Raw genomic sequence first — 57112 nt, forward strand, 5'->3', positions numbered from 1 at the left:
GCTGGACCGCGGCCTCGAAGCCGTCATCGCCACCTGGGCCGTACTCAAAACCGGCGCAGCCCTGGTCCCGGTCGACGCACTCGACACGCCACTGCCGGACCACCTCGAAATCAAGATCGGCTTGACGCTCAGCGGCACCCGATCCGGCGCCGGGGTCGACTGGCTCTCCCTCGACGATCCCGCCGTCGTCGCCGAGATCGCGGCCGAATCACCGCGACCGGTCACCTACGCGCACCGCACCCACCTGCTACGCGGCAGCGATCCGGCGTTCATCGGAGAACGGGTGCTCAGCTACGACGACCTCGCCACTGCCGCCGCGCAACTGCGCACGCGAGACGAACTCACCTACGAATCCGAAGTCCTGTACCGCGACCCCGGATCCTCCGACACCCTGATCGAACTGGTCGCCGGTGGAACCGTCGGCGCGTCGGTCGTCCTGGGCTCCGACGGTGAAGTGCCGGCCGGCGAGTGGTGACACTCGACCGAGAAAGCGGAAGGGTTCGCATGATGGTCGTGGGGAGGAGCTGACGAGCTGGCTGTGCAGCGGCGCTAGTGGTTCGGCACGGGCATGTGCGGGTCCGACCAGTACGCGGGGTCCCGGCCGTAGTTGGGTGTCCGGTAGGCCAGATCCCACGGAGCACCGGGAGCGATGAGTTCGCGCCAGGGGGCGACTTCGACGTAGAGCACCCGCATGGCGTTCAACGCCGCGAAGTGGAGGGCGGGGCCGTCGGTACCGACCGCGTCCTCAGCGACGGCCATTTCGAAGTTCCGTTCCAACCCGGCACGAACGGTGGCCTCGACGCACACGTTCGTCTGCAGGCCCGCGACGACGAGCCGACGGATGTTCATGCTGCGCAGGATCGGGTCGAGTTCGGTGTAGGCGAAGAAACTGTGCCGGGTCTTGTCGAGCACCAGATCACTCGGCTGCGGTGCCACGGCGTCGATGATCTGCGATCGCCGATGCCGGTCTTCGGCGGACAGCTTCGGTAACAGTTGGGCGCGGGAGCGGCGATGCCGAGCGGAGCGCGGATTGAGTGCCAACGGCCCTGCGGGACTGGGGATCTGACGTGAGTAGATGACCGGGATGCGCGACTCGCGGGCGGATTCAGCGAGGTCACGGCACTCGCCCACCACCTGGTCGAGCCGCCAGATCGGCGGCCAGCCCAGCGCGTCGCGAACGTCTTGAACGAGGTAGCTGTTCTGCAGGTCGATCAGCAAGAGCGCGGTGTCGGACATCGGTTCCCCCAACTGACAAACACGACTGATCCTCGGCCAGGACAGCGTAGGCCTTCGCTACCGCGCTACGCGCCGGTTCGACTGGGCTGCGCTCCGTGGGTCGGCGAAGACGAGGGCCGAGGCCCCAGTCCTGTGCCAGGCAGTTGCGCTGTCGTAGTAGGCAAGCAAGTCGAAGAGGAGGTTCTCTGCGCCGATCGAGCCCTTCGTCGCCGTCGCCGACCCAGAGAGTAGAGGCCCGGCTCGTGCCGCACCCCGGCATGGTAACAGTGGCCCGTATCACATGAATTCAAGTAGATGTGGAGTTTGCTGACGGGTTCCCCGAGCCTATATCCATCTGTTACATTACCGATGCGGAGCCTATACAAAAGCACGTGCGTGCTCCTCGTCCGAACGACAACGTCGTCGCCCCGGACATCCGTCCCGACAATGATGTCGGCAGGTCGACAGCGCCGTCGGCCGCGGAACGGATCAGCCGCCGGCGACCGCTCACGTCGCGCGACCATGGTGGGCGGGCCGCTGACCCGGTTGGACATCGAGCCAGAGGAAAATACCGACATGCCGATCGACCGCTTCAGCGTGTTCGACCTGATCGCCGCGCTCGACATGCGCAATGTCGAAGCCCATCTCACCGACGCTGTCGAGGGCTGCACGGCGTGCGCCACCACTGCCCGCCCGGGTGCAGACTGCCCCGCGGGTCTCGCCGCTCAGATCCGCAACGCGACCTCGTTGGATGCCGCACCGTTCTCGCTGACGCCGATCGAGATCATCGACGAACTTCTCGCGCTGCCCCGGCCGTCCGAGAGCTGAGGTTACGGCGAGGGAGCGTGCGTGAACCGCTCTATCTATCCCGAGACTTTCGCTACCCTCCTGCGTCTGTGACCGGCTGTCCGCGCCGAAGGCTCAGCACTGAGTTCGGACAGGTCCTCGGTGGGCACCATGCGTATGCGTTAGCCGCAGCGTAACTCAGGCCCGGACTTCATCGTGGTCGATGATTCACGCCAGGTATCGAGACACCACCTGCTTCGAATTCGCCCATAGCGGATCGGCCGATCCCCCGGATAGATCTCGACATCCCCGGCATGCCATCTCCTTCGGCGGCGATGCCGTCGATGTGGTCGTTACGCTATCTAACGATATATTGAGCGCACCGGCCGAGCTGCTCGTGAAGGCCGACCGAAGGAGCCGACAGTGTCCGAAGTCAGTGCCGAGGACTTCGCGCCGATCCTGGCGCAGGTTCGTCAGTTCGTCCGGACGAAGGTGGTGCCCCGCGAGTCGGAGATCCTGGCGACCGATGCGATCCCTGACGACCTCCGGCGCCAGGCCACCGACATGGGCCTGTTCGGCTACGCGATCCCGCAACAGTGGGGCGGTCTCGGCCTCGACCTCACCCAAGACGTCGAGTTGGCCATGGAACTCGGCTACACCAGCCTGGCGCTGCGTTCGATGTTCGGCACCAACAACGGCATCGCGGGTCAGGTGCTGGTGAACTATGGCACCGAGGAACAGAAGGAGCAGTGGCTGGAACGCATCGCTTCGGGGGAAGTGGTCGCCTCCTTCGCCCTCACCGAACCCGGCGCGGGCTCCGATCCGGCGGGTCTGCGCACCAAGGCGACCCGTGACGGTGACGACTGGGTGATCGAGGGCCAGAAGCGGTTCATCACCAACGCCCCGCTGGCCGACCTGTTCGTGACCTTCGCCCGTACCCGCGAGCCGGGGCCGGACGGGCCCGGCATCGCGGTGTTCCTGGTGCCCGCCGGCACCGCGGGCGTCACGGTCGGCCCCAAGGACGCGAAGATGGGCCACGAGGGCTCCTGGACCGCCGATGTCACTTTCTCCGAAGTCCGCGTCCCCGCGGATTCGCTCGTCGGTGGCTCCGAGGATGTCGGTTACCGTGCCGCGATGAGCTCACTGTCCCGCGGGCGCGTGCACATCGCCGCCCTGTCGGTCGGCACCGCGCAGCGAGCGCTCGACGAATCCGTCGCCTACGCCGCCACCGCCACCCAGGGTGGGACGGCCATCGGCGACTTCCAACTGGTACAGGCCATGATCGCCGACCAGCAGACCGGTGTGATGGCCGGCCGGGCCCTGGTCCGCGACGCGGCGGCCAAGTACGTCTCCGGCGAGGACCGCCGAATCGCGCCGTCGGTGGCGAAGCTGTTCTGCACCGAGATGGTCGGCCGGGTCGCCGACAACGCGGTCCAGATCCACGGCGGCACCGGCTACATGCGCGAGGTGCCCGTCGAGCACATCTACCGCGACGTTCGCCTCCTGCGCCTGTACGAAGGCACCAGCGAGATCCAGCGGCTCATCATCGGCGGCGGCCTGGTCCGCGCAGCGAAGAAGCGCTCGTGATGCGGCCGTGCGCTACCCCGAACACCGACAACCGTGAGGAAAACGCATGACCGGCCCACTACTCCAAGCCAAGACCGCTGTGATCACCGGGGCCGCTCAGGGGATCGGGTATGCGATCGCCGAGCGATTCGTCGCCGAGGGCGCCCGCGTCGTCGTCGGTGACATCGACGGTGCCGCGGCGGCGGACGCGGCGCAGCGACTCGGCGGCGCGGCCGTCGCGCGCGGCGTGCGCTGCGATGTCACCGTCGCCGACGAGGTGCGGGCGCTGCTCGACGCCGCTGCCGAGTCCTTCTCCCCCGTCGACGTGATGGTCAACAACGCCGGAATCACCCGCGACGCCACCATGCGCAAGATGACCGAGGACCAGTTCGATCAAGTGATCTCGGTACACCTCAAAGGCACCTGGAACGGCACCCGGCTGGCCGGTGCGATCATGCGGGAGCGTGGCGGCGGCGCGATCGTCAACATGTCGTCGCTCTCGGGCAAGATCGGCTTGGCCGGACAGACCAACTACTCCGCCGCCAAGGCGGGCATCGTCGGCCTGTCCAAGGCCGCGGCCAAGGAACTCGCGCATGTGGGGGTGCGGGTCAACGCGATCCAGCCCGGCCTGATCCGCACCGCGATGACCGAGGCACTGCCACAGCAGGTGTGGGATCGGAAGCTGGCCGAAATCCCGCTCGGGCGCGCGGGTGAGGTGAGCGAGATCGCCACCGTCGCACTGTTTCTGGCCTCGGATCTGTCGTCGTACATGACCGGGACGGTGCTCGAGGTGACCGGCGGGCGGTTCATGTGACCGTCCTCGACGCCACGCGCGGGTGACAACGGCTTACCCAGTCCACCACCGAACTCGGCTCTCGTCGCTGGCCGCCCTTTCGACAACGGCCTCCACGCCGATCCTGGTCAACTCGATGACGTGGTCTGCGTTCGGGGGAACCGGTGGCTCATGACATCCGCCCACCATGCGTTCAGGGAGCTGGACTCGGGCCAGACGATCCGGTCTCGGTCTTCGTCATCGGTGATGGGCCCGTTCACGTCGTCGATCACGATGCAAATCCTTTGCGCCGTCCATCCTTTTGGAAGAGGCACCTCGTGTTCGTGCGGCGCAAGCGATTCGCGATAACTTCGAAGCTGCTGGTCGTCGAGCAATGAGGGTGCCCCGAGGCGTACCGGCACGACCGCGCTGTCGAACCGATACGTGCAGCGGATACCACCGGCGCTCGCAAACAAACCGATCTTTTTGTTGACAGAGGCGGCGACCGGCCGTCAGGCCACGTCGGTGTCCTCCGCATGTTCGGCGGACCCGACAGCGACGGGCTCGTCGCGGACCCAGGCATCGGTCTGGGTGAGCCAGAACAGGTAGGTCAAGGCGGGAAGAACCGTCACAGCGGCGAGGGCGACGACGGCGAGCAGTCCGAGGAGCGTCGCTCGTGCTCCCGCGGCGTCGGCGATGAGCATCTGATCGACCAGGATCCACGGCGTCTGCGCGACCGCCCACCCGATGACGATCGCCGCGACCGCGACCGCCGCGGGCACCCGCGCCCAGCCGAATCGGCGACGGTGGATCAAGGCCAGGGTGAGTACCCCGGCAGCGGCGGAGAGCACGATCAGCGGCAGGGCGCGGCCGAGCAGTTCGGCGCCGAGGGTCGGCGCGTCACGACGGATCGGCGCGATCGCCGCGATCGCGATCGCGCCGGTCACGACGCCGACCAGCAACGTGCGGGAACGCAGGTACTCGGCGAGTGCGTGGTCGCCGGAGCGAGCGGCATCGGCGGTGAGGAAGACACCGGCCAAGAAGGCGGACGTCCCGACGGCCAGAGTGCCACCAAGGATCGAGGTCGGGTTCAGCCACGAGCCCACCACGTCGCCGTACCCCTCGGCGGGCACCCGGCCGGAGGCGATCGCACCGACGGCGGTGCCGAAGAAGAACGGCGTGATGAGCGACGCGCCGGCGAACAAGGCGCCGAACAGGCGCGCTTGACTCAGCGTCGCGGAGTACTTGCGGAACGCGAAGTTGGCCCCGCGCAGCACGATCCCGAGCAGTGCCAGGCTCATCGGGATGAACAGGGTGGTCATGACGGCGGCGAAGACCGTGGGGTAGGCGGTCCAGAGAAACACCAGGATGTAGATCAACCAGACGTGATTGGCTTCCCATACCGGACCGATGCTGTGGTCGATGAGCACCCGCATGCGGCTGCCGCGGCGCGGTCCGCCCGCGGTCAGGTCCCAGAATCCCGAGCCGAAGTCCGCTCCACCGAACAGCGCGTACAGCACCACGCCGGTGAACATCGCCGTCGCGACCACGTCGGAGAGATCCATCGGTCACGGCTTTCCGACGCTGCGGGCACGCTGCGCCTGGTCGACCGGGGACGCTCCGGGTCCGTAGGGAGCGGTGATGGTCGTGGTGCCGCTGCGCCAGCGACGCGCCATGGAACGCAAGACGACGATCGCACCCACCGTCATCCCGAGATAGACCAGCACCACGCTGATGTAGCTCCACCACAGACCGGTACTCGCGCTCGCGGCGTCGGCCGTGCGCAGTACCCGCCACACCGTCCACGGCTGACGGCCCACTTCGGTGGCGATCCAGCCGCATTCCAGAGCGAGAACGGCCAGGGGTCCGGTGGCTGTCGCCGCCCGCAGGAACCAGCGATCGTCCAGCAGGTCGCGGCGCCGCCAGCGCAGCAGCCAGAAGACGATCACCAGCAGCGCGAGCAGGGTGCCGATGCCGACCATGGTCTGGAAAGCGAGATGAGTGATGTTGACCGGCGGCCGGTCGTCGACGGGGACCGTGTCCAGCCCCGGGACTGGGGCCGTCAGCGAGTTGCGGGCGATGATCGAACCCAGGCGTGGGATCTCGAGCGCCCCGCGTACCTCGCCGTCGACGAGCACACCGCCCAGTCGCAGCGGAGCCGGACCTTCGGTGGTGGGGGCCAGTTCGAACGCGGCCAGCTTCGCCGGTTGCGTATCGTGCACCCGCATCCCGAGAACGTGCCCGATGAGCGGTTGTGCGAGTGCGGCGACGGTAGCGAAGACGAAGGGGACGGTGAACCCCAGCCGGTGGTGGGTGTCGCGGCGTCCCCGCAGCAGCCCGGCCGCGTAGACGCCTGCCACGAGGAATCCGACGACCATGAACGCCCCGACCCACATGTGCGCGAATTGGAGGTAGACGCCGTCGTTGAACATCGCTCGCCACGGATCGACATCGGTCACCGAGCCGTCGACGAGCCGGAAGCCGGTCGGGTTGTTCATCCACGCGTTGACGCTGACCACACAGAACGTGCCGACCACCCCCGCGACACCCATCGGGACGAGCATGGCGAGGTGCCTCCGTGGCGGCATGCGGCCCCACCCGTAGAGGTAGATGCCCAGGAAGATCGCCTCGATGAAGAACGAAAGTCCTTCGAAGGCGAACGGCAAGCCGAGCACGTCGCCGTAGCGGCCCATCAGCCCTGGCCACAGCAGCCCCATTTCGAAACTGAGGACCGTTCCGGAGACCGCCCCTATGGCGAACAGGATCGCCGACACCGTGGCCCACCGTTTGGCCAAGCCCAGTGCCACGGGGTCGTCGTGGACGATGCCGCGGCGGTGTACGACGTAGATCATCGCGGGAAACGCCACCCCGAAGCAGGCCAGCACGATGTGCCAGCCCAGCGAGAACGCCATCTGCTGGCGTGCGGGCAGCAGACCGGGCGGTCCTTGCGCCGACGCTTGGTAGAGCGCGGCGAGCGTGCTCGACACCATGCCAGCCCCTTCCCACGGTCCCGAGAGCCGCATGCCTGTGCACGCACCCGGCCCTTCCGCGGGTATCCCCCCTTTTGCACGGCACCAACCAGGCGATCACCAAGAATCGGACACAAGAGTCGCTGCCATGGACGAACCGGCGCGGGGTAGATCGAAGCCCGGGTGTGGCTGTGCCAGCGGCACGTGTGCCAGCAACGCGCGGGACGCGGCAACTAGTCGTCCCCCGGCGCGGGGGCCGACGTCGCGAGACGCTGATCCGGCTCTTGGCCCGTCAGGATTCCGTAGTAGTGCGCCAGGCGTGGCGTCCGACGATGTCCAGGACCAGAGCGGCGATGTTCCAGGCGTCGTCCGCGCCGCAATGGTGACGGCCCTCCAGCGGCATCCCGGCGATGTGTAGCGCGCCCGCCATCCCCTGACGGCGCTTCAGGCCGTATGCCTCGGAAAAGACCTGCTTGGCGTTCGTATGCCGCCGCCCGAAGGGGTATGCGACACCGGTGGCCGCGCACTGCCTTACGAATTGTTTGCGATCGTAGTCACCCCAGCTGGCCCACGGCCGGATTCCAGCTCGATGCTCGGTCGCCAGCAGGCGGCACGCGTCCGCGAATGCCATGCCGGTGTCGACTTCGGCCTGCGTGAGGCCGGTGAGTTCGGTGCAGAACGCGCCGACCGTGGACCGCGCGGGCCGGACCAAGATCCGGTGCTTGGCGATCCGGTCTCGCGCGTCCAGGTCGACAACGGTCAACCCGATCTCGATGATCTCGCTGACCGCGCCCGCGGGGATCCCACCCTCCCAGCACGTCGCCTCGACATCGACCACATTCAGCAGTCCGGAGAAGCCGTTCACTCGCTGAGCGTAGGAACCGAAGCACGCGGCGTTCAATAGGTTTTCGGCGCCGCGCGAAACAGCGCACCCACCCCGGTCGCGCCGTCGCCGGCGGCCTACGGGGCCGGCCGTCACGCTCCCCAGGTCAGGACGGGTTTGATGACCTTTCCCTCGCGCTGTTGAGCGAGCGCGAGATTGATGTCGGTGTGCGGATACGGGGTGACGAGCCGATCGATGGGAAACCGGCCGGAGGCATACAGGTCCAGCAGGTGCGGGATGAAGGTGGCGGGCACCGCGTCGCCTTCTAGACAACCTCGTATCACCTTGCCGCCCAGAACGATATCGCGCAGGTCGATCTCGGGCACCCCGGTGCCCAGGCCGACCGCGACCACGGTGCCGCCGATCGCCGTTGCGGCGGCCGCAGTGGCAAGAACACTCGCCGAGCCCGTGGTGTCCAGCGCGTGGGTCGACCCGCCGTCGGTCAGCTTCCGGATCGTGGGCACGATGTCGTCGGCCGCCGGATCCAGGGCCGCGGTGGCGCCGAGTTCCCGCGCCAGCGCTCGCCGCGTCGGTGAGGGCTCGACCACGACCAGCTCGGCGACTTCGCACGCCAGTGCCGCCAGCACGCCGACCATTCCGACCGCCCCGGCGCCGTAGACCGCTATGCGGGAATCCCGGTCCGGGCGCAGCACGTTGAGCACCGCGCCAGCGCCGGTGAGGAACCCGCAGCCCAGCGGAGCCGCCACCGCCGGTTCGACCGCGGCATCGATGACCACCGTGTTGTCTGCGCTGGTCAACGCGTAAGCGGCGAAGCTGGACTGGCCGAAGAAGCCGTCCCGCACCGGCGTTCCCGCCACGGTGATCCGGCGGGAGCGGTCGGCCCGGCCGCCGAACTGGTTGAGTTCCGCCGCTCGCACGCAGTATGCCGGGCGCCCCGCCCGGCAGTTCCGGCACGTCCGGCAGTGCCGGAAGGTCAATACGACACGGTCTCCGGGGCGCACACCGGTCACTGCCGCGCCGACCGTCTCCACCACTCCGGCGCCCTCGTGCCCGAGCAGGACGGGACGGTCGGCGCGGCCCGCCGCGCGGGTGACGAGGTCGGTGTGGCAGATACCGGTGGCCTGGACCCGCACCAAGATCTCGTCGTCGCGGGGGTCGTCGATCTCGACGGCTTCCACGGTGAACGGCGCGGCGGGATCGCGGGAGAGCACCGCGGTGCAGGTCACCATCGCTCAGACCCGCTCGAGCAGGAAGTAGAAGTACTCGCCGCCGGCAAGCACCAGTTCGGGCCTGCCGTTCATGATGCCCATCAAGGTGTTCTCCTCGAGCCATTTGAAATGATCGAAGACCGGGCGGCCGTCGTAGACCATGGTGGCGGTCACCTCGCCGCGGAATTCGATGTTCCACAACGTCGCCTCCCCGCCGCCGAGTTCGACATCGGAGAACAGCGATCCGTCCTCGGCGCGGCAGATCAACGGCTTGGCATCGAGCAGGCTGTGAAACGTCTTCCCGTACCAGCGACTCGCCGACAGCGCTTTACGCAGCGGGTGCGCCGTCGGGAACGCCGCGCCCTTCCACTCCCCGAGTATGTCTTCGGCGCGCGTCACCGGTAGATCGGCCCACAGCGCATCGAGCTCCGCGGCCGATACCCCGGCCTCTCGGGTGGCGAGATCTCGCCAACCAGTCCCCATAGAGCTCATGTCCATCCTCGTTCCCGGTGCGGTTTCCAGAACCTTTTGGTTCGGAAACTGTATATCCGAACCAAAAGGTTCGGCAATATAGGATGCCGCCATGCGCGCAGCAGGTCAGGCCACCCGCGAACGAATACTCGTCGCGGCCAAAGCGGAGTTCGCCCGGTACGGCATCGCGGGCGCGCGCATCAATCGGATCGCCGACGCGGCCAAAGCGAGCAAAGACCGGCTCTACGCGTATTTCGCCGGCAAGGAGGAGCTCTACGCCGCCGTGACCGAGGCGTGGGTCACCCAGACCACCGACGAGACCGCCCTCGACGCCGCGGACCTCCCCGGTTATGTGGGCAGGCTCTTCGACCATTACGTCGCGCACCCCGACAACGCCCGCCTGCAAGCCTGGGCCGAGATCGAACAGACCCACATCCCCGCCGCCGAAGACGCCATCCGCCGCATCATCGCCGGAAAGCTCGCCGAGATCCACCGCGGACAAGAACAGGGCTTGATCACCGAGGCGTTCGCGCCGATCACACTGATCGTCATGCTGACCGACCTCGCCCGCACCGCGGCCATGCACGCCATCCGCGCCGACCCCCACCGCGTCGCCGAACGCCGCGCCGCCATCGTGCTCGCCGCTCGGCGGCTGGTCAGCCCAGACTTTCCCCGGGCCGAAGACGATCGTTAGTCCGCAGTGCTTGCCGATCCGGCCCACCAGATGGTGGGCTGGTGGAAGCGTCACATCACGCACGCCCCGGCAATGCTCGCAGTGTGGTCGAGAAGGAAGGCGGTCCAGCGCGTAATCGCATGGATGGCCGGCCGGCCGGTAGCCGCCGAGATGACGATGGAGCAGCGCATGGTCGAAATCGAACGCACGCCGCGGCTCACTGCGTTTCCGCGCATCGATGACTACGGGTTCATCTCCGACTGTGAGGTCACCGCCCTCATCGCCCCCAGCGGTGCCATCGAGTGGATGTGCCTGCCCCGCATGGACTCCCCCAGTATCTTCGCGGCCATCCTCGATCGTTCCGCCGGCTCGTTCCGGTTCGGCCCCGCCGATTTCATGGTGCCCACCGATCGTCGCTACATCCCCGGCACGATGGTCATGGAGACGAGTTGGCGCAGCGGTGACGGGTGGGCGACGGTGCGTGACGTGTTGCTGGTGGGCCCTTGGCGGCACCAGACCCCCGGCCGCAGCGCCCACCGGCGAACCCCCACGGACTACGACGCCGAGCACATCCTGCTGCGGACGGTGCACTGCGAGACGGGGCAGATCCAGTTCGGGCTCGATTGCCAACCGGCCTTCGACTACGGCCGGTATCGCGCTCGGTGGGATTATCTGGGCAGTTACCACCTCGCCCAAGCCAGTGCCGACGGGACCGATCTGCAACTGACGTTGAGCACCGACATGCGCTTGGGACTGGAAGGAACGCACGCGGTAGCCCGCACCCTTCTGAAGACTGGCGACACCCGCTTCTGTGCGCTCTCCTGGGGCAGTCGCGACGCCCCTCGCGACGTCGAGGAGGCTGATGAACGGCTGCTGCGGACGGTCCATCACTGGCGGCATTGGCTGGCCGGCGGCCGATTCCCGGACCATCCGTGGACCGCGGAACTCACCCGCAGCGCACTGACACTCAAGGCATTGACCTTCGCCCCCACCGGGGCCGTCGCTGCCGCCGCCACCACGTCGCTGCCGGAAACCCCCGGCGGAAAACGCAATTGGGACTATCGCTACTCGTGGATCCGCGATTCCGCCTTCGCGTTGTGGGGCCTGTACACACTCGGCTTCAGCTGGGAGGCGAACGACTTCTTCTCCTACATCCTCGACTTGACCGAAGAAGCCAGCGACATGCAGATCGTCTACGGCATCGGCGGGGAAACCGATCTCACCGAACAGACCCTCACCCACCTACGCGGCTACGACAACGCGGGACCGGTACGCATCGGCAACGACGCCTACCGGCAACGGCAGCACGATGTGTGGGGCGCCGCACTGGACGCGGTCTACCTCTATGCCCGCCACCAAGATCAGATCGATGCGCGTGCCTGGCCGCTGCTGGGCCGGGCGGTCAAAAGCGCCCTCACCTACTGGCGCGAGCCCGACCATGGCATCTGGGAGGTTCGCGGGCAGCCCCAGCACTTCACCTCCAGCAAAGTCATGTGCTGGGTCGCCGCCGATCGCGGCGCCCGGCTGGCCCGCATCCACCAGGACTTCGAACGCGCGCATCGTTGGCAACAAGCCGCCGACGAGATCCACGCCGACATCTGCGCGCACGCGCTCGACTCTCGGCGGGTGTTCACCCAGTACTACGGCAGCACTGCCTTGGACGCTTCGACCCTGCTCATCCCGCTGGTTCGTTTCCTGCCGCCCGACGACGACCGGGTACGCAACACCGTGCTGGCGATCGCCGACGAGCTGACCGAAGACGGCCTCGTCTTGCGTTACCGCGTCGGTGAGACCGACGACGGGTGCGCCGGGGAGGAAGGCGCTTTCACGATCTGCTCGTTCTGGTTGGTCTCGGCGCTGTCGGAGATCGGCGAGAAGACGCGAGCCAAACAGTTGTGCGAGAAACTGCTCGGTTACGCCAGCCCTCTGGGCCTCTACGCCGAGGAGATAGACCCACGAACCGGCCGCCACTGGGGCAACTATCCGCAGGCGTTCACCCACCTCGCCCTGATCAACGCCGTCATGCACGTCATCCAGGACGAGCAGGCGATACTGCGCCAGGCACTCGGCGGTGAATCGATCGCCCCCCGCCTGGACGACGCACCACTCACCCGGGGATATATCCACCGCTGACCCGACTTTCCCCTGACACCCGGCTGCGGCGCACGCTCCCGCAGCGGGCTGGAGCGGTCGACGGCCGATGCGGTCCGGAATTCGACGCGCTTCGGGTGCCGCAACAGGAAGCCGGTCAGTACTATGACGACCGACTGTTACCTGTACTAAGGATTCCATTGAAGGGCTCGACGATAGCGATGCTCAGCATCGCTGCGACCGCGACATTCGGCATGACCCCGGCCCCCGCGACCGCTGACCAAATGGCGGACAAATCTCGCGTTGTCGGCACGGAGGACGGCTGGGAGTTACGCGTCAGCAAAACCGCGGAAGACGTGCAACGCGTACCCAATCTGGCCGCGACACCGTTCACCCGGGAAGGGTTCGTCACGCTCTCGGCGGCGGCGGACATCAGCGGCGAGGGCCGGGAGCCGGTGAACTCCGGGACACTGCAGCTGGGATACCAGATCGGCTGCCAGGTCGACGTATCCAACGGCTTGACGGTGGGAATTTCCGCGGCGATCGGCCCGAACGCCATGGTGACCGTCGCCCCGACGCCCGGCCTCTCGGTCGGCGGCAGCGCGCTGGCACTGCCGAACATGTCGACGACCATCAAGCCCGGCACCATCAACAGCATCACGCTGGGCACGAAAGCGCTCGCCGGAGCGCACGGTTCGATCTCCGTCGATCAGATACAGATCAAGATCGATGCGTGTGCGGGCGCGGTCAGTCTTCGCTCGTTCGCGATCGTGTCGATTTCGACGGCTACAGCCGACAATTCGGTCGCTGTCTACGGTGATCCGATATGGCTGTGATCCAGACGCGAGGTCGGCGCCGTTGGATCGCACCGACCGGCGTATCGGTGTGGCTCATGATCGCCGCCGCCACCGCCTCCGCCGAACCCATCGTTCCGACCGGCCCGGCGCAGAACTGCGGTGAAACACCCAGCACAGCGACCGCTCCAGGATGCGGTCCCGACAAGCCCGCACCAGGCACGCGAGGCGGTCCTCCCCCACCGCCGGCAACGCTGCCATTGCAGATGCTGGCGCCCCCGCCCGCACGCTCGGCGCCGAGTAGCAACCCGCCCGCCGGTGCACTGGTACCGCCGGCCCCGGGGCCCGGCAGCGGCCGACCGATCGTGCCCGCCCGCTAGCCGTCGAGTCGAGCTGGATCGAAAGGGTGTCGAACGGCGTCGCCGGGCGCCGTGGTCACGGAATTCCTACGCGGTAGCGCGGCGAGCATTCGAGTGAGCCTCGGAAACGAGGGCGGTTCACCTGCCCGAAAGCTCGGCGCGCGAGACACCCGCGCCCGGCGACCGATCACCCTTGCGCGCCGCCAGCACGATGAGCACCCCCGGGATGATTCCGACGAAGAACGGGGAGGGCACGAGAAGGACGCCACACAGCGAACACCATGCCGCGAGACCCCAGCCGATCCCGGCGGGCACCGTGACCCCGCGCCCGGCGAGGTGCCAGGTCAGCAGTCCCAAGAGAATCAACGGCACGGCGAAGCTGCCCGGACCGGCCCAGAAGGTGACCTTGTCCGGCAGGGAATCCGCCGGCTGCCCGGCGTCTTCGTCGGCGAGCGTGAGCGGGACGGCTGCCCATATGCCTCGATCGACCCAGCCGGTGATTTCCTGCCAGGAGGCGAGCGCCGCCAGGATCAGGTGCCCCGTCCCCAGCGTCAGCATGATCCCGCTCGCCCAGCGAAGTGATCGCTTTCCGAAGTTCATCGTGACCTTCCATGTTCGTCCTTCACCCGGAATCCTCGCGAACCCGCCGGGCTGGTTCCCATTGCCGGAGAAACTGATTTATACGGTGCCGTACATTTGATCTGTACGGTAACGTATAAAAGCAGCGCGATCAATGGAGGTCCCGACATTCCCGCCGTGCCCCGCACCACACGCGCCCGCTGGATCGAGGCGGGCCTCGAAGCGCTTGCCCGAGGAGGGCCCGACGCCGTCCGCGTCGAGACGCTCGCCGCCGAAATCGGCGTGACGAAGGGCGGGTTCTACGGGCACTTCGACGGCCGTCCCGCGTTGCTCTCGGAAATGCTCGACGAGTGGGAACGCCGCTGCACGACAGAGGTCATCGCGCGAGCCGACGCCGAAGGCAGTGATCCCGCCGACCGGATCCGCCGGGCAGGACAGCTGACCTTCGCAGAGGACCTGCACCGGATCGATCTCGCGGTGCGAGCCTGGGCCCGCCACGACGAGTCCGTCGCGACGCGGCTGCGCCGGATCGACAACGAGCGGATGGAGTTCCTGCGCAAGATGTTCCAGACCTTCATCACCGACCCGGACGAGATCGAGGCACGCAGTACGCTGACATTCGCCCTTGCGATCGGCCGCCATTTCATCGTCGCCGACCACCCTGGGTACACCAAACGCGAAGCCATTCAGCTTGCCGGTGAATACCTTTTGCGGCCGCCGCGGTGAACGCCACAGCACGCTGGTCGACCCGACGTAGAGATCGGATCATGCTGATGCGTGAGCAAAAGGGAACTGCCGCGAAGGCGAGTGGTGCGGGCAAGGCGAGCAAACCTCCCGGTCCGATCATCGCGACCGTTGTCGTTGTCGCGCTGGTCGTACTGATCTGCCTCCAGCACGGCTGGTGGCCTTCTCGATTCGGGAGTATGCGGTGGGCCGACCCGCTCCTGTTCGGCGCGGCAGCGCTCGTGGGACTCGCGGGGGCGGGCACAGCTTGGGCGATCCGCACGCTCTACCTCGTGGCACGAGACCGTCGTCGCTCGTGGTGGATTCTTCCGGCTCCGGCTGCCGTGCTGGTCGCGTCGGCGATCGGGCTGCTCGTGCCACCGACCTCGTTCGACGAGGCGCGGCCGGCGTTCGAAGCACTGGCGCAAGAGCTGCTGGCCGGCCCCGAAAGGCACCGCCGCGAGCTGGAGATCGGTCGATTCGATATCTCCTACGCCATTGCGGACGCCAACGGTGCTGTCTACTTCATCGAGGCCACCGGGTTCGGTCTCACCACCAGCTCCGGCTGGGTCTATTCGCCGAACGGCGAACCTGCCGGGTTCGACGACTTCTCGGCGAAGCCCCTAGGCGGGCCTTGGTATGAGTTCGCCGCGGTCTGGCGAACTTAGAGCCATGGCCGCAAGCCCAGGCAGGACCTCCCGGGCGGGTATTTCTCCTGACTCGAGCGCAGATCGACGCGTTCGTCCAGGACAACGGCTCCGACCGGCTTCATTCTCGGGGCGCACTCGGTGCCCTGTGCCTGGACGAATTCGTCGATGAGGCGGTGCCGCTGTGGCGGTACCGCGGCGTGCTGCCGACCGAATACACCGCTACCACCTGTGAAAACTCGGTCTGGCCGAATGCACTGTCGACGACGACGGCGTCTGCGCACGCTCGAGGTCCCGTGTCGCTCCGGTGTTCCGGCCGAACCGGCGGCCACGGAGCGATTCGGCCGGGACTTGCCGGCGGGCATCGCTTCGACGCGGAGCGAGTCGCGAAACCGTGGTCACGTGAGGTCATGTCGCTCGCCGAGATCCCGCACCGCTTCGATGGCCTCCTCGAGCGAGCTGACGTGCGCCACCTCGGGTGGCAACGCGATCGCGGACCAGCCGGGTCCGGCAACCAGTACCCGCGCGCCGGCCCGCTGCCCGGCACGGATCGTTTCCGGCGTGGCGGTCGCAGGCATCTGGGACCACAGCACGAGCACGCACGACCGGTCGTGGTGCGACAAGGCGGCCCGCAGAGCGGGATCGGGCACCGCCGCGCCCAGCAGCAACGCGACGATGCCCCGCTCCGCCAGCGCGGCTCGCAGCACTTCGAGCGGCAGCACGTGGTCCTCCCCCGCGGGGCACGCCAGGACGATCGGTGGTTGGGAGCGTGGGCGCCGGACCGGCGGGAACATGCGGTGCAGTCCCGCGATCGTCGCCCACGACAGCAGATGTTCCACTTCGATCAGGCCCCGCCCGGCGCTTTGCCCGGTGACGATCGCCTCGAACGCCGGACGGCACAGCCGGTTCCACGTCGCGACGACGCCGTCACGCGCGAGACAGGTGATGAGCACGCTGAGGGCGACATCGGGTTCGAACTCTTCGGCGGCGCCGAGTAGGGCGCTGCGATCCTCCGTTGCCGGATCGGCTTCGGCCAGTGCTCGTCGTGCGGCCGAGGCGGGGGTGACGCCCGTTCGAACGAGTTCGATCATGCGCCGCACCGTCGCGATCTCGGATTCCGAATAGCGGCGATGGACGCCGGGCTGCCATGTCGGCGGGCCGATCCCGTAACGCCGGTTCCAACTGCGCAGCGTCGCGACCGGAACCCCGAGCCTGGCCGCCACGGCGCCCACCGTGAATTCCGCGGATCGGCGCTCAACCATCGCGGGACCGCATCTGCTCGAGATGGTCGCGATCGCGGCCGCGGGACTGCGCGACCGATGGTGGCCGAGGAAGGGGACGTCCATGGCGGAGCATCCTGCGCGGGTTCGGTATCGGCATGTCGTCTGCTCCTCGTCGCGAGCCGGATGTTTCTTCACCGACCGTCGTCAGCGGGCGAAGTCGGCGAACCGCCTCGGCGAGTGGATGCGGTGTCGTGCGGAGCGTCGAATGCTACCCAAGTGATGCGTCGATTTTGCATCATTAGAGGAGTAGTGTGAAGCGCTAGAAGCCCAAAGACCCCAATGGGAGGACGTCATGGATCGACTCACTCGCACGCGATCACTCGGGCTGGTGGCCGGCGTCGGGGCGGCGTCGCTGGGCATACTGCTCGCCGCGCCCACCGCGACTTCCGCTCCGCCTGCGGAATGCCCGTCGCCGGGCCCGGCGACGGCGCGGTCTTCCGGCGGCGGCGCCTCATGCTCGGCAACCAGTGACGCCGGTGGCGCCGCCGCCGCTTACGGCATCGACGGAACCGCTGCCGCCGACGCCGCACCGGCCAGTTTGTCCCTCGCGATCGCGCAGAACGGTGGCACCGCGACCTCGAACTCGACCTATTTGTCCGGCCCGGCCGCGGTCGCCCTCGGCCCCGGCGCGAGCGTCACCACATCCGGCGTGCGACCCGGGTTGTCGATCGGCATCGCAGGCCCGGGAGCCACGGTCGCGGTCACCGGCGTCTCGACGCCCACGTGTAGCGGCGGGTGGGCCTTCGCGGGCGACTTCCAAACGTTGCAGGGCTGTGTTTCGAATCGTTAATGCATCGTTATGGACACCATCTCTGGTAGTGAGCTGCGCGCCGCAGGCGCAGGAAAGGGATCGATGATGAGCATCGCGTCGTCCGAATCACCACCGGCCGACTCGGTCGGTGAGATTCCGGCGCTCGATGGCGCGGACTCGTTTCCGGTATGGCGGGAGGCGGTGCGGCGGGCGGTGCTCGACGAGATCGGTGATTTCCTCCTGCGGGCATGCCCGGCCGCGCTGCGTCGCCGCGGTGCGCAAGACATCCTGCTCCAGTACGCGATGGGCGGGAAGTGCCTGCGGTCGACCTTCATGTATCTGGGCTGGCTGTGCGGCGCAGCGGATGACCGGGCGGCCTTGCGGGCAGCGGCCGGTCTGGAGCTGCTTCACGCGTTCGCCCTTCTCCAGGACGATGTCATGGACCAGTCCGAGACGCGCCGAGGCGCTCCGTCCGCGCATGTCCGGTTCACCGCACTGCACCGCGGCGCCGGTGCGCCCGGTTCCGCCACCAGGTACGGCGAGTCGGCCGCGACATTGCTCGGGGACATGTGCCTGGTGTGGGCCGAGCAGATGCTCCGGGAAAGTGGGCTCTCCGCGGCCGCGCTCGGACCGGTGTGGCCGTACTACGACACCATGCGGCTGGAACTGGCGACAGGGCAGTTCGAAGATCTGCTCAATGACGCCCGCGCCGAGCCACAACTGACCTCGGTACTGGCGATCGCCCGAGCCAAGTCCGGCAATTACACGGTGCGACGGCCCTTGGAGATGGGGGCCGCGATGGCAGGCTGTGGTGCGTCCGTGCTCAACGCGCTGGGCCGGTACGGCACCGCGCTCGGTGAGGCATTCCAGTTGCGTGACGACCTTCTCGGCATCTTCGGAGCACAGGCCGTGACCGGCAAGCCCGCCGACAGCGACCTCGGGGAGCGCACCGCGACCACCGTCGTGGTCCTCGCCCGGGAGATGGCGACCTCGTCGGCCCGGACCGAACTGGCGGAACTGCTGAATCGTCCTCGGCTCGACGCGGCGGACATCGACCGCGCCCGAGAGCTGATCGCCGAATCCGGCGCGCCCGCACGTGCCGAGACGATGATCGCCGAACTGGTGGCTGGAGCGCTGAGCGCAGTGGATACCGCCACGTTCACCGCGCCGATGCGCGCCGCCCTCGGCCAGATGGCCACCGCCTGCACCGAACGCGTCGCCTGACAGGAGGCCCACCGATGCGCACCGTCAACGGCGCTACCGACCGGATCGTGATCGTGGGAGCAGGCCTTGCGGGGTTGTCGGCGGCCCTGCACCTGGCAGGCCGATCCCGAGAAGTCATCGTTCTGGAACGCGAATCGGTGCCTGGCGGGCGAGCCGGATACGCGGACCTCGGAGGGTATCGGCTCGACATCGGCCCCACGGTCCTGACCATGCCGGAGCTCGTCGACAGCGTCTTCGCCGCCGCCGGAGCTCGCGCTGCGGATCACTTGACGCTGGCGCCCGTCGAGCCGGCGTACCGGTCGCATTTCGCCGATGGCCGGACGTTGGAGGTGCACACCGACGCCGAACGGATGTACGAGGAAATCCGCCGGTTCGCCGGAGCCGGCGAAGCGGACGGCTATCGCGGTCTGCGGCGGTGGCTGACGCGCCTGTATCGAGCGGAGATGGACCGCTTCATCGCTTCCAATTTCGACTCACCGCTGTCGATGGTCTCCCCCGCCCTGGCTCGGTTGGTCGCGTTGGGCGGTTTCAGGCGATGGGATCGCGCCGTAGCACGACACATCCGCGACCCGGACCTGCGGCGTATCTTCACGTTCCAATCGCTCTACGCGGGCGTCGCGCCCAGCCGGGCGCTGGCCGCCTACGCGGTGATCGCCTACATGGACACCATCGGCGGTGTGTTCTTTCCGCGCGGCGGCATGCGCTCCGTTGCGATCGCGCTCGCCGACGCGGCGACCGCTGCCGGTGTCCGATTCCGCTACGACACCGCCGTGACCGCGCTGGAGAGCACCGGCTCGCGGATCACCGGCGTGTTCACCGGCGACGGTGACCGAATCGCCTGCGACGCTGTCGTGCTGACGACGGAACTGCACGAGGCGTACCAGCTGATCGCGCGCACACCGCGACGTCCGGTTCCGCTGAGTTCCGCCCCGTCGGCGGTGATCGCCCATCTCGCGTGTGCGCCCGCGGCCGGGATCCCGCACCACAGCCTGTTGTTCGGGACCGCCTGGGAGGAGTCATTCCACGACATCACCGTCCGCGGGCAGGTGATGCGCGATCCCTCGCTGTTGGTCACACGTCCCACCGCTACCGATCCCTCGCTGGCGCCACCGGAGCGGGATCTGCTCTATGTCCTCGCGCCGGTGCCGAATCTCGAACGGGGCCACATCGATTGGGAGCAGGACGGGCCGGATTACATCGAGCGGATCGTGCAGATCGCGCAGGAACGCCTCGGTACGCGACTCGGCGATGTCGAGATCCTGCGCGTGGACACGCCGGCCGACTGGTCGCGCCGCGGCATGCGCGCCGGAAGCCCTTTCGCACTTGCCCACACATTCACTCAAACCGGTCCGTTCCGGCCCGCCAACATGATCCGCGGCATCGACAACGTCGTGCTGGCCGGTGGCTCGACAGTGCCAGGGGTGGGAATACCCCCGGTGCTCATCTCCGGTCGGCTTGCCGCGGATCGCATCACCGGCCTACCGCCCGCCCGGGCTCGCCGCGTCGAACCGGTGGGAACAGGGCTCACCAACAGCCGAACTGATCGTTGACGTGATCGGAACCGAGATGACCCGCACAAGACTCGAAAGCACCCGGATCGGCGATTCGCCGCTCCAGCGGTCCTACCGCTGTTGCCGACAGCTCAACGCACGCCACGGGAAAACGTTCTTCTTGGCGACCCGGCTGCTCGCACGTGATCAGCGTCCAGCGGTACACGCCTTGTACGGATTCGCGCGCCGAGCCGACGACATCCTCGACGAGTTCGACCCGCACCGCGAACCCGCGGAAAGAGCCCGGCAACTGGATGCTCTCGCCACGCGTTTCCGTGATCGCGACGCCACCGCCGACGTCGTTCTACCCGCGATTCTCGACACCGCCGACCGCTATGGCATACCGGCAGCCCTGTTCGATGCTTTCCTCGCATCGATGCGGATGGACCTGACCGTGACCGACTACCCGGACCGCGCCGCGCTCGACACCTACGTCTACGGTTCGGCCGAAGTGATCGGATTGCAGTTGCTCCCGGTACTGGGGACCGTCTGCGCCGCCGATGCCGCACCTTACGCCGCCGCACTCGGTAGGGCGTTCCAGCTGACCAACTTCCTGCGCGACGTCGGCGAAGACCTGCTGCGCGATCGGGTATACCTACCCGCCGACGAACTGGCCGCGTTCGGAGTCGACCGGGATCTGCTGCGCTGGTGCCTGGCGCGTCGGCGGACCGAGCCCCGGGTCCGCAAGGCCCTCGCGGCCCAGCACGCGCTCACCCGCGACGTCTACCGCTTCGCCCACGACGGAATCGCCCTGCTGCACCGCCGATCGCGACCCTGCGTCGCGACGGCGGCGACACTGTACGCGGAAATCCTCGACCGCATCGAGGACAGCGATTTCGCCGTGTTCGACTATCGCGCCACCGTGCCGAACCGGCGTCGAGTCCAGGTGGGTGCGGCCGGAGTCGTCAAGGCATGGTGGGCACGCCGAGGTTCCATTACAGGCCAGTGATTCCAGGGGCCGCCGACGTCATCCGGCTTCCCCTGACGGGCGAATCGGTTATGGCGGGCGCGACAGGTCGTCATCAGTATCCTGATGGCGTGATAACGCTTAGAAAAGAAGACGGTGCCGCGGACCTGGCGGGGATCATGAAGTTGAGTGTGGGCGTGAGCTGGGATCCGTCCTCCGGCACGAGCGGTGGCGCACTCGGCTGGGCGCGCCGCAAACGCGGTGTGGATCTCGATCTGATCGCCGTGCTCATGCAGGGCAGCGAGCCGGTGCGTTTCGCGGGACTCGATTCCCTGGACCCGTTCGGCAACGGATCGGTCGCGCACACCGGTGACGAGCAGACCGGCGCCGCCTCCGGTGACGACGAGACCATCCACGTCACCTTCGCCGACGTCCCCTCCGCGATCGACGCCATCGTCTTCGTGGCCGCCGCGTTCAAGAAGGGCAGCTCGTTCGAGAAGGCGAACAACATCTCCTTCAAGATCTACGATGCCACCGGCGGAAACAGCCAGCAGGTCGCCGACATCTGGCCCTCCCTGCTCGGCACCGACAACGCCAATGCGGTAGCCCGCGCCTTCCGTAACGGCGATCAGTGGCAGCTCGAGGTCCTCAACCGCCAAGGCAAGGTCAAGCAAGGCGACATGCAGGCGCTGTTGCGCTTCGCCATGCAGTAGGCAGTCGGCAGTAGCGAGGGGAACCATCGACGTCCTCGAATCGCCCTGATACGCGGATTTCAACACCGCGGGACAGGACGCGGTTACCCTGGGCGGATGCGATCCCGGTTCCGTAGGTACGTCCTCGCCGCGCTCGCCGCCGCGGCATCCACGCTGTTGCTTTCCACGCACTCTCCCGCCACCCCGCCGGTACGGCCGGTCGCCGGCCTACCGTCGCTGGGTGGCGAATTCCTCTGGGGCGTCTCCACTTCCGGATTACAGTCCGAAGGCCATGCGCCCGACAGCAATTGGACGCGGTACATCGCCGCGAATCCCGGTTACGACGAACTTCGCGATTCGGTCGACTTCTACGACCGGTATGCCTCGGACATCCAGCTCGCGGCCGACCTCGGCGTGCGGGTGTTTCGGATCGGAATCGAATGGGCGCGAGTGCAACCCGCGCCGGGCGTGTGGGACGAGTCCGCGTTTCGTTTCTACGACGCGGTCATCGCCGCCGTCGAGCGGGCCGGGATGCGTCCGATGATCACCCTGGATCACTGGGTGTACCCCGGCTGGGCCGTCGACCGCGGGGGCTGGCGCAGTCCGCGGATGGTCGCGGACTGGCTGACCAACATGCGCACCGTCGTCGACCGCTACTCGTCTCGTAACCCGTTGTGGGTCACCGTGAACGAGCCCGTCGCCTACATCATGCACGAGGTCCGCAGGGGCGCCGCGGACGCAGGAGAGATGCTGGACCGGGTCGCGCAGGCGCACAACGCCATCTACGACTACATCCACCAGCAGCAGCCGGGTGCGCAGGTGACCAGCAATGTCGGTTATGTCGCCGGCTCGGAGGCGCAGGTCAACGGTGGTTTGGTGGACCGCATCGCCGACCGGCTCGACTACGTCGGCGTCGATTACTACTTCGCCTACGATCCGGCGCAGTCGCTGATCGAGTCCATCGCGAGGGCCAGCGGCTCGGCGATGCCGAACCTGCCGGGACCGCAGATCTGGGAGCTGCCGTTGCGCACCGAGGGCATCTACTATGCGCTGCAATTCTATTCGCGCCGGTTCCCGGGCAAGCCGCTCTACGTCGTCGAGAACGGCATGCCCACCGAGAACGGTCGTCCTCGCGCCGACGGTTACACCCGCAGTGATCACCTGCGCGACACCGTCTACTGGATTCAGCGCGCCAAGGCCGACGGCATGAACGTCATGGGCTACAACTATTGGAGCCTGACCGACAACTACGAATGGGGCAGCTACACCCCACGATTCGGCCTCTACACCGTGGACGTGCGCACCGACCCCACCCTCACCCGCCGCCCCACCGATGCCGTCGGCACCTACACGCAGCTCGTCGCCGCGGGCGGAGTTCCCGATCATTACCGGCCCACCCGGGGTCCGGCCCTCTGCTTCTTCGTCGATCCACCGGACAGCTGCCTTACCCCGGTAGCGGAGCGGTAGACCGGCCGGACGTGGCTAAGGCGTGCGCCATTTCTCGTCGGTGAGCAGGGTGCTGGCCTGCGGACCCATCAAGAGCATGCCACCGTCCACGACGTACGACGCGCCGGTGACATAGCTCGCCTCCGGTGCGGCGAGGAACGCCACTACGGCGGCGACCTCCTTGGCATGGCCGGTTCGGCCCAGCGGTACGCCCGGTCGGTGTTGCTCACGTGGATCGACGTCCTCCTGGCCCGTCATCGGTGTCGAAATCTCGCCGGGCGCCACCGAGTTGACGGTGATGTCGTGTTCGGCGAGTTCCAGTGCCAGCACCTTCGTCAGTGCTCCCAGGCCCGCTTTGGCCGCACAGTACGGTGCGGCGCCGACGCGGGGCGCGTGTTCGTGCACGCTGGTGATGTTGATGATCCGGCCGCCGTCGCCCGCGGCGATCATGTGCTCGGCGGCGCGCCGCGCGCAGACGAACGCGCCGTCGAGGTCGACCGACAGCACCTGCCGCCAGGTGTCGAAGTTCATTTCCATGACCTTCTGCGCCGACCCGGTACCGGCGCAGTTCACCAGCACATCCAGGCCACCGAGTTCACCGGCGAGGTCGTCGATCACCGACGCGGCGGCCGGTGGATCCGTCAAGTCGAGATGGCGCACGGCAGCGGTCCGCCCCTGTTCGCGCACTTGCGCGGCGGTGTCCTCCGCACCCGGCCGGTCGCTGCGGAACGTCAGCCCGACATCGGTCCCGCCCGCCGCGAGTGCGACCGCGATCGCCGCACCGATCCCGGAGTCTCCCCCGGTCACCACGGCTCGCCGCGGAGCGCCTTCCCGTTCTTCTGGTAGTGGAGCTGTAGTAGCCATGTTCCGCGACTACCCGGCCGGGCGCGGACAACACTCTCCGCTCCCGGCCACCATTCCGTGCGGTTTCGCTTCAGCGCATTCCCGGACCGGTTGTCATTGTTTCCCACCGATGGGGTAATCGCGCGGTGGGAATGGAGGTGGCGCATGCCGGATATCCCGGCCTGCCTGCGTGGGCCGCTCACGGGCCGCGACGTGTTCGACACGCGGCGAATCGAGGTGGCCGACTTGCTCGATCGAGCTCGGAACTCCGCCCCTCCCCCGCTTGCGCGGATCGCCCGCCCCACCCCCGAGCGGCGCGGCGCATGAGGGTGGTCGTCACCGGCGCGAGCGGCAACGTGGGCACGGCGTTGTTGCGGGTGTTGCGTGCGGACGGCTGCGAGATCGTGGGGATCGCTCGCCGCGCACCGGATCCGGCGTGCGAACCCTATTCGGCGGCCCGGTGGGTGTCCTGCGATATCGGGGCCGCCGGCTCCGTCGAGACCTTGCGCGCGGCCTGTGCGGGCGCCGACGCACTGGTCCACCTGGCATGGGCCATTCATCCGCGTCGCGGCGACCCTCCGATGCGCAGAACCAACGAGACCGGCACGGAGAACGTACTGCGAGCCGCAGCCGAGACCGCGGTGCCCCACTTCGTCGCCGCTTCCTCGTGCGCCGCCTACACCCCGGCCGACCGATGGCGCCGCGTTTCCGAAGAATGGCAACGGTCCGGGGTGCCCGGTAGTGCCTACAGCGCGTCCAAGGCGCGGTTGGAGAGGCGTCTGGACCGCTTCGAGGCGAGCAACCCGGAGATCCGGACAGCGCGTATTCGTCCGTGTGGAATCGCGCAGGCCGAGTCCGCCGCCGAACTGGCGGATTGGATCCTGCCGCCGTGGCTGCCGAGGTGGCTGCTCGGCAGGCGCCTGTTGCCCGTTCCACTGTGGCGTGACTTCCGGCTACAGCTCGTGCACAGCTCGGACGTGGCCGCGGCGATCGGGCGCATTGTGCGCCATCGTGCGGCGGGAGCGTTCAACCTCGCCGCCGAACCGACTCTGCACGCCGACGCGCTCGCGACCACGTTCGGAGGTTTCCGCCTGCCGACGCCACGGGCAGCGCTCCATGCCGCCGCCTGGCCGGGATGGTGGACCGGGCTCCAGCCGTTGCACCCGGGATGGCTCGCCCTCGCCGACCGCGCGTGCCTGCTCGACTCCTCCAAGGCGCGAGGTGAACTCGGGTGGTCTCCCCGCTTCGGCGCGCATGAGGTCTGCGCGGAACTGGTATCGGCCATGCGTGCCGGGCGGATCGGTCACAGCTCGCCGCTGGCGCCTGCCCGGCAGATCAGGGTCGGACGTCCGTCTCATCAGAGTCAGCGTCCACGCGGCGAGCACGAGCGTGACCGCTGGTGATCGAAAGGCCGGAGTTGTACCCGTCGCCGCACTTCGTGTCGTTGCGAAAGAGGGGTTGGTGAAACCCGTATCGTCGCCATCGAACAAGTAACGCATCTCTGCTCGTCCTGCGCTGCGTGAGCACTGAAGCCGCGCTGGAGGCTAGAACAGCCGACCATACTGGTAAGGAGAGCGATGTTCACCCACAACAAGGATCTCCAGTTCGAGGTTCGCGTGGACCGTCCCGACCCCCGCTTCGCGACCCTGTTGCAAGAACAGTTCGGTGGCGCCAACGGTGAATTGAAAGCCGCCATGCAATATTTCAGCCAGGCGTTTCTGTTGCGTAAGAAGCATCCGAAAACCTACGACCTGTTCATGGACATCGCCACCGAGGAATTCAGTCACCTCGAGATCGTCGGCGCCATGATCACGATGTTGCTCGACGGGCTCAACGACGATCTGAAACAAGCCAACGAGCGGTGCGACTGGATGCCGGTCGTGTCGACGTCCGGCGGACGGGACCAGGTCATCCACCAGGTCGCGGTGAATCCGCTGTACTTCGTGTTGAGCGGCGGCGGACCCGCGGTGAAAGACGCGGCGGGCGTGCCGTGGTCGGGCTCGTTCGTCGACTCCAACGGTGAGCCGTCGGTCGACCTGCGCAGCAATCTCGCCGCAGAGTCCCGCGCCAAGATCGTCTACGAGTACCTCAAGCAGTTCACCGACGATCCCGGCGTGCAGGACACGCTTTCGTTCTTGATGACCCGCGAAATCGCGCACTTCCAGCAGTTCACCGCGGCGCTGAACGAATTGCCGATCAATTTCCCACCCGGAGCGCTGCCCGGCGACGACCGGTTCCAGAACGTCGCGTTCAACATGTCCAACGGCGCGGCGAGCGCCCGTGGTCCCTGGAACGAAGGGCAGGGACCGTGGCCTGCGGGCACGGAATGGCGCTATATCGACAATCCGGTCACCGAATGGCTCGACACCGACGACCGGGTGAATCACGGCGCCGAGACCAACCCCGACGGCGAGCCCGCGGTCCACGGCACCAAACCGTTCACTCACGAACTGCATATGCCGGACTGACCTTGCGCCTTCGCCGCAGTTCGGATGTGGCGGCTCAGGCGCTCTCGCGGCGCGCGGCGCATCGAAGCCGCGCGCCGCGCGCATGATCCGGAATCAGTGCCGCGGCTTGCTGATCGCGTCTTTGGCGCGATCCATCATCGCGGCGAACGGTCCCACCAAAACGTTCGCGGTCGCGGACTCCACTCCCGGATGCGGCCGGGTCGGGGCCATCGTCTCGGCGAGTTCCACCGTCCTGCGCATCCGTTGCAAGGTATCGGCGTCGAGTTCCTCGCGCAGCTGCGTGAATTCCTCTCGTTCTTCGTGGTCGGCATGCGCCAGCACGGCTTCGCGCAACGCGGCCAGTTTCACCTGGAATTCCATCGAGCTGATGTCGAGTTCCTCCATCGCCGCGAGCTGCTTTTTGGCCTTGTTCTCTTCCTCCAGCCGCGCATCGACGACGGAAGCTCCATCACCGATTTCACGACGGGCACGCGGGTGGATGATCTCCTCTTCGGCTGTTTCGTGCACGGCGAGCAGACGCCGCAGTTCGAAGAACTTGCTCTCGCGCTCCACCGGATCGGTGGTGTCGGCGGTCTCGACGAACAGTTGCCGGATCCGGCCGTGCTGGTGGACGAGGAAATCGATCGCGTCGGTGGTCGAATCGATCGTGGTTGCCATAGTTGATCTCCCTCGGGCTGTCGGGACGGGCTGACAAACTACGTCCGTCGCGGCGGTACCCGGCAGCGGTCACGCGAAACCGCGCGGATGACCCGCTAGTTGCGGCCGCTACCGGCGATAGGGGCTGGATATACCGAAGTCGGCACGCGATGCCGCCACGGGCGATGGATCTCCGAACCCGGCAGGGAAGCCAATTCCGGTATCCAGCGCCGCACGTAGTTCCCCTCGGGGTCGTAGCGTTCCGCAGCGCCGGCGGCGCCCGGGTCGAGACGTCCGACGGAGAACGGAATGCGCAGGCTTCCCGCCACCTGCTGCCAGGTGAAGCGGCTGCTCGCGGCGTCGGCGTCGAGCAGCCACCGCCGGAAGTGTTCGGCGCCGACCCGCCAGTCCACCCGCAACGTCGTAGTGAGGAAATCGGCGGCGATCACCCGCGCTCGTTCCGGCATCCATCCCTGCGCGGCCAGTTGCCGCATCCCGGCGTCGACGATCGGGTATCCGGTACGGCCGTCACGCCAGGCATGGACCACGACCGGATCATGGGGGTGCCGCTGGCGGAGGCGATCACCGTACCGGGCGATGTCGGCGCGGGCGGCGAGGAACTGGAGATGGAAGTCGCGCCGAGCGAGCAGGCGGAGGAAGGCGCGTCCGTCCGTCGTCGCCATGTCGGTGCGATGCGCCATCTCGGCCGCGGAAAGACAGCCGAAATGCAGGTACGGCGACAGCCGGGAATACCCCTCCCTGGTGAGATCGCCTCTTGGCCTGCCGCGTGACGGGTTCCGGTCGTCGGTGCAGCCCCGCCACAGCGCACGCCCTGTGATCTCCCCGCCGACGGACAGCTCCGGTGAAACAGCGGCATCGCCGAGTTCGTCGAATCTGGGAACGGGATCACTGTCGAGGCGAGGGACGATCAACTCCGACGGCTTGACCAGGGGACGCCGCTTGGGAGCTTCCAGCCATCGGCGGAAGTAAGCCGGGAAGTCGGGAACCTGGTCGCTCGCTCCGTGCGGGGCGCAGTCGGACGGATCGACGGCGGTGATGGTGGCGGGATGGGTATGCAGCAGGCAACTGCGACGCGCCAGCCGTTCCCGCAGCGCCCGTGTCCGGCAGCGGCTGTACCAGGTGGCGTCCTCGGCGACGTGGACGCTGTCGGCGTGTACCTGCGCCGCCACCTGATCCACGGCATCCACGTAATCGCCGTGTCGGATCACCAACTGTCCACCGGCGCAGCGCAGTTCGGCATCGAGCTCGGCCAGCGCGGCGGAGAGGAACCGAAGCTGATTGCCGGCGGGGCGGGCGCTGCCGACGATACGGTCGTCGACGACGAAGAGAGGAACCACCGCCGCCCCCTCGCGCACGGCGGCCAACAGGACGGGATTGTCGTGGACACGCAGGTCACGGGTGAAAAGTGCGATTGTTATGGCCATCCGGTGGTCATTTTCGACGACAGGCACCCGTCGAGCGGATCGACGACGGCGGAATCGGGCATTCGGTTTGCGGTGGCCACGCCGAGGCGGGCGATATCGGAGTAATGATGTTTACGCCAATGCTGCGGGACCGCGGCTGCCATGTCAAGTCGGAAACACGCGCAGCGCCCTCGGTCAGCGTTCGCGGAACAGATCGATGAGCCAGGGTTCCAAGTCTGCGCTGAGCGCGGTCAGGTCCGGCTCTTCCGATTCGTCGAGCGCGTCGGCGGTGAGTTGACGTACGGCGTAGACGACGCCCATGTAAGCCGTGACGGACAGGGGTGGTTGCCGATCGCTGCTCGCGCCTTGCACCAAACCCCGGATATGTTCGGCGAACCGGCGTAGCGACTGCCTTCTCCGGCGGCGGACGGCGGGCCCGAGCGCATCGATCTCGACCTGGTAAGCGCGAGCGACGACCACGTCGTCCTGCAAGGTGCCCAGGTACCGGCTGAGGGCCGCACCGACGACGGACCTGCGGTCTCTGCCTTTGATCTCCGCCGTGATGAGCTGGGTCAGCAGCACTTGGATGAAGCGGTCGTAGCCTGCGAAGACGCATTCGTCCTTGTTGGCGAAGGCGTCGTAGAAAGCCGCCAACGAGACTCCGGCCCGCTTCGCGATGTCGGTGGGGCCGAATCCGGAGTAACCGCGGGCGGCCAGCAGTTCGGTCGCCGCGGCCAGCAGCCGTTCTCGCTGCGCGGCCAGCACCTGCTCCCGCGCCAGCTTGTGCCGACCACGCGGCAACGCCTCCGGAAGTGTGAAGAACACTCCGTTTCGCACCGGCGTGATCGGTGCGTCGGCGGGAGCGGCGGACACCCTTGCAGACTACCGAGCGGGCGAGCCACCACCACGAGTCGCCCGAACGACCGGCTCGGCCATCGCACAAGCGCGCACGGCCTCGTGCGCGCGGTCGCGGTCGGCGGTAATCCGAGTTCGCGTATGAGTGCGACGTCAGTGGGTAGCCGCATCACATGACAGACAGACCCCTCGCACTCGTCACCGGAGCTTCCAGCGGTATCGGCTTCGAGCTGGCTCGGCAATTCGTCGAGCACGGCTACGATGTGGTGATCGCCGCCGAAGACGACGCCATCGAGACCGCCGCCGCGTCATTGCTCGACCCGAGCTTCGAGGTGCGCCCGGTGCAGGTCGACCTGCGGACGGCGGGCGGCGTCGAACAGCTCTACCGGGCCGCCACCGAATACGGGCGGCACCCCAGCGCTGTCGCCTTGAACGCGGGCGTCGGCCGCGGCGGCACGTTCCTGGAAACCGATTTCGACGACGAACTGTCCATCATCGGTCTCAACATCCGCTCGACCGTGCACCTGGCCAAACTCGTCCTGCCCGGCATGGTCGAGCGCAACGACGGCAAACTGCTCTTCACCTCCTCCATCGCCGCCACGATGCCCGGCGCCGGCCAAGCGGTGTACAACGCGTCGAAATCCTTCATCCAGTCGTTCGCCGAAGCCCTGCGCGAAGAACTGCGGGACACCGATGTCACCGTGACCGCCCTGCTGCCCGGCCCCACCGACACCGACTTCTTCCGCCGCGCCGGGATGCTGGGCACCCGCGTCGGCCGCATGACGAAGGACGATCCCGCCGAGGTGGCCCGCCAGGGCGTCGAGTCCCTGCTGAGCGGCCGGCAACAAGTCTTCGCCGCCTCGCTGCTGTCCAAGGCTTTCGGCCTGGCCAATCACGTCCTGCCCGACGCCGTCAAGGCCAGAGCCCACCGGATCCTCTCCACACCTGCCCGAACCGGCTCTCATTAGCCCCTGGTCGCGAGCGTCGACGACGTCGCGCAGAGGTCAGAGAAAGGCAGATCATCCCGTGAAGCGAATCCCTACCGCGGCGGGGACGGAGGCGCAGCAATCACCGCAGGCACTGGGGCGGGACCGACCGGCGGTGGAAGCCGCTCGGCACGCCCTGGTCACCGATGGCGTTCACCTGATGCCCGCCGCACTCACGACATCAGCTCTCGGTCTGGAGACAGCGGACTGGGATCGCTTCCGTCGACATTGGGAAGATCTGAGCACAGACGTCTACGCCGGCGCCCACGGAACATGCAGGCTGCGCCGTTACGGGCAGTTCTCGCTCACCGGCTCGAGCGAGCGGATCGGGCGGTTGCCTCAGAATACGTTCGTGCAGCCGGAGAACAGCAATCCGCTCTACATCGGCGTGGATCGCACTTTCGAGCCCCTGACCGAATCCTTCGTGGCCGACCCCGTGTTCCTGGCGGTGCTGCGACTGCTCGCACGGATGGCGACGGCATTGGACGCCCCGGCGCGATGGAGCGCGAAGGTACATCCCTTCCGTGTGATCGCATCGGCGGACGCGAACGGTCTGCCCACACCGGAAGGCCGCCACCGCGACGGCGTCACACTCGTCTCTTCGCTTCTGGTCGGCAGGCAGAACGCTGCCGGTGGCGCGAGTTCGGTATTCGATTCGAACGGAAGACGGCTGCTGCGAAGCACACTCGGCAGGCCGGGAGCGCTGCTGCTCGGCGACGACCGCCGCACCCTGCACAGTGTCTCGCCGGTACGTCCGGTCGACCGAAACCGCCCCGCCTATCGCGATGTTCTGGTGGTGACGTTCGCTCCGGGCTGAAGCGTCCGGCTCGATCCGGAGCGTCAGGGACGGAAACAGTTGATGCGCAGGGCGCTCGGACGCGAGCCGTCGACCGTGGCGTGGCCCCGTGCTGGAACCGGGCCACGCACAACGGTCACCCGAGCGGCAACTCCAGGCAGGAGGCCGCGCCGGCCGGTGAACTGATGGTGATCCGGGAGTCGATCGAATTGGCATTGGAATAGAGGAAGTCCATGCCGTCGATGACCAGCATCAATCGGTGGCCGTCCGGCACGTCGTAGGCGGCTGCCTGCAAGTCCCAAGCGACGGTGGCGGGCATGCCCGACTCGACTGTTTTCGGCTCGTGGGTGATGATTCTCGCCGAATCGTCCTCGTCGACATCGAGCAGGTAGGCCACCACCGTCGCGGCCTCGTCGGTACTGTCGATGGTCACCTGTAACCGCGGGATCCCGCGAATCTCCCGGGCTATCCCGCCGCGCGCCGCCAGCAGCGGCCCCGTCGACCACACCAGGGCATGGCTGCGATCGATCTCGTTGGTCCGGTAGATCTTGGGATTGCCCGCCCACTCTTCCTGGCCGGTGGCCATGAGCTTGTCCATCGCGAGGACCTGGGGCTCCTTGCCCACGGTGAAGCTGCGCTGCCAACCGGCCGTTCCCTCGGGCGTCAGTGCGCCGTCGCCGCCTTCACGCTCATCGGTCAGGATCAGCGTTTCGGTGTCGGTGGTGACGTCTGCCCACGAAGCCTTCTCCTCCCGCCGCGCCGGTTCGATGATCACGTTCTGGCCGTTCCCGGATGGGGTGGTCACGTAGGTGAACATGACCTGGTTGCTGATCTCCGGCCACGTGTCGACGCCGTTGTCCTCGCGTTTCAAGTAGTGATCGAGCCAGGCATACGCCTCGCGCAGCGGCTCGTTCGGTCCCGCTCCCGGCATGGGTGGAGCGATCAGCCCGGGGCCTTCCGGCGCCGCGTGATCGCCGATCCACATGTTCAGTCGCTTGGGCCGCGGCAGCTTCTCGAAGGTTTCCAGCACCTGGTTGACGGGGAAGAGCCCTTCGTGCCAGGTATTGGAGAAGAAGGTCGGGATCTCGCGGGAGCCGACATAGCTTTCCGGCGCGCGGTCGGTGCCCCAGTCGACGACCGGATCCATATCCGTGCCCTCCGCGAACTTCGCCAGGATCTCGAGCGTTTCCTCGTCGAACTTGTCCGCGGGGTCGCCGCCGGTCAGGGCGATCAGCGCGTCCACCGCCCGCAGGTGGCGAGTGTGGTTGTCGTACAGGCTGGTAGCGAGGTTTCCCCACGTGCTGAGTGCCACGACGACATCCACCCGGTCGTCGTGCGCGGCCACGAGCTGACTGATGCCCGAGCCGTAGGACTCGCCCATGAACGCGACGCCGCTGGGCGAGAGCTCGTCTATCGCGTATTCGAGCACCGCGGAGCCGTCCTCCCGATCCTTGGGACCAGCCACGTCGACGGTCCCTTCCGATGTGCCGAACCACGGCAGGTTGGTACCCGGCAGCGCGGTCCAGCCGATGCCGCGTGGCGTGTAGGCCAGCACGTGGTAGCCCTTCACCGCGAGCGTGAGGTAAGCGTATTCGAACAACGGCCAACCCACGGGTGTCCATCCGGCGGGAAAGACCACCAGCGGGCAAGATCGGGTGCTGGTCTGCCGCAGCATGTGCGCCGACAGCCCGATCCCGCCCGGCGCCTCGATGCGCGGGAACGTCGGGACGGCGACGTTCAGCGCCCGGCTCACCAAGTCGGCCACATCATCGGGCACCAGCCCGTCGCCGCTACGCTCGCGCAGCGCAGCCACCAGGTTCGACGCGAACTGCACTGCTTCCGGGCGGACCTGCCCCCGCGCGTCCCAAGCCCCCTCGACCGCGATTCGGGCGAGCTGTTCGGACGTGGTCCCGACGATCGGATCTCCCTGTGACATCGGCGTCATCGATCCTTCCTGCCAGTTTCTGCGGAACTGCGGACCGCAGCAGCTTGACATGACAGGCGATAGGCTGTCCTAGATTTCGATGATGTGTTCTCCGTTCGCAACAGGCCCTGACCAGCGGAAACGCGGGGGCGGAGGCCCACATTGGCGGCGTTCGCGGCCGTAACGTCATCGCGAGCGGCGTTCGAGGAAGCTCGAACGCCGACTCGTGCCGGTCTCCCGACGCGGCAACCGGCACCCTACGGAGACTCGGCGTCGATCCGGCCTCCGATCGCGGTCCGGAACAAGACCTCGGCCCCCGGCACGGGTTGCCGCGTCGGGCCGCACTCACCCCCGTTCGTCACCGAGCTTGACCGGCAGGGACAGCGGGCCGATGGTGAAGAAGGACGGCGAATACGGGATGTTCTCCGGATCGATGGCGAGTGCGAGGTTCGGCAGCCGTCGATAGAGCGAGGCGAGCGCGAGCCGTCCCTCCAAGCGGGCCAGCCCCGCCCCGATGCAGTACCGCGGTCCATGGCCGAACCCGAGATGTCCGCCGTGCTGCTTGCGGGTGATGTCGAACTCGTTCGCCGTCTCGCCGTACTGGGCCGGGTCGATCCCGCATGCCTGGTAGGCCACGCCGACCGCCTTGCCCTCGGGAATGGTCACGCCCGCCACGGTGACTTCCGTCAGCGTGAACCGCCAACTCGTCATCATCACCGAATGGCGGTAGCGCACAGTCTCTTCCACCACATCGGCCCAGCGGTCCTCGGCCTTCGCCAGCGCGAGCTGATCGGGATGCCGCGACAGCGCCAGAATGGCGTATCCGAGCATGTGCACCGTGGTCTCGTGGCCGGCCACCAACATGATCCACAGGACGGCGACCAGCTCTTCGGCCGTGAGCTTGTCCCCCTCGTCGCGGGCTTGCACCAGGCCCGTGGTCAGGTCGTCCCCGGGCTCCCGCTGCTTGCGGTCCGCCAGTTCGTACAGGTACAGCATGAGGGCGTTCTGCGTCGCGAACGCCTCCTCGGGCGGAGTGGTGTGCGCCAGAAGGGTCGCGGTCCAGCGCCGCAGCCGATCCCGCTCCGGTTCCGGCACTCCGAACAGTTCACAGATCACCGCCATCGGCAGGGCTTCGGTGAAGGTGGGCACCAGGTCGACACCGTCGCCTGCCGCCACCACCGAGTCCAGCAATCGGTCGATGATCTGTTGGACGCGCGGCTCCAGAGCCTGCACCCGGCCCGGGGTGAACGCCTTGCTGATCAGGCCGCGAAGCCGACGATGGTCGTCGCCGTCCTTGGTGGACAGGTGATCGCCCTGCACGATGGCACGCAAGGGCCAGTCCTCGGGAATCGAACCGTCGTACAGGGCAGGCCAGTGCTTCGGATCGCGGGCGAAGGTCTTGTTGTCCCCGGCGAGGATCTCGCGCACCGCGTCGTGGGTGAGCGCCAGGTAGGCGGGCACGCCACCGGGGAACTCCACCTCGACCACCGGCGCGATCTCCCGGAGCCGGATACAGGTGTCCAGCAGATCCTCGTTCGCCGCGGGGAATGCGGGCAGGCTGGTTGTCATCGGTTTCCCTTCTGCGCGTGAGCCCTTCAGCCGTCGTAGCGACGGTCGTGCACGAGTATCACGGCGAGTCCGCCCGACGAACCGGTCAACGGACGGATCCTGCCTCCAACCGGAAGCCGAACGTCGCAAAACGAAATTTCGGGCACTGCCGGACCGCCCGCGGCAGCGGTCGGGTGGCGGCGTTCCGGCGGTCCGGGCGGACAATCAGCACGCCGGTCGACTGTTGGCGAAGGAGGACGAGTTCGTGATCCGAGTCGCCGGGAAGGCACTTGCCGGGGCCGGGTCGAAGGTGGGGCGTCGGGGGGCGGGCGAGGTCGGCGTGGCGAAGTCGGCGTTTCGCGAGGACACTGAGGACGTAACGCCCACCTCGTCCCCAGGAGCACATGCGATGGCAACCAACGGGCCTTTCGGCATCGATCCGGAAGATTTCGAACGCGCCCTGCGTGGGGCGGGCACCGAGCTCCGCGACCTGCTCGGAAAAGCCGGCGTATATCTGGATCGCGTAGATCAAGCGAGCCTCGGTTCACTGGCGTCGCTGTTCGGTCAGTTCGTTCAACCGGAACGGCCACGTCCACCGGAAGCCGAGGGCGAGACCACCGGGGAGACCGGCAGCGGGGTGTGGGCGATCTACAGCATCGATGACCTCGGCGAGGCCCGGGTCGACCAGGTCTTCCCCAGCGAACTCGAAGCCTTGCGCGCGCATCGCGACAACACCGATGCGCGCCGTCGGGTGCGGTTCCTGCCCTATGGGGTTCCGGCGAGCGTGCTGGACGCGCCCTGACGGCGCCGACGCTCCCACGAGTAGCAGCCGGAGACAGAGCTGCCGTATCGGTACCGCGACGAACTGTCCGAACGAGGCGCTAGACGCTCGCCGACGGCTTCATCTGGGCGACGATCGCGGCTCCCATCCACCGGCGTAGGTATCGTCGCAGGTCGTCCTCGCCGCGTGGCGGGTTGCCCGGAGAGATGAAGAAGGACTGCATCGTCCGGAGCACGTATTCGACGAGTTCGTGCAGCGACTCGTCGTCGTATCCGTAACGCTCCCAATCGACGTCGAAGCGCTTGATCATCGTCATCCCGAACGCTCGCGCTTCTTCGGAGGTGAGGCTTTCGGGGTGAACGTTCGAGTACGTGCTCGACAGCAAGATGCCGAGGTGGGGCGTTCGCCGTACCTCGGCCAGCGTGTAGACGACTGCCTCGGTCATCGCTTCCACGGCGTCTTCGATACCGCTGACCTGCTGCGTCAGCCGATCGAGGAAACCGTCGACCGACGCGATCGCCGCGGCCGTCATCAGCGCGTCCGCACTCGGGAAGTATCGGTAGACCGTCTGACGGATGACACCGAGCGACTCCGCGACGTCGGCGATGCTGATCTCCGCACCCGTGCGCCCGATCAGATCGACTGCGGCGGCGACGATTCGGCGAGAAGCTTCCTCGTCGTCTTTCGGCGGACTCCCGCCCCACCCGCGCCTTCGTGCCACTGCCCGCTTCCTCGACTCGAAGCCTGTCGCTTGCGAACCCCCTGAATGGAAAGCCTGCCGACCATCCGGATCAGAGATCGACCGTATCACAGGGTGGCCCCCTCCCCCGGCCCGGTGTTCGAGCGTCCGATTGTCATCATACACAATAGCCATTTTGTGTATGATCACCGAAACAACATGGCTCGCGGCATCGGAGCGATGCCCCCGGGCCGGTGCATTTCGAAAGACGAGGTACAGCCAGTGACCGATCTTCAAGTCCGGAAGATGCGCTTCGCATTCGCCGACTACGACGTGCCCTTCTTGTGGAACGAGGAGAATCCGGCCTTCTCGTCCATGGCCAACGCGGTGTCTTTCCTGGCGATCGGCTTCGAGAAGATGATCGTCAACATGATTCGCGAGGCCATGCCGCTGATCACCGATCCAGCGGTCGCTGAGGAAGCCGACGCGTTCGTACGCCAGGAAGGGCAGCATTCCACCGCCCACCGCCAACATGCCAACGGCCTCATCAGGCGCTACCCGGGGCTACAGGAGACACTCAACGAAGTGATCGCGGAATTCGATCGCCTCACCGTGAACACTTCGGTCGAATACCGGCTCGCCTACACCGCCGACCTGGAGGCGACCTTCACCCCGGTGTTCAAACTGATGCTCGACAACGACGACACGCTGTTCCGGCCGGGAGACGACCGGGTAGCCTCCCTTTTCATCTGGCACTTCGTCGAAGAAGTCGAGCATCGAAGTTCCGCATTGATCATCTTCGATTCGGTCGTCGGAAGCGACGTATACCGGATGCGCATGGCTCCGTCGATCTTCCGTCACGTGATGAAGGTGATCCGGTTGGCCTGCGCCGGCTTCAATGAGCATGTCCCGCTGGAGGATCGGAAGATCGACGCATTGTCGATGTTCGCGTCCTATCGGCGTATGCAGAAGCTGCGTAAGTGGTTGCCGTTCCTTCATGCCGAGGACAACGGACCGATGCCCCGCGCGTTCGACCATCTTCCGCTCCGCGAGCAACTCGTCGCGTTGGCGGGCGTCATTCGCAGTCAGCTGCCGAAGCACAACCCGGACCACGAGAAGCTGCCCGCACTGGCCGGCGTGTGGTTCGAGCGCTACGACGCCGGCTACGACGTGTCGCACTGGTACACCGCTGACACGGTCGCAGGATAGGAGTGGACCGATGGCTGACCTTTGCGCGCCCACCTTCGACCAACTCGCGACGGAACTCGGCTTCGCCTGCGCGGAGGTAGGCGGACTGGTCGAGGTGCGAAATCCTTTCGCGCTGGAGAACTGGACGCTGCCCGTACTCGAGTTCACGATCGTCCTGGGGGCGATACTCGCGCTGATCTACGCGATCGTGCGTTTGCGCCGCCACGGCGATCCCACCAACTTGGTGCTCTGGTTCGGCGCGACCGCATACCTGTTCATCATCGAACCACCCTTGTACTTCCCGGCGGCCTTCGGTATCGATGCGCATGTCGACACGATGTTCGCGCACAACTTGTTCACCGTGGAATTTCTGTGGGGCCGATTACCGCTCTACATCATCGCGATCTATCCGTTCATGGCCACACTGGCCTTCGAAATAGTCAGGATGCTCGGAGTCTTCCGGCGGTACGGGGTACTCGCGGGATCGGTGGGCGTGGGCTTCGTCCACCATGCCTTCTATGAGATCTTCGACCATCTCGGACCGCAGCTGCGGTGGTGGGAATGGTCGATCGACAACCCGATCAATCAGCCGATGTTCGATTCGGTGCCACTTCCGAGCGTCGTGGTATTCGCGGCTTTATGGCCGATGTCTCTGGCGTTCTGTGTCCAGTTGTTCGTCGGCCGCCACGTCGATCGAGGGCAATCCTTCTCCGGGCCGCAATTGGTCTGGCGCACGGTCGTCATCGGCATACTCGCCTCGTTGGGCACGGCGGTGTTGCCGATCCCCGCGACGGTGTTGGGGATGGGAAGTACCACGGTGCGCGGATTCCTCTACGCGACCGAACTGGTGATCGTCACCATTGTCGCCGTCGTGATCCTCACCCGCCAGTGGCTGCGGCTGCGGCGAGCCTCTGCGGAGAGCGCGCCCTACACCAACGCCTTCGTCCGGATCTACAGCGTGGTGTACCTGGGCGTCATGGCATTCCTCTGGGTGACCGCGTTGCCCGACTTCTTCGGCGCCGTCGACGGCGTGACGAGTGAAGGCGACCCCATCGGGAATCTCTGGTACACCCTGGCGTGCTTCGTCGTCGCCATTCTCTGCGTGATCGCCGTGTTCACCGTGCCCCACCGGAAAGCGCAGGAAATCAGCGCTCCCTCTGTTGCCGAAGATGCCGTGACTCGCACGGCATAGCGGCGGACAGCCGAGGCTGCGGGCGGCGGGCGGCGCAGGGCGTCTGCCGGCCGCCCGGCCGGGGTGTGACGCCGGGCTCGCCGGGATTTTCCGAGCCTGCGCGCGGGTTGTACCAGGGGCCGATATGAGGAGGTCATGTGGCACGGGAGTACAACCGGAATCCCGCGGCGATCGCCGCCCTGTCCCCTGAGCAGTACCACGTCACTCAGGAGAACGGGACCGAGCGGGCGTTCACGGGCGAGTACTGGGACAACCACGAGCCGGGTATCTATGTGGATGTGGTGTCCGGTGAGCCGTTGTTCGCCTCGGTCGACAAGTTCGACAGCGGATCGGGATGGCCGAGTTTCACCAAGCCGATCGACGCCGGGAACGTGGTCGAGAAGCGGGACTTCAGTCATCTGATGGTCCGCACGGAGGTGCGTTCGACGCACGGCGACAGCCATCTCGGGCATGTGTTCACCGACGGCCCCCGCGAGGCGGGCGGCTTGCGGTACTGCATCAATTCGAAAGCGCTGCGTTTCATCCACCTCGACGATCTCGAGGCGGAAGGCTACGGACAGTACAGGACTCTCTTCGCGAAGGAGAAGGCGTGACCGACACGCGCAAGGCGATTCTGGCCGGTGGATGCTTCTGGGGTATGCAGGACTTGATCCGCAAGCAGCCGGGAGTGGTGTCGACGCGCGTCGGCTACACCGGTGGACGCAACGAGCACCCCACGTATCGCAATCACCCGGGCCATGCGGAGGCCGTGGAGATCGTCTACGACCCGGCCCGGACGGACTACCGGAATTTGCTGGAATTCTTCTTCCAGATCCACGACCCGACGACCAAGAACCGCCAGGGCAACGACATCGGCAGCAGCTACCGGTCGGCGATCTTCTATCTCGATGACGACCAGAAGCGCACCACCCTGGACACCATCGCCGATGTGGAGGCCTCGGGGCTGTGGCCCGGAAAGGTGGTCACCGAGGTGACCCCGGCGAGCGCGTTCTGGGAGGCCGAGCCCGAGCATCAGGACTACCTGCTGCGCTACCCCGACGGCTACACCTGCCACTTCCCCCGGCCGGGGTGGAAGCTGCCGAAACGGCAGACCACCGCGCAGTAGGACAGGACGCCTCGGCGGGAGCTCACGTGAGCTCCCGCCGAGGTGCTCGACGGAAAGCTGTGACCTCATGGACTCCGGTCCTACCGCACACCGATCACTGCGACGGCCTTTGGAACGGGCCGGATAGAGGTCGTGACCGGCCGGGGTGACGGAAGGCTTTGCGATGGAAGCCTTCTCGATTCCCGGGCCTCCCCGCCGTGGGGACGGAGCACGATCGGGGTGCTTATATGATCGTCGACGCCTGGATGGCCTGACATTCATGCCAGTCGACCCGAGGTGGAAGTATATGAAGCACAGTGGCGCAAAGGTTCTCGACGTGCTCGGTAGCCGTCGGATGGCGGTGGCGACGCTGGCCACCATCACCGGCTTCTACTATCTGTTCGTCGCCTTCACCAATTGCGTGGACACCGACACCAACCGCAACGGTGTGGCCGCTGTACTGTCGATGAAATCGACGATCCACACTCCGGGAACGGATTGGCGGGCGATCACCGACAGCAATGTCGCGCTCGTCGCCTACATTCTGATCGTGATCTGGGAATTCCTGATCGCCTTCGTGCTGCTTTCCGGCGCGGCTGTGTGGGTCCGGGTGCTGACCGGGCGGCCGCGCCGGCTCCGAGCCGGACTCGACGTGGCGGTGAAACTGTCGAGCCTGGGTTGGACCATGGCGATGCTGCTGTTCGCAGGCGGTTTCTTGACCGTCGCGGGCGAATGGTTCCGTATGTGGGCCAACGACGACGTCAACGCCTCCTCGGCTGCGCTGCAGAACTTCCTGATCGCCGCCGTGGGCCTGATTCTCGTTCACTTGCCGGAGTCTCCGGCCTCGCAGTATTCCGCCGTACCTGGAACGAGCTCGGCGCAGCCTGATTCACGCGGAACAGTCGAAGTAGCCGAATCCGCCCGGGAGTGAGACCAGCGGAGGCGGGATGCCCGACGCGAACGTCAGCGACCGTTGCGATCGAGGTCGTTCAACTGCTTCTGGAGACGTTCGAGCGCCGCGCGGATTTCGTCGATCTGCGCGTTGAGTTCGGCGATCTTCGCTTGATCCGCAGGCGGTGGCGGTTGCGCTGACGGTTGTGGCGACGGCTGCGGCGCCGGTTGCTGGCCCGGTGGCAGCGGAGCCCCGGGACCGCCACCGGGTGGGGTGGCGAGCCGGCCGGTCCCTGAACCGAATACTTGGTCGAGCGCCTCGGCCAGGGTCGGCGCGTATCCCACCAGCACGCCGCCGGTGCCCGGTTCACGGTAGCTGACGAGCACCCGCGCCAGCTGCGGGAATGTCGACGCGTTCGGTGCCGTCGAAATCCGTTCGGTGAACAACGGTTCGACGTAGAGCACGCCGCCGTCGGCGATCGGCAGGGTGAGCAGGTTGCCGTACTGGATCCGGTTCGAGCGCTCGAGCAGCGTTCGCTCGGATGCCACTCTGGTGTCGGAGATCATCGAGTTCTGGATCTGTTGCGGCCCTTGGGTGAGCGTGTCGGTCGGCAGCTGCAAGACGCTGATCTTGCCGTAGCTCTCGGGATCGGAGTGCGCGGAGACGTAGGCGGAGAGGAATTCCCTGTTGTACCCCACCATCGCGCTCGCCAGCCGGAACGACGGCTCGGCGGTGTCGGTGTCGCCGATCAGGACATAGAACGGAGCCTGGTGCGGGTTGGTCTCCACGGTGGGATCGCTCGGCACCGACCAGAACGCGTTGGTGGTGAAGAATTCGCGCGGTTCGTCGACGTGGTATTTGGCCAGCATCTCGCGTTGGATCGTGAACAAGTCCTCGGGGTACCGGAAGTGCGCGCGCAGTTCCGGCGTGATCGACTCCTCGGGTTCGACGGTGCCGGGGAATACCTTCATCCACGCCGCGAGCACCGGATCCTGCCGGTCGACCTGGTAGAGAGTGACCGTGCCGTCGTATGCGTCGACGGTGGCCTTGATGGAGTTGCGCACGTAGGACACCTGTCGCGGTGATCCTCGGCGGGCGTCCTCGCCCGGCTCGAGAGCTTCCAGGGAGCTGCCCTTGGCGTAGGGGTAACCGTCGACCGCGGTGTAGGCGTCGACGATCCAGACGATGCGGCCGTCCACGACCGCCGGGTAGGGATTGTTGTCGGTGGTCAACCACGGCGCGACGAGCTCGACGCGATGGCGAGGATCGCGATTGAAGATGATCTTCGACTCAGGACCGATGGCCTTGGAGAAAATGATGTTGCGTTCGGCGTAGGTGGCCGCGAACGCGAGGCGATCGAGCCAGTTCCCGATGGGGACACCGCCTGATCCGGTGTAGGTGTACTTGGTGGTGTCGGTGTCGTACTCGCGGGGCTCGCTGCCGCCGCCGACGATGGCATAGTCCGGGCTGGCATGGGCGATCACTTCGCCGTAGTACACGCGGGGCTGATCCACCCGGATCACCTGCTGCCCGGATGCCTGGGAAGCGATATCGCCGACCGCGTAGATCGGGTATCCGCTGTTGCTGCTGGCAGCGTCGCCCGCGGCCTCGCGGACCGCCGCGTTGACCCGGTTGGCAGGTGCGGCGACGAACCCGTTCCCGTGGGTGTAGACGGTGTGCCGATTGACCCAATGGCGCTGATTGCCGCTCAGCGCGCTCGGCGTCAGCTCGCGCGCTGCGACCACGTAGTCGCGTAGTTCCCCACCGACGCGGTACCGATCAAGGTCCAGATGTGGTGGGAAGCTGTAGAAGTTCTTCAGCTGCTGTTGCTGGGTGAAGGTTCGCGACAGCACGTTCGGATCCAGCAGGCGTACATCGGCGATCGTGGTCACGTCCGCGGGCACCTCGGACGGCGGCTTGCTGCCGACACCGGAATAGGCCTGGTAATCGACCCGATCGCTGCCTATTCCGTACGCCTGCCGAGTAGCCGCGATGTTGCGTTCGATATAGACGCGCTCCATGTCGGCGGCGTTCGGGCGGACGGAGAACTGCTCGACGGCCAGCGGCCAGACCGCTCCGACGAGAATCGAGGACAACAACAGCAGCGCGGCGGCCATCGCCGGAATGCGCAGGTCGCGCACCACGACGGCGGCGAAGATCGCCACGGCGCAGATGACGGCGATCGCGAAGAGAATCAGGCGGGCGGGCAGCACGGCATTGATATCCGTGTAGCCCGGCCCCGCGAAGGTGGGCTCCTTGCTGCTGCTCGAGAGCAGCGAGTACCGGTCGAGCCAGTAGGCGGCGGCCTTCAAGACGATGAACGCACCAGCGAGCACCGCGAGCTGGACGCGCGCCGCATGCGTCAGGCCGCGGGATTTTCCGGACAGCCGCAGTCCTCCGAGCAGGTAGTGCGTCGCGAGTCCGGCGAAGAAGGCGAGTACGACGGCGACGAACAGCCAGTTGACGACGAGACGGTAGAACGGCAGGTCGAACACGAAGAACCCGACGTCGTGGCCGAACTGGGGATCCGACACACCGAAGGAGCCGCCGTGGAGGAACAGTTGAACTGTCATCCAGCTCGATTGCGCTATGAGGCCGCAGAGCAGACCGAGCGTCGCGGCGATGCCGAGCCCGAACCGCGACGGCCGCCGCAGCACCATCGCCCGATACGGCCGGAGGCTGTCGTCCTGCCCCGCATCGGGGACGAAGAGCGGACGGAACCGGAAGGCGAGCCACATCGAAGCGAAGAGGACGCCACCGATGATCAGGCCGACCACGACGAACAGCGACAAGCGCGTGAACAGCGCGGTGAGCCAGACGCCTCGGAATCCGACTTCACCGAACCACAACCAGCTGACATAGCCTCTGATCAGGCGGGGAATGATCAACAGCGACACAACGAACACCGTGGCGGCGATCACCAGCAATCGAGTGCTGCGATGCAACCGCCGCGGGCTGGGGCCGTCGCGTGCGCTCATCTCCCACTCCTGTGGCTGCGTCCGGCCGAACGAGGTATGGCCGACGCGAACCACCGAGTTCGAGTCTACCGGCGTGGATCGAGGCGTCGTGCTCGAACGAACAGCGTGCACCGGCGGCGTGGGCACGGGTGGCCGACTACGTGATCTCCGGACCCTGGAGTCCCACCTACCTGCCGCTACGCACGGGTGTCAGCGCTCGGAGTCCCCGGAGCGTTCGATCAGCTCCCACAAGTACGCCACGTGGTCGGCCATGTCCACGCCCGGGTCGTAGAGCCACTGCGTCTGCAGGCCGTCGAGCAGGGCCGACGTGATGACGGCGAATCGGTCCGGATCGATGTCACGGGGAAGGCGACCCGATTCGCGGAGTTCGGCGACGGTGCGGGTGAGCGCCTCGCGGACAGTGCGGTAGCGGTCGCGGAAGTAGTCGGTCCGGTCGCCTCGGTGACCTTGACCGACGGCCCGCACGGTGTGCGCAGACAGCCGGGGGCGACCGACCACCTCGGGCTGGCCGAGAGCCTGCCCGCCACCTGCTTCCCGCCCGCGGTCGGGCTCGCGCAGAGCTGGGACACCGAGCTGGTGCGGCGGGTGGGCGCGGCGCTCGGCCGGGAGGCCCGCGCATTGGGCGTGGACGTGCTGCTCGGGCCGGGAGTCAATATCAAGCGGGATCCGCGCGGCGGGCGCAATTTCGAGTACTACTCCGAGGATCCGCTACTCACCGGCCTGCTCGGCGCGGCATGGGTGACGGGCCTGCAGAGCACCGGGGTGGGCGCTTCCCTCGAGCATTTCGCCGCCAACAACGCCGAGCACGATCGGATGCGCGCGAGTTCCGACATCGACCCGCGCCCGCTGCGCGAGATCTACCTGCGCGCGTTCGCCCACATCGTGCGCACCGCTCGGCCGTGGACGGTGATGTGCTCCTACAACCGCGTCAACGGCGTGCACGCGGCGCAGAACCGCTGGCTGCTCACCGACGTGCTGCGTGACGAGTGGGGATTCGACGGTGCGGTGGTCTCCGACTGGGGCGCGGTGGCCGACCGGCCCGCCTCGGTGGCGGCCGGGCTCGATCTGGAGATGCCCGGCGGCAGCGGCGTCTCCGACGAGCAGGTGGTGGCGGCGGTGGCCGCGGGCACGCTGGACGCGGCGGCCGTCGACAGGGCTGCGCGGAACGTGGCGACGCTGGCGGCGAGGGTAGTGGCCGGACGCGAACTCGCCGATGCCGCCGATACCGCCGACGAGCACCATCGGCTGGCCCGCGAGGTCGCCGCGCGCTGCGTCGTCCTGTTGCGGAACGAGCGTGACCTCCTGCCACTCACGCCAGGGCGCTCACTCGCGGTGATCGGCGAGTTCGCGGTGGAACCCCGGTACCAGGGTGGCGGCAGCTCGCATGTGAACCCGACCCGGCTCGATGTGCCGCTCGAGGAGATCCGCGCGCTCGCGGGCTCTGCACAGGTCTCCTACAGCCGGGGTTTCACCACGGCCGACCCGGACGCGGACAACGTCGCGCTGCGGGCGGAAGCCGTCGACGCCGCCGCGAACGCGGACGTGGCTGTGTTGTTCCTCGGCTTGGCCGCCACGCAGGAATCCGAGGGATTCGACCGTGAACACCTCGAGCTGCCCTCCGATCAGCTGGATCTGCTGGAGGCGGTGGTGCGAGCGCAACCGGACACGGTGGTGGTGCTCGCGCACGGCGGAGTGGTGCGGCTGGCCCCGGTGGCCGCACTGGCGCCCGCGATCCTGGACGGCGGGTTACTCGGCCAGGCCGGCGGCGGCGCACTCGCCGACGTGCTGTTCGGTGTGGTGAATCCATCGGGGCGGCTCGCGGAAACGGTGCCGGTTCGGTTGCAGGACACACCGGCCTACCTGAACTTCCCGGGCGAGAACTCGCACGTGCGCTACGGCGAGGGACTGTATGTGGGCTACCGCTGGTACGACAGCCGGGATATGGAGGTGTCCTTCCCGTTCGGGCACGGCCTGTCCTACACCACCTTCGATTACTCCGAGCCGGCACTCGCGGCGGACGAAGCGGGAATCACGGTGCGCGTCCTGGTCACGAATACCGGTTCCCGCGCAGGCCGCGACGTGGTGCAGGTGTACACGGCGGCGCCCGGATCCTCCGTCACGCGTCCGGCCCGCGAGTTGAAGGGGTTCGCCGTCACCGCCGACCTGGAACCCGGGGCGGGCGAGGAGGTTTCCATCCTGCTCCCGCGAGACGAACTCGCCTATTGGGAGACTCGCGTCGACCGCTGGATCGTGGAGACCGGTACCTACCAGGTGTGGGCAGGCGCTTCCAGCCGGGACTTGCGCGTCACCGGGCGGGTGGACCTCACCGGAGACGAACTGCGGATCCCCATCACGGCGGAGTCGACCCTGGGAGAGGCGCTGGCCGATCCGACGGCGGCGGCAGCGCTGGCCGAAGTGTTCGGCGGTATGTCCGAGAGTATGGGTGAAGGGACCGCGCTCGGCATGGACATGATGCGCATGATCGCCTCCATCCCGCTGAACCGCCTGACCGGCTTCGGCGTCGACCCGGAAAAGCTCGACACACTCCTGGACGCCGTGGACGACTGATCACCGGACCCTTCATCGGGCGGCGGGCACCCGCACGACCGGTGCGCTGTCGGCGGGCGCTGCCGCGCGGTGCAGTCCCCGGTGGTCGTAGACATAGGTGGCGATGGCACCGAGGAGCAAGCCGATTCCGAGGCCGAGCAACGTCATCCACAATCCGAGGCCGAAACCGGCTTCGGCGCGGGCGTCGAAGAACAAGATGGCGCGCACGGCCAGATAGATCTGGTGCATCGGTTCGAAGGCGGCCAGGTTCGCGATATAGGTGGGCGTCGCTTCCAGCGGAACCGTGGCGGCCGACGACGGCAGGCCGAGGACGACGAACAGGATCAAGTTGACCAGCAATCCGGCGGTGCCGAAAGTGGCCAGGACGGCCAGCGCGGTCACACCGACGGCGACGATGGCCAGTGTTCCGTAGAGCCACAGCAGCAGCGCGCTGCCCAGCGGAACACCCAGCGCCGCGGCCACGGCGAGGAATATCCCGGACAGAATCGGCGCCGCGGTCACGAGAACCGCCCACTTCACGAGCAGCGTATGGAAGCGGGAGATCCCGGTGGCCGGCGGTTGGACGAACCACGGGCCGTATTCGGTCGGAGTGAAACCGAGGACCGAATCGACGAGTGTGTGGATGATCATGGCGCCGGTGAAGCCCGCCAGCAACACGATCAACGTATAGAAGAACGCGACCAGGCCCTGCCCGGCGGCATCGTCCATCGGGCGATACGGCGCGGTGACGATCTGCACGGGATCGGTGAGCATCAGGCGGGCGGCGCCACTGAGCTCGACCGGCGCACCGGGCCCCTCGGCGAGGGCGGAATTCACCTGGTCGGTCAAGTTCTTGCCGACGGTCTCGTCCACCTGGTCCAGCGCACGGTCGGCGATGCGTTGCATGATGCCGGTTGTGTAGGGCCCGACCCGGGGGTTGGTGTGGATCGTGATCACCGGGCGCTCGATCTCACCGGGGACCACGGCGGCCGCGCCGAGAATCGCCAGCCGCTTGGTGAAGTCGGACGGGATGACGATGGCGCCGTAGACCTCGCCGTACTGCAACTGCTTGCGCGCCTCGGCGATGCCGACGACGCGCAGATCGACCTTCTCCGCCGGGATGCCCGCGACCAGCGCGTCGGTGACCTGGGCCCCGATATCGGCGGGCTTGCCGTCCAGCGTGTCGCCCACGTCCTGGTTGACCAGCGCTACCGGGAAATCGTGCAGGTTCTTCTCGGTATTGCCCGCGTAGCCGAGGTACATGGTGGCGAGCAGCGCCGCGAAGACCATCAGCACCGCGATCGGGGCGGTGAAGGTCCGAACCGTCATGAAAAGCAAATGTAGTCACCGCCTACAAAGTAGGCAATGCCTACATTTTGTTATCCTGCTGACACCATGGCGATCTCCCGAAGCCGGTCCTACCACCACGGCGACCTACGAGCCGAACTGCTGCAGCGCGCCGAGGCGACGCTGCGCGAGTCCGGTGTCGACGGCCTGTCGCTGCGCGGGCTGGCTCGTGACGTCGGTGTCAGTCACGCCGCCCCGACCCGGCATTTCAAGGACAAACAGGCACTGCTGGACGCTATCGCGGTGTCCGGTTTCGAACGACTCGCCGCGGCCCTGGAGCAGACCGCGGCCGCGAGTTCGATCGACGGGCACATCCGCGCGCTGGCCCGGACCTATTTCCACTTCGCGACCGAGAACCCGGCGCTCATCGCTCTGATGTTCGCGCGCAGGCACAGCCCTGCGGCAGGCGATGCGATGTCCCAGGCGGTGGACGCCGCGTTCGCGATTCCGGTCACGCGCATCGCCGAAGCGCAGAAGCTGGGCGAAGTGATAGCCGGCGACCCGCGGCGCATCGCACTGTCCGCGGTCGCCGCGCTCCAGGGCCTGGCCACCTTCGTCGGCTCGGGCGTGATCGCCGCTGACACCGCCGACGAACTGCTCGACGAGACCACCACGCACATGATCGAAGGCCTGCGCCCCAGACCGTGACGGCGCGAATACCCTCGATCAGTACGCGATGAACAGGATTTCGTCGCGCGAATACTCGTGCCCGGGATGGTTCTGGGCGAGATGGGCTTGCGTCTTCTCCACGAGGTCGTCCTCGTCGGTTCCGACGATAGATTCTCCGCACGGGCAGTTCAGATTTCGCTTCATCAGCGTCCTTCCTTCTCGAATCGACAGTTTAGGACGATCGGGGCGATCCGGACGGCCGGGTCAGCCACGAGACCATTCGTGGCCCCAGTAACTGTCGGCGGTGATCTCCTCGGCGCTGTAGACGGATTCGTCGACCAGGGCGCCCTCGGTGCCGTATTCGAGATCCCAGCCGCCGGGAGTGCGGACGTAGAAGGAGATCATCTTGTCGTTGGTGTGCCTGCCGAGAGTCGACGACAACGGGTAGCCCGCGCCCATGACGCGGTCGAGAGCCCGGCCGACGGCGTCGAGCTCGTCGACCTCAACCATGATGTGCACCAGCCCCGGACCGTCGGGACGAGTGCCCGGGATCAGCGCGAGGCTGTGGTGACGCCGATTCACACCCAGGAATCGAACGCGAATCGGCCATACGCCGGGTGGGGTCGGCACTCGGAACGAGCCACGCGGCAGGAATCCGAGCACCTCGCAGTAGAAGCGGTTCGCCTCCGCGAGATCAGGCACCGGCAGCACTACGTGACCGAGTCCCAGCCCTTCGGTGACGAAGCGATTGCCGTGCACGGTGACGACCGGGCTGTGGTCGAGCACCGGGCCGTGGAAGACCTCGATGGTGAACCCCGCGGGATCGGTGAAAGTGAACGCTTCCTCCACGCGCAGTGCGTCGATCTTCTCTCGGTCGAGCGGTGCGACAGTGACGCCCGCTCGCTCCACTGTGTCCCGCACCCGGGCCAGCGCGCGATAGTCGCGCACCTCCCAGCCGACAGCCAGCACCCGGTCCTGATCCGCCGGAACGAGTTCGAAGCGATAAGCGTGCTCGTCCATGCGCAAGTACACGCTGTCGGGATTCGGTCCGGTGGCCTCGGCGAAGCCCATCACGTCGAAGGCGAAGGCGCGCCAAGCCGCCACATCGGTAATGGCGACTCGGACGTAGCCGAGCGAGGCGATGTCAGCCATTGTTCGTCGTACTCCTCAGGAATAGGTGACGTGCACCGTGTCGGTGACCGGGACCGCCTGGCATGCCAGCACGTAACCCTCGGCCAGATCGGCGTCGTCGAGAACTTCGTTGCGCCGCATACGCACCTGGCCCGCGACGAGCCGGCAGGTGCAGGCGCTGCATGCGCCCTCGCGGCAGGAGTAGGGGGCCGCCAGGCCGCCCGCCAGCAGGACGTCGAGCAGAACCTGGTGGCGCGGCCACGGCATCCGGCGTGTCCGGCCGTCGAGTTCGACTTCGACCACGGCGCAGTCGACGGAGTCGGCGGGGGCGGCGGTATCGGCTCGGAACGGATCGCCGTTCAGCGACGCGAATCGCTCCACGTGCACACGTCGGCGATCGGCGCCCGGCCCGATCAGCGCGGCGGAGACGGCGTCCATGAAGGGGCCGGGACCGCAGACGAATGCCTCGCGGTGCGACCACGGCCCCGCCAGCGCGGCGAGTTGCGCGCCGGTGGGCAGCCCTTGCACCGTCTCCAGCCAGTGCACCACGAGCAGGCGGCCGGGATGCCGGGCGGCGAGGTCGGCGAGCTCGGCGGCGAAGATCACCGAGTGTTCGTCACGATTGGCATAGATCAGCGTGCAGTGACCGGACCCGACCGCCAGTGCCGATTTCAGGATCGACAGCACGGGGGTGATTCCGCTGCCCGCCGCGAACAACAGCATGTCAACGTCGAGCGACGCGGGGGTGAAGACACCCGCGGGCGGCAGCGCGTCGACATCCATGCCCTCGACGGCGTTGTCGCACAACCAGTTCGACCCGTAGCCTTCCGGCGTCCGTTTGACCGTGATCTTCAACGGACCGTCCTCGTGCGGCGCACTCGACAGCGAGTAACACCGGCTCACCGAGCCGGTCAGCTCGCTGGGTATCCGCAGGGTCAGGAATTGGCCCGGGCGATAGTCGATCGGCTTCGACCGCGCTGTGGCGGGACTCAACTCCAGCGATACCGCATCGTGGGTTTCCTGGATCACCCGCGTCACCCGCAGGGTGAGGATTCCGCCGGGGTTCTCGGCGTCGTCGGGGATATCGGCTCGCGTCGGCGGCCGCGTGGCAGCGTCGGCCCGAATCACTGTCGTGTCTCCTCTGCGATCGTCCACGGCTGCCGCGCGCTCCGCGCTCACGGCACGTCCCGGTCACGGGTGGTGACGTCGATGAGACCGCCTGTCACGGCCGCATCAATGCTGTCGCGCAGGGCGACGCAGGTCCGCACCCGCGTGCTTGTTGCGGCGAACTCGGCGCACTCCGCCACCGCGACCGCGCTCCACTGCACGCTGGTGTGCTGCGGGCTGAACTTCTCGACTCGCACGCACGTCCCGCAGCTGCGGCAGGTGATCTCTTCCATAGCGGTCCGCTCAGGCTCCGGCGGTGGCGCGCTGCGCGGCGAGGTTCCCGGCGACTTCCGCCTCCCACGCCGTGACTGCCCGGGTGGTGTCGACTTCGAACTCGAAGCGGTCGGTCATCTTCGGGTCGATCTCGTCCACGTCGGTGTAGAACTGCTCGTACCAGCGGCGCAGCTGGTAGACGGGCCCGTCTTCCTCGCACAGCAGCGGATTGTCGATGCGGGTCTTGCGCTTCCAGATCGCGGCATCCTGTTCGAAGCCCCGGCCGAGACCCCCGGCGAACTTCGCCGCGATCTCCTCGGCCTGCTCCGCGGGCACACCGTGGGGCTTCTTCACGATCGCGCCGTACTGCAGCACGAATCTCGTGGGTGACACCGGATAGTGGCAGTTGATGAGGATGCCCTCGACCGTCAGGCCCGCGCTCTCGCTGCGCAGGTGGTCGATCATGTAGGAAGGGCCGTGGTATGAGGCGTCCGAGTACAGGACATTTCTGCCGCCCAACGCCTTCGCGGTCTCCCCCATCATGTCCTCGCGCGACACCGAGGTCATGTATTGACTGGCGATGTGACCTTCGAAGACGTTCTTGAAGTAGGTGGGGAATCCGAAGTGCACGTAGAAGAAGTGGGCCATGTCCACCACGTTGTCGATGACCTCGCGGCAGTTGGCCCCGTCGATCGCCATGGTGTTCCAGGTCCAGTCGGTCCACTCGTCGCTGAACGCGCCTTCGATGCGCGGGATGGTGACCTGCTCCGGCGGCGGATTACCCTCCGGGTCGTTCCACACGAACAGCTGCTTGTTCTGCTCCAGCGTCGGCCATGCGCGAGTCCGCGCCCGGGGCGGGACCCGGCGGCCGTAGGGGATGCCGGTGCAGCGGCCGTCGCCACCCCATCGCCAGTCGTGGAACGGGCAGGCGATCGAGTCGCCCTCGATGCGGCCGTCACCCAGGTTCCCGCCCATGTGCCTGCAGTAGGCGTCCAGAATGACGAGCTCTCCGCCCGTACCCGCGAATACCACCAGTTCGGTGCCGAAGATCTCGACGGTGTGCGGTTTCCCGTCCCGGAAGTCCGCCGCGAGCCCCAGGCAGTGCCAGCCGCGCGCGTAACGGGCGGGCGGAGCGCCCGCGTCGATCACTCGCACCTCGGTGTCAGTAGTCATCGGTTCCTCCACAATTCGCGCACGTTTGTCACCTCGATATTTCGGTTCGGCATGCGAGTGCGGAAATGTGGAGTCCCACTGGCCGGGAGGCGTTCAGGCCACATCGAGCCGACCGAACGCGGAGCGGTAGAACAGCAGCGGCGGGGCCTCGCGATGCTCCGACAGTGCGGTGACGCGCGCGATCACGATGGTGTGGTCCCCCCCGTCGACTTCCCGCTCGAGTTCGCAATCGAGCCACGCCATCGTCCCGGCCAGCCGCGGCGAGCCGTTCGGCGAGGGCTCCCAGTCGACTCCCGCGAACTTGTCGGTGCCGCTGCGCGCCAGTTGCCCGCAGATCTCCTGCTGGTCGAGGGCGAGGATGTTGACGCAGAACCGGCCCACCTCGCGCAGGCGCGGCCAGGACGTGGACGTGCGCGCCGGGCAGAAGCAGACGGCGGGCGGCTCCAGCGAGAGCGCCGAGAACGACTGGCAGGTGAAGCCGACCGGCCCGTCCTGCGCTCGCGCGGTGATCACGGTGACGCCCGTGCAGAAACGCCCCAGCACGGTTTTGAAGTCGCGCACGTCCAGCGGGGATCCGTCCGTCTCCAGCACCGGTTCCATCTGGCCTCCTATTTCGATCAGGCATATACCTGACAGCTATGACAGCAGGCGCCGCCCGAGGAGCGTCAAGATCGGAGTCCGGTCACCGAGATCCAGATCCGTAGAAGCTACGTAGTTCTCCCGATTCGGCCCGGTCGCGCACCCGTCAGTGTGATGGGAGACACAAGCGATCGAGCAGCTGTTGCTCGGTCGACGCAGACGAATGTGACCGACGGAGGTTCCGATGACCGTCACGCTGCTACCCGAGGCGCAGCCGCGCGCCCACCGCGCTCGCCCCAAGGCGACCGAAGCAGGCTCCGCCGAGGTGCCCGTGTCGATGATCGAACGGATGACCCTGATCCTCGACGCGTTCGACGCCGCCACCCCTTCGCTGACACTGCTCGGCCTGGTGGAACGCACCGGCCTGCCGCGCTCGACAGTGCATCGGATCCTCAACCAGATGATCCGGCTGCGCTGGCTGGCCCACACCTCCGGCGGGTACCGGCTCGGCATGCGCACCTTGGAACTGGGCGGGCTCACCGCCGACCACAACGAGATCCGCGACGCCGTCAGTCCACTGCTGCACGAGTTGTGTCAGCGCACCGGCATGGTCGGACATCTCGCGGTACTCGATGGACGCGAGGTCGTGTACCTGGACAAGGCCGGTGGCCGCTTGGCCGCGATGCTGCCGACCCGCCTCGGCGGCCGCATGCCCGCGCACTGCACCGCGCTCGGAAAGGCGATGCTGGCGGCCCTGGAGCCGAGTATCGCCGAAGCCACGTTCCACTCCCGGCTGCCGCGGTTGACGCCCAAGACCATCACCGAGCCGGACGCCCTGCATCGCACCCTGGCCCAGATCCGGTCGCGCCAAGGCATCGCGCTGGACCGCGAGGAATCCATGGACGGAATCGCCTGCGTCGCAGCGCCGTTGCGCGGTCGAGGCACCGCCCCCGCGGCGCTGTCGCTGTCCGGGCGGGCCGAGGCGATGAGTTTCGACAAACTGGCGCGGGTCCTGCTCGAAATCTCCCACGAGGCCGGCCGGACGCTGTTCCCGCGCCGGGCGCGCTGGCGATAGTCCGAATCCGGATATGCCTGGGCGGTACATTCCGACGATGACCGATGGCGTCACACCCGCGGTGCCCGACCTGCCGACCACCGCGTGGGCCGTGCTCGGAATGCTCTCGCACGCCGACGAACTCTCCGGCTACGACCTGAAGAAGTGGGCCGACTGGAGCCTGCAGTTCTTCTACTGGAGCCCGTCGTTCAGCCAGATCTACGCCGAACTCAAACGCCTGGAGAAACACGGCTACGCCACCTCCCGCACGGTCGTGCAGGAGGACGGTGTGCGCGGCAAGCGGATGTACTCCATCACGCCGGAAGGCCGTAAGGCCGCGACGAACTGGGTCAATCACGCGCCCGTCGAGGCGCCGGTGCTCAAGCACAGCGTGATGCTGCGGGCGTGGCTGGGCAACCTCGCCGAGCCCCACCGCATGCGCGAGATCCTGACCGAGCATGCGGCCTACGCCGAGAAGATGCGGCAGCGCGCCGAGGCCGACGCCCACGGCGCGGAGGCGAACCCGGACTGGGTCTACCCGCAACTGGTGCTCCGCTGGTGCGTGCGGCACTACGAGGCCGAGCGCGATTTCGCCGAGGAGCTGCTCGCGGACATCGATCGCCTCACTGAGTGAGACGCCGACTGGTTGTTGTCGCCCCGGCATATTTCGATCAGGCATATGGAGGTGGCGGACGATGACCGGTGAACTGGACTCGGTGCCTGCCGCGGTAGCGGCGATCGCGAGCGGAGGCATGGCGCTCGTCGTGGACGACGAGGACCGCGAGAACGAAGGGGACCTGGTGCTCGCCGCGGCGAAGGCGACCGCGGCGAACATCGGATTCCTGGTACGGCACACCAGCGGCGTGTTGTGCGTGCCCATGACAGGAGACGACCTGGACCGGCTCGAACTGCCGCCGATGACGGCGGTCAACCAGGACCCGAAGGGCACCGCGTACACGGTCTCGGTGGACGCCGCGGCGGGTGTCGGCACCGGCATTTCGGCCGCCGACCGCGCGCACACGATGCGCCTGCTCGCCGATCCCGCCACCACACCCCGGGATCTCACCCGCCCCGGGCACGTGTTCCCGTTGCGGGCCCACCCGCTCGGCGTGCTGGGCCGACAGGGGCATACCGAGGCCGCCGTCGACCTGGTACGAATGGCGGGTCTGCGCCCCGCCGCCGTCATCGCGGAGGTGGTAGGCGACGACGGGTCGATGGCGCGGCTTCCCGAACTGTCGACCATGGCCCGGGTGCACGGAATCCCGATCATCTCGATCGCCGACCTGATCGCCTGCCGCCACCGGCTCGAGTCGGGCGTTGTCCGGGTCGTCGAAACCCGGCTGCCCACCCGTTTCGGCGAGTTCCAGGTGATCGGTTACCGGGACACAGCCGACGGCGCCGAACATCTCGCGCTGGTGTTCGGCGAGCCCGGCGAACACGACGTGCTCACGCGCGTGCACTCCGAATGTCTCACCGGTGACGCGTTCGGATCGCTGCGCTGCGACTGCGGTGAGCAGTTGGACGACGCGCTGCGAGCCGTCGCCGAGGAGGGCCGCGGCGTCGTGGTGTACCTGCGCGGACAGGAGGGACGCGGCGTCGGACTGCTGAACAAGCTGCGCGCCTACGAGTTGCAGGACGAGGGCGCCGACACGGTCGAGGCGAACCTGCGGCTCGGGCTGCCCGTCGACGCCCGCCGCTACGGCGCCGCGGCGCGGATGCTGGCCGACCTGGGCGTGCGGTCGGTCCGATTGCTCAGCAACAATCCCGCCAAACAGGCCGACTTGACCACGTACGGCATCGTCGTCGAACGGCGCATTCCACTGCAGATCAGGGCGACCGAGCACAATGTGCGTTATCTTCGCGCCAAACGTGACCGTATGCGCCATCAGTTGACCGAGGTCGACGCCGCTGTCGCCGCCCGGTGAACGGCGGCGATCCGGTCCCTCCCGCGCCGGCGGCTCTGCCCGTCTCCGCACATCGGCGCGAGCGCCGAGCACGCCCGGCACAGTGGAATTTGCCCAGAACGCTCGTGCACGCGAGACGGGATACCTAGGGTTGACACCCATGGCGCGGCGTCCGATCGGCAATCTCCCTGCCGAGGTCACCAGTTTCGTCGGGCGCCGGGAAGAACTCGCCGCCGCGAAGAGACTGCTGCCCACGACACGGCTGCTGACGCTGCTCGGGCCGGGGGGCGTCGGCAAGACACGGCTGTCCCGCCAAGTCGGCGCCGCGGTCGCGCGCGCGTTCCCCGACGGGGTCTGGCTGGTCGAACTGGCCGACGTGCACGACCCCGATCTGGTGACGGTGACGGTCGCGGAGGCGCTGGCGCTGCGGGACGACACGGCGGCGCCGCTGCCGCGGCTGACCGGGTTCCTCGCCGACAAACGATTGCTGTTGATCCTGGACAACTGCGAGCACCTGATCGAGGCCTGCGCGGAACTGGCAGGCAGGCTAGTGGCCACCACCGCCGACGTGCGGGTGCTGGCGACCAGCCGGGAGGTGTTGGGCGTGCAGGGGGAACAGGTCATGCCCCTCGCGCCCCTGCCGCTACCGGAGGACGAGACCGCAGACAGCGATGCGATGCGGCTGCTCGCCGAGCGAGCGGGTGCCGCCGATCCGCGCTTCGCCGCCACGCCCGCGAACCGCGGCGCACTGGCCGCGATCTGCCGCAGGCTCGACGGTATTCCGCTCGCGCTGGAATTGGCCGCGTTGCGGTTTCGCATGTTCACGCCCGAACAAGTTCTCGCCCGGCTCGACGACACTATGGGCCTGCTCAGCGCGGGACCGCGTCTCGCGCCGGAACGGCAGCAGACCATCGAAGGCGCGATCCGCTGGAGCTACGATCTGTGCACCCCGGCCGAGCAGCGACTGTGGGAACAGCTGTCGATATTCTCCGGCGGCTTCGACATCGACGCCGCCGAAGCCGTGTGCGTGGTGGAGGAGCCCGGCCCGCGGACGCTCTTCGACGCGCTGCGGGGCTTGGTCGACAAATCGGTGCTGAGCCTGCGCTACGACGGCGACATCGGCCGATACGCGATGCTGGAGCCGATCCGGCAGTTCGCCCACGACCGGCTGGCCGAACGGGGTGAGGAGCCCGCGGTACGGTCACGCCACCGCGACCACTACCGGCGGCTGGCGCTGCGCGGCCGAACCGCGTATTGGAGTTCCGACGATGTGGCCTGGTTCCGCGAACTGAATCGCGAGCACGCGAATCTACGCGCGGCTCTCCAGTTCGATCTCGCGGGCACACCGGAGTCTGCGCTCGAGATGGCCGCGGTGCTGCGGCCGTTCTGGGAACACAACCGCTTCCTCACCGAGGGCTATCGCTGGCTGACCGACGCGCTGGCCAAGTCCGGCGAACCGACGCGGCCGCGTGCACGCGCGCTCTCCGCGGCGGCTTCGCTCGCGGCGCTGCTGTCCGATCGCGGGTCCGCTCACCAGTTGGTGGACGAATGCGTCGCTCTGGCA

Annotated in this window: 57 protein-coding genes (1 of these 57 cut by a window edge); 32 read left to right on the forward strand and 25 right to left on the reverse strand. The window is 67.3% G+C overall.

The window, feature by feature from the left end; all coding sequences use genetic code 11:
- Window positions 1–475: hypothetical protein (locus GVY39_RS17065; RefSeq protein WP_159925593.1), on the forward strand; the 475-nt coding region annotated here is incomplete at its 5' end.
- A gap of 74 nt (window positions 476–549) precedes the next feature.
- On the opposite strand, the gene GVY39_RS17070 is transcribed toward GVY39_RS17065, so the two are convergent.
- Complete coding sequence (locus GVY39_RS17070; protein WP_159925595.1) at window positions 550–1236, reverse strand: cysteine hydrolase family protein; 687 nt, start codon at window positions 1234–1236, stop codon at window positions 550–552.
- A gap of 555 nt (window positions 1237–1791) precedes the next feature.
- Between GVY39_RS17070 and GVY39_RS17075 the strand changes: the two genes are divergently transcribed.
- The 3 genes from GVY39_RS17075 to fabG all read left to right on the forward strand — a co-directional run bounded on the left by GVY39_RS17075 (window position 1792) and on the right by fabG (window position 4381).
- On the forward strand, window positions 1792–2043 hold the full coding sequence (locus GVY39_RS17075) for a hypothetical protein (protein ID WP_159925597.1): 252 nt from the start codon (window positions 1792–1794) through the stop codon (window positions 2041–2043).
- A gap of 381 nt (window positions 2044–2424) precedes the next feature.
- The gene (locus tag GVY39_RS17080; protein ID WP_195071915.1) at window positions 2425–3588 is read left to right on the forward strand and encodes an acyl-CoA dehydrogenase family protein; all 1164 of its coding nucleotides are present in this window, start codon (window positions 2425–2427) and stop codon (window positions 3586–3588) included.
- A gap of 46 nt (window positions 3589–3634) precedes the next feature.
- On the forward strand, window positions 3635–4381 hold the full coding sequence (gene fabG, locus GVY39_RS17085; RefSeq protein ID WP_159925599.1) for a 3-oxoacyl-ACP reductase FabG: 747 nt from the start codon (window positions 3635–3637) through the stop codon (window positions 4379–4381).
- Between the two features lie 107 nt (window positions 4382–4488).
- On the opposite strand, the gene GVY39_RS17090 is transcribed toward fabG, so the two are convergent.
- The 6 genes from GVY39_RS17090 to GVY39_RS17115 form a co-directional block, all read right to left on the reverse strand.
- Window positions 4489–4632, reverse strand: coding sequence for a hypothetical protein (locus GVY39_RS17090; protein ID WP_159925601.1), 144 nt, complete (start codon window positions 4630–4632; stop codon window positions 4489–4491).
- A gap of 219 nt (window positions 4633–4851) precedes the next feature.
- A complete protein-coding gene (locus GVY39_RS17095; protein ID WP_159925603.1) occupies window positions 4852–5904 on the reverse strand; it encodes a cytochrome d ubiquinol oxidase subunit II in 1053 nt (350 codons plus the stop codon).
- A 3-nt stretch (window positions 5905–5907) separates the two neighbouring features.
- Window positions 5908–7329 (reverse strand): cytochrome ubiquinol oxidase subunit I, encoded by a 1422-nt coding sequence (locus GVY39_RS17100; protein ID WP_159925605.1) that lies wholly within the window; start codon window positions 7327–7329, stop codon window positions 5908–5910.
- A 271-nt stretch (window positions 7330–7600) separates the two neighbouring features.
- On the reverse strand, window positions 7601–8173 hold the full coding sequence (locus GVY39_RS17105) for a 3'-5' exonuclease (protein ID WP_159925607.1): 573 nt from the start codon (window positions 8171–8173) through the stop codon (window positions 7601–7603).
- A gap of 110 nt (window positions 8174–8283) precedes the next feature.
- Window positions 8284–9378, reverse strand: coding sequence for an NAD(P)-dependent alcohol dehydrogenase (locus GVY39_RS17110; protein WP_195071955.1), 1095 nt, complete (start codon window positions 9376–9378; stop codon window positions 8284–8286).
- A 6-nt stretch (window positions 9379–9384) separates the two neighbouring features.
- Window positions 9385–9858: a DUF4334 domain-containing protein gene (locus GVY39_RS17115; RefSeq protein ID WP_159925611.1), complete on the reverse strand. Its 474-nt coding sequence runs from the start codon at window positions 9856–9858 to the stop codon at window positions 9385–9387.
- Between the two features lie 85 nt (window positions 9859–9943).
- Here GVY39_RS17115 and GVY39_RS17120 point away from each other — a divergent pair, with 85 nt between their 5' ends.
- The 3 genes from GVY39_RS17120 (at window position 9944) to GVY39_RS17130 (ending at window position 13431) form a co-directional block, all read left to right on the forward strand.
- Complete coding sequence (locus GVY39_RS17120) at window positions 9944–10525, forward strand: TetR family transcriptional regulator (protein ID WP_159925613.1); 582 nt, start codon at window positions 9944–9946, stop codon at window positions 10523–10525.
- 168 nt (window positions 10526–10693) lie between these two features.
- Window positions 10694–12637, forward strand: coding sequence for a glycoside hydrolase family 15 protein (locus GVY39_RS17125; protein WP_321209646.1), 1944 nt, complete (start codon window positions 10694–10696; stop codon window positions 12635–12637).
- A 95-nt stretch (window positions 12638–12732) separates the two neighbouring features.
- Window positions 12733–13431 (forward strand): MspA family porin, encoded by a 699-nt coding sequence (locus GVY39_RS17130; protein ID WP_236565500.1) that lies wholly within the window; start codon window positions 12733–12735, stop codon window positions 13429–13431.
- Between the two features lie 455 nt (window positions 13432–13886).
- Here the strand turns inward: GVY39_RS17130 and GVY39_RS17135 are convergent, their stop codons facing one another.
- A complete protein-coding gene (locus GVY39_RS17135) occupies window positions 13887–14348 on the reverse strand; it encodes a DUF6463 family protein (protein WP_159925615.1) in 462 nt (153 codons plus the stop codon).
- Window positions 14349–14444: 96 nt separating this feature from the next.
- On the opposite strand from GVY39_RS17135, the gene GVY39_RS17140 reads away from it, so the two are divergent.
- Together GVY39_RS17140 and GVY39_RS17145 are read left to right on the forward strand one after the other, a co-directional pair.
- Entirely contained in the window at window positions 14445–15053 is a 609-nt protein-coding gene (locus GVY39_RS17140) for a TetR/AcrR family transcriptional regulator (RefSeq protein ID WP_201295249.1), read from the forward strand.
- 47 nt (window positions 15054–15100) lie between these two features.
- Window positions 15101–15718, forward strand: a complete 618-nt coding sequence (locus GVY39_RS17145) for a DUF1109 domain-containing protein (RefSeq protein WP_159925617.1) — start codon at window positions 15101–15103, stop codon at window positions 15716–15718.
- Window positions 15719–16095: 377 nt separating this feature from the next.
- Here GVY39_RS17145 and GVY39_RS17150 read toward each other — a convergent pair whose 3' ends face one another.
- Window positions 16096–16959, reverse strand: a complete 864-nt coding sequence (locus GVY39_RS17150; RefSeq protein ID WP_159925619.1) for a MerR family transcriptional regulator — start codon at window positions 16957–16959, stop codon at window positions 16096–16098.
- Between the two features lie 313 nt (window positions 16960–17272).
- On the opposite strand from GVY39_RS17150, the gene GVY39_RS17155 reads away from it, so the two are divergent.
- The 6 genes from GVY39_RS17155 (at window position 17273) to GVY39_RS17180 (ending at window position 23571) form a co-directional block, all read left to right on the forward strand.
- Window positions 17273–17770 carry a DUF6764 family protein gene (locus GVY39_RS17155; RefSeq protein ID WP_159925621.1) on the forward strand — a complete coding sequence of 166 codons (498 nt, stop codon included), beginning with the start codon at window positions 17273–17275 and terminating at the stop codon, window positions 17768–17770.
- A 66-nt stretch (window positions 17771–17836) separates the two neighbouring features.
- On the forward strand, window positions 17837–18955 hold the full coding sequence (locus GVY39_RS17160; RefSeq protein WP_159925623.1) for a polyprenyl synthetase family protein: 1119 nt from the start codon (window positions 17837–17839) through the stop codon (window positions 18953–18955).
- A gap of 14 nt (window positions 18956–18969) precedes the next feature.
- Window positions 18970–20505, forward strand: a complete 1536-nt coding sequence (gene crtI / locus GVY39_RS17165; RefSeq protein WP_159925625.1) for a phytoene desaturase family protein — start codon at window positions 18970–18972, stop codon at window positions 20503–20505.
- 16 nt (window positions 20506–20521) lie between these two features.
- Window positions 20522–21454 (forward strand): phytoene/squalene synthase family protein, encoded by a 933-nt coding sequence (locus tag GVY39_RS17170; RefSeq protein WP_159925627.1) that lies wholly within the window; start codon window positions 20522–20524, stop codon window positions 21452–21454.
- 89 nt (window positions 21455–21543) lie between these two features.
- Window positions 21544–22125 (forward strand): TerD family protein, encoded by a 582-nt coding sequence (locus GVY39_RS17175; RefSeq protein ID WP_159925629.1) that lies wholly within the window; start codon window positions 21544–21546, stop codon window positions 22123–22125.
- 96 nt (window positions 22126–22221) lie between these two features.
- Window positions 22222–23571: a family 1 glycosylhydrolase gene (locus GVY39_RS17180; protein ID WP_159925631.1), complete on the forward strand. Its 1350-nt coding sequence runs from the start codon at window positions 22222–22224 to the stop codon at window positions 23569–23571.
- Between the two features lie 15 nt (window positions 23572–23586).
- Here GVY39_RS17180 and GVY39_RS17185 read toward each other — a convergent pair whose 3' ends face one another.
- Window positions 23587–24414, reverse strand: a complete 828-nt coding sequence (locus tag GVY39_RS17185; protein WP_159925633.1) for an SDR family oxidoreductase — start codon at window positions 24412–24414, stop codon at window positions 23587–23589.
- A gap of 144 nt (window positions 24415–24558) precedes the next feature.
- On the opposite strand from GVY39_RS17185, the gene GVY39_RS17190 reads away from it, so the two are divergent.
- The 3 genes from GVY39_RS17190 (at window position 24559) to GVY39_RS17200 (ending at window position 26861) form a co-directional block, all read left to right on the forward strand.
- Window positions 24559–24720, forward strand: a complete 162-nt coding sequence (locus GVY39_RS17190; RefSeq protein ID WP_159925635.1) for a hypothetical protein — start codon at window positions 24559–24561, stop codon at window positions 24718–24720.
- Window positions 24717–25796, forward strand: coding sequence for an NAD-dependent epimerase/dehydratase family protein (locus GVY39_RS17195; RefSeq protein ID WP_159925637.1), 1080 nt, complete (start codon window positions 24717–24719; stop codon window positions 25794–25796). The genes GVY39_RS17190 and GVY39_RS17195 overlap by 4 nt, the downstream gene beginning before the upstream one ends.
- A 174-nt stretch (window positions 25797–25970) precedes the next feature.
- On the forward strand, window positions 25971–26861 hold the full coding sequence (locus tag GVY39_RS17200; protein ID WP_159925639.1) for a manganese catalase family protein: 891 nt from the start codon (window positions 25971–25973) through the stop codon (window positions 26859–26861).
- Between the two features lie 93 nt (window positions 26862–26954).
- Here GVY39_RS17200 and GVY39_RS17205 read toward each other — a convergent pair whose 3' ends face one another.
- The 3 genes from GVY39_RS17205 to GVY39_RS17215 all read right to left on the reverse strand — a co-directional run bounded on the left by GVY39_RS17205 (window position 26955) and on the right by GVY39_RS17215 (window position 29794).
- Window positions 26955–27518: a hemerythrin domain-containing protein gene (locus tag GVY39_RS17205; RefSeq protein ID WP_159925641.1), complete on the reverse strand. Its 564-nt coding sequence runs from the start codon at window positions 27516–27518 to the stop codon at window positions 26955–26957.
- A 95-nt stretch (window positions 27519–27613) separates the two neighbouring features.
- Complete coding sequence (locus GVY39_RS17210) at window positions 27614–28942, reverse strand: FAD-binding domain-containing protein (RefSeq protein WP_159925643.1); 1329 nt, start codon at window positions 28940–28942, stop codon at window positions 27614–27616.
- Between the two features lie 174 nt (window positions 28943–29116).
- The gene (locus GVY39_RS17215; RefSeq protein WP_201295250.1) at window positions 29117–29794 is read right to left on the reverse strand and encodes a TetR/AcrR family transcriptional regulator; all 678 of its coding nucleotides are present in this window, start codon (window positions 29792–29794) and stop codon (window positions 29117–29119) included.
- A 155-nt stretch (window positions 29795–29949) separates the two neighbouring features.
- Between GVY39_RS17215 and GVY39_RS17220 the strand changes: the two genes are divergently transcribed.
- Together GVY39_RS17220 and GVY39_RS17225 are read left to right on the forward strand one after the other, a co-directional pair.
- Window positions 29950–30744 (forward strand): SDR family oxidoreductase, encoded by a 795-nt coding sequence (locus GVY39_RS17220; RefSeq protein WP_159925645.1) that lies wholly within the window; start codon window positions 29950–29952, stop codon window positions 30742–30744.
- 67 nt (window positions 30745–30811) lie between these two features.
- Entirely contained in the window at window positions 30812–31579 is a 768-nt protein-coding gene (locus GVY39_RS17225; RefSeq protein WP_370523802.1) for a 2OG-Fe dioxygenase family protein, read from the forward strand.
- 115 nt (window positions 31580–31694) lie between these two features.
- Here GVY39_RS17225 and GVY39_RS17230 read toward each other — a convergent pair whose 3' ends face one another.
- Window positions 31695–33494, reverse strand: coding sequence for a CocE/NonD family hydrolase C-terminal non-catalytic domain-containing protein (locus tag GVY39_RS17230; RefSeq protein WP_201295251.1), 1800 nt, complete (start codon window positions 33492–33494; stop codon window positions 31695–31697).
- A 333-nt stretch (window positions 33495–33827) separates the two neighbouring features.
- On the reverse strand, window positions 33828–35051 hold the full coding sequence (locus tag GVY39_RS17235; RefSeq protein ID WP_159925656.1) for a cytochrome P450: 1224 nt from the start codon (window positions 35049–35051) through the stop codon (window positions 33828–33830).
- A gap of 388 nt (window positions 35052–35439) precedes the next feature.
- Here GVY39_RS17235 and GVY39_RS17240 point away from each other — a divergent pair, with 388 nt between their 5' ends.
- Window positions 35440–35832, forward strand: a complete 393-nt coding sequence (locus GVY39_RS17240; protein ID WP_159925658.1) for a hypothetical protein — start codon at window positions 35440–35442, stop codon at window positions 35830–35832.
- Window positions 35833–35911: 79 nt separating this feature from the next.
- On the opposite strand, the gene GVY39_RS17245 is transcribed toward GVY39_RS17240, so the two are convergent.
- Window positions 35912–36532: a TetR/AcrR family transcriptional regulator gene (locus GVY39_RS17245; RefSeq protein WP_159925660.1), complete on the reverse strand. Its 621-nt coding sequence runs from the start codon at window positions 36530–36532 to the stop codon at window positions 35912–35914.
- Between the two features lie 240 nt (window positions 36533–36772).
- Here GVY39_RS17245 and GVY39_RS17250 point away from each other — a divergent pair, with 240 nt between their 5' ends.
- From GVY39_RS17250 to GVY39_RS17270, 5 genes are all read left to right on the forward strand, one after another.
- Window positions 36773–37699 (forward strand): metal-dependent hydrolase, encoded by a 927-nt coding sequence (locus GVY39_RS17250; protein ID WP_159925888.1) that lies wholly within the window; start codon window positions 36773–36775, stop codon window positions 37697–37699.
- A gap of 10 nt (window positions 37700–37709) precedes the next feature.
- Window positions 37710–38870 carry a hypothetical protein gene (locus GVY39_RS17255; RefSeq protein ID WP_159925662.1) on the forward strand — a complete coding sequence of 387 codons (1161 nt, stop codon included), beginning with the start codon at window positions 37710–37712 and terminating at the stop codon, window positions 38868–38870.
- A 137-nt stretch (window positions 38871–39007) separates the two neighbouring features.
- Window positions 39008–39463, forward strand: coding sequence for a peptide-methionine (R)-S-oxide reductase MsrB (gene msrB / locus GVY39_RS17260; RefSeq protein WP_159925664.1), 456 nt, complete (start codon window positions 39008–39010; stop codon window positions 39461–39463).
- Window positions 39460–39975, forward strand: coding sequence for a peptide-methionine (S)-S-oxide reductase MsrA (gene msrA, locus GVY39_RS17265; RefSeq protein ID WP_201295252.1), 516 nt, complete (start codon window positions 39460–39462; stop codon window positions 39973–39975). Before msrB ends, msrA begins: the two co-directional genes overlap by 4 nt.
- A 163-nt stretch (window positions 39976–40138) precedes the next feature.
- Complete coding sequence (locus GVY39_RS17270; protein WP_240679464.1) at window positions 40139–40885, forward strand: DUF2165 domain-containing protein; 747 nt, start codon at window positions 40139–40141, stop codon at window positions 40883–40885.
- A 32-nt stretch (window positions 40886–40917) separates the two neighbouring features.
- On the opposite strand, the gene GVY39_RS17275 is transcribed toward GVY39_RS17270, so the two are convergent.
- Together GVY39_RS17275 and GVY39_RS17280 are read right to left on the reverse strand one after the other, a co-directional pair.
- Complete coding sequence (locus tag GVY39_RS17275) at window positions 40918–43824, reverse strand: UPF0182 family protein (RefSeq protein WP_159925668.1); 2907 nt, start codon at window positions 43822–43824, stop codon at window positions 40918–40920.
- Between the two features lie 189 nt (window positions 43825–44013).
- Window positions 44014–44289 (reverse strand): TetR family transcriptional regulator C-terminal domain-containing protein, encoded by a 276-nt coding sequence (locus GVY39_RS17280; protein WP_236565501.1) that lies wholly within the window; start codon window positions 44287–44289, stop codon window positions 44014–44016.
- On the opposite strand from GVY39_RS17280, the gene GVY39_RS17285 reads away from it, so the two are divergent.
- Entirely contained in the window at window positions 44266–46392 is a 2127-nt protein-coding gene (locus GVY39_RS17285; RefSeq protein ID WP_236565502.1) for a glycoside hydrolase family 3 C-terminal domain-containing protein, read from the forward strand. The genes GVY39_RS17280 and GVY39_RS17285 overlap by 24 nt on opposite strands.
- 12 nt (window positions 46393–46404) lie before the next feature.
- Here the strand turns inward: GVY39_RS17285 and GVY39_RS17290 are convergent, their stop codons facing one another.
- The gene (locus tag GVY39_RS17290) at window positions 46405–47700 is read right to left on the reverse strand and encodes a DUF3533 domain-containing protein (protein ID WP_159925670.1); all 1296 of its coding nucleotides are present in this window, start codon (window positions 47698–47700) and stop codon (window positions 46405–46407) included.
- A 66-nt stretch (window positions 47701–47766) separates the two neighbouring features.
- Between GVY39_RS17290 and GVY39_RS17295 the strand changes: the two genes are divergently transcribed.
- Complete coding sequence (locus GVY39_RS17295; protein WP_159925672.1) at window positions 47767–48366, forward strand: TetR/AcrR family transcriptional regulator; 600 nt, start codon at window positions 47767–47769, stop codon at window positions 48364–48366.
- Window positions 48367–48384: 18 nt separating this feature from the next.
- Here GVY39_RS17295 and GVY39_RS17300 read toward each other — a convergent pair whose 3' ends face one another.
- From GVY39_RS17300 to GVY39_RS17325, 6 genes are all read right to left on the reverse strand, one after another.
- Entirely contained in the window at window positions 48385–48531 is a 147-nt protein-coding gene (locus GVY39_RS17300; RefSeq protein WP_159925674.1) for a DUF1059 domain-containing protein, read from the reverse strand.
- 60 nt (window positions 48532–48591) lie between these two features.
- A complete protein-coding gene (locus GVY39_RS17305) occupies window positions 48592–49479 on the reverse strand; it encodes a VOC family protein (protein WP_159925676.1) in 888 nt (295 codons plus the stop codon).
- A gap of 15 nt (window positions 49480–49494) precedes the next feature.
- Window positions 49495–50511: a ferredoxin--NADP reductase gene (locus tag GVY39_RS17310; RefSeq protein WP_201295259.1), complete on the reverse strand. Its 1017-nt coding sequence runs from the start codon at window positions 50509–50511 to the stop codon at window positions 49495–49497.
- A 122-nt stretch (window positions 50512–50633) separates the two neighbouring features.
- Complete coding sequence (locus GVY39_RS17315; protein ID WP_223514429.1) at window positions 50634–50822, reverse strand: hypothetical protein; 189 nt, start codon at window positions 50820–50822, stop codon at window positions 50634–50636.
- A 46-nt stretch (window positions 50823–50868) separates the two neighbouring features.
- The gene (locus tag GVY39_RS17320) at window positions 50869–52011 is read right to left on the reverse strand and encodes a Rieske 2Fe-2S domain-containing protein (RefSeq protein ID WP_159925680.1); all 1143 of its coding nucleotides are present in this window, start codon (window positions 52009–52011) and stop codon (window positions 50869–50871) included.
- Between the two features lie 93 nt (window positions 52012–52104).
- Window positions 52105–52611 carry a flavin reductase family protein gene (locus tag GVY39_RS17325; protein ID WP_159925682.1) on the reverse strand — a complete coding sequence of 169 codons (507 nt, stop codon included), beginning with the start codon at window positions 52609–52611 and terminating at the stop codon, window positions 52105–52107.
- Between the two features lie 223 nt (window positions 52612–52834).
- Between GVY39_RS17325 and GVY39_RS17330 the strand changes: the two genes are divergently transcribed.
- From GVY39_RS17330 to GVY39_RS35120, 4 genes are all read left to right on the forward strand, one after another.
- Window positions 52835–53665 carry an IclR family transcriptional regulator gene (locus GVY39_RS17330; RefSeq protein WP_159925684.1) on the forward strand — a complete coding sequence of 277 codons (831 nt, stop codon included), beginning with the start codon at window positions 52835–52837 and terminating at the stop codon, window positions 53663–53665.
- 37 nt (window positions 53666–53702) lie between these two features.
- Complete coding sequence (locus tag GVY39_RS17335; RefSeq protein ID WP_159925686.1) at window positions 53703–54278, forward strand: PadR family transcriptional regulator; 576 nt, start codon at window positions 53703–53705, stop codon at window positions 54276–54278.
- Between the two features lie 61 nt (window positions 54279–54339).
- Complete coding sequence (locus GVY39_RS17340) at window positions 54340–55569, forward strand: bifunctional 3,4-dihydroxy-2-butanone-4-phosphate synthase/GTP cyclohydrolase II (protein WP_159925688.1); 1230 nt, start codon at window positions 54340–54342, stop codon at window positions 55567–55569.
- 139 nt (window positions 55570–55708) lie between these two features.
- On the forward strand, window positions 55709–57112 hold the 5' portion of the coding sequence (locus tag GVY39_RS35120; protein WP_159925690.1) for a LuxR C-terminal-related transcriptional regulator. Its footprint extends 879 nt past the window's final position; the window shows 1404 of its 2283 coding nt (coding positions 1–1404); the start codon lies at window positions 55709–55711; the stop codon falls past the right edge of the window.

This window comes from Nocardia sp. CY15 (genome assembly GCF_009829295.1).
Taxonomy (GTDB): Bacteria; Actinomycetota; Actinomycetes; order Mycobacteriales; family Mycobacteriaceae; genus Nocardia; species Nocardia sputi.

Coding starts and splice junctions, on each gene's coding strand:
- GVY39_RS17070 (WP_159925595.1), bottom strand. CDS start 1,236: ATGTCCGACACCGCGCTCTTGCTGATCGACCTGCAGAACAGCTACCTC.
- GVY39_RS17075 (WP_159925597.1), top strand. CDS start 1,792: ATGCCGATCGACCGCTTCAGCGTGTTCGACCTGATCGCCGCGCTCGAC.
- fabG (WP_159925599.1), top strand. CDS start 3,635: ATGACCGGCCCACTACTCCAAGCCAAGACCGCTGTGATCACCGGGGCC.
- GVY39_RS17095 (WP_159925603.1), bottom strand. CDS start 5,904: ATGGATCTCTCCGACGTGGTCGCGACGGCGATGTTCACCGGCGTGGTG.
- GVY39_RS17100 (WP_159925605.1), bottom strand. CDS start 7,329: ATGGTGTCGAGCACGCTCGCCGCGCTCTACCAAGCGTCGGCGCAAGGA.
- GVY39_RS17115 (WP_159925611.1), bottom strand. CDS start 9,858: ATGGACATGAGCTCTATGGGGACTGGTTGGCGAGATCTCGCCACCCGA.
- GVY39_RS17120 (WP_159925613.1), top strand. CDS start 9,944: ATGCGCGCAGCAGGTCAGGCCACCCGCGAACGAATACTCGTCGCGGCC.
- GVY39_RS17125 (WP_321209646.1), top strand. CDS start 10,694: ATGGTCGAAATCGAACGCACGCCGCGGCTCACTGCGTTTCCGCGCATC.
- GVY39_RS17135 (WP_159925615.1), bottom strand. CDS start 14,348: ATGAACTTCGGAAAGCGATCACTTCGCTGGGCGAGCGGGATCATGCTG.
- GVY39_RS17145 (WP_159925617.1), top strand. CDS start 15,101: ATGCGTGAGCAAAAGGGAACTGCCGCGAAGGCGAGTGGTGCGGGCAAG.
- GVY39_RS17150 (WP_159925619.1), bottom strand. CDS start 16,959: ATGGTTGAGCGCCGATCCGCGGAATTCACGGTGGGCGCCGTGGCGGCC.
- GVY39_RS17155 (WP_159925621.1), top strand. CDS start 17,273: ATGGATCGACTCACTCGCACGCGATCACTCGGGCTGGTGGCCGGCGTC.
- GVY39_RS17160 (WP_159925623.1), top strand. CDS start 17,837: ATGAGCATCGCGTCGTCCGAATCACCACCGGCCGACTCGGTCGGTGAG.
- crtI (WP_159925625.1), top strand. CDS start 18,970: ATGCGCACCGTCAACGGCGCTACCGACCGGATCGTGATCGTGGGAGCA.
- GVY39_RS17170 (WP_159925627.1), top strand. CDS start 20,522: ATGACCCGCACAAGACTCGAAAGCACCCGGATCGGCGATTCGCCGCTC.
- GVY39_RS17180 (WP_159925631.1), top strand. CDS start 22,222: ATGCGATCCCGGTTCCGTAGGTACGTCCTCGCCGCGCTCGCCGCCGCG.
- GVY39_RS17185 (WP_159925633.1), bottom strand. CDS start 24,414: ATGGCTACTACAGCTCCACTACCAGAAGAACGGGAAGGCGCTCCGCGG.
- GVY39_RS17190 (WP_159925635.1), top strand. CDS start 24,559: ATGCCGGATATCCCGGCCTGCCTGCGTGGGCCGCTCACGGGCCGCGAC.
- GVY39_RS17195 (WP_159925637.1), top strand. CDS start 24,717: ATGAGGGTGGTCGTCACCGGCGCGAGCGGCAACGTGGGCACGGCGTTG.
- GVY39_RS17200 (WP_159925639.1), top strand. CDS start 25,971: ATGTTCACCCACAACAAGGATCTCCAGTTCGAGGTTCGCGTGGACCGT.
- GVY39_RS17205 (WP_159925641.1), bottom strand. CDS start 27,518: ATGGCAACCACGATCGATTCGACCACCGACGCGATCGATTTCCTCGTC.
- GVY39_RS17210 (WP_159925643.1), bottom strand. CDS start 28,942: ATGGCCATAACAATCGCACTTTTCACCCGTGACCTGCGTGTCCACGAC.
- GVY39_RS17220 (WP_159925645.1), top strand. CDS start 29,950: ATGACAGACAGACCCCTCGCACTCGTCACCGGAGCTTCCAGCGGTATC.
- GVY39_RS17230 (WP_201295251.1), bottom strand. CDS start 33,494: ATGTCACAGGGAGATCCGATCGTCGGGACCACGTCCGAACAGCTCGCC.
- GVY39_RS17235 (WP_159925656.1), bottom strand. CDS start 35,051: ATGACAACCAGCCTGCCCGCATTCCCCGCGGCGAACGAGGATCTGCTG.
- GVY39_RS17240 (WP_159925658.1), top strand. CDS start 35,440: ATGGCAACCAACGGGCCTTTCGGCATCGATCCGGAAGATTTCGAACGC.
- GVY39_RS17255 (WP_159925662.1), top strand. CDS start 37,710: ATGGCTGACCTTTGCGCGCCCACCTTCGACCAACTCGCGACGGAACTC.
- GVY39_RS17270 (WP_240679464.1), top strand. CDS start 40,139: ATGGAAGCCTTCTCGATTCCCGGGCCTCCCCGCCGTGGGGACGGAGCA.
- GVY39_RS17275 (WP_159925668.1), bottom strand. CDS start 43,824: ATGAGCGCACGCGACGGCCCCAGCCCGCGGCGGTTGCATCGCAGCACT.
- GVY39_RS17290 (WP_159925670.1), bottom strand. CDS start 47,700: ATGACGGTTCGGACCTTCACCGCCCCGATCGCGGTGCTGATGGTCTTC.
- GVY39_RS17295 (WP_159925672.1), top strand. CDS start 47,767: ATGGCGATCTCCCGAAGCCGGTCCTACCACCACGGCGACCTACGAGCC.
- GVY39_RS17300 (WP_159925674.1), bottom strand. CDS start 48,531: ATGAAGCGAAATCTGAACTGCCCGTGCGGAGAATCTATCGTCGGAACC.
- GVY39_RS17305 (WP_159925676.1), bottom strand. CDS start 49,479: ATGGCTGACATCGCCTCGCTCGGCTACGTCCGAGTCGCCATTACCGAT.
- GVY39_RS17320 (WP_159925680.1), bottom strand. CDS start 52,011: ATGACTACTGACACCGAGGTGCGAGTGATCGACGCGGGCGCTCCGCCC.
- GVY39_RS17325 (WP_159925682.1), bottom strand. CDS start 52,611: ATGGAACCGGTGCTGGAGACGGACGGATCCCCGCTGGACGTGCGCGAC.
- GVY39_RS17330 (WP_159925684.1), top strand. CDS start 52,835: ATGACCGTCACGCTGCTACCCGAGGCGCAGCCGCGCGCCCACCGCGCT.
- GVY39_RS17335 (WP_159925686.1), top strand. CDS start 53,703: ATGACCGATGGCGTCACACCCGCGGTGCCCGACCTGCCGACCACCGCG.
- GVY39_RS17340 (WP_159925688.1), top strand. CDS start 54,340: ATGACCGGTGAACTGGACTCGGTGCCTGCCGCGGTAGCGGCGATCGCG.